The sequence below is a fragment of the Legionella qingyii genome (assembly GCF_003184185.1).
The window spans coordinates 57,672-115,342 of the sequence record NZ_QHJG01000003.1; the positions used below are offsets into that span (position 1 = coordinate 57,672).

Sequence of the window (57,671 nt, forward strand, 5' to 3'; positions counted from 1 at the left end):
GTGATAATTGTAAAGAATAGATTCTTAATTTATATGCGCCATTTTATTTGCTGACTAAAAAAAATACAAATAAATGAGTGCTCGATCTACAAATACTTTAAATTAGCGAGTTAAATTTTTCGCCTCTGCTGACAATTGCTTCATTAGTCTACGTTCCGCTTTATGCCCTAATCCAGTAAAGGCCGTATTAAAAATAGGTACATAAATGTCAACAGACTCTAGCTTTTTTTTGTCCAATTCCCTAAAAATATGAAATTTTGAACTAATATATAAACAACTACGATATGATACTTTGTGCGTCTCGAGTTGGGTTGATGTTTTAATTTGACAATAAGAGATGCTTATTTAAAAGGAAATTATTTTGAAAAAAGTTCATGTCTGCTTTCAGCTTGTACTATTCTTGTTGCCTTTTATCTTTTGTGAAAGAGGGTGGTGTGCTCAAAGATTACCACTTTTAAGTGATTATATGCGAATAAAGACCGTCGGTGAGCCAGATTTGTCGTCAGATGGGAAATGGATAGTCTACACAGTAGAAGAAAATGTTAGCAAAACAAGCGCAATTCGAAATATCTGGATAGTATCCTACGATGGCAAGATCTCAAAACAACTCACCAATGATAAGAAAGCCAGTAATTATTTACCTAAATGGAGCCCTAATGGTCAATGGATAGCTTTTTTATCTGATAGTGATGACAGTCTTAGATTATTAAATAGACAAAATGGAAAAACTATCAGATTGACTAATAATCAGTATGAAGTTAGTGATTTTACTTGGGCCCCAGATTCCCAAAGTATCGCTTTTATTGCCAGTAAAACCAAGGACAAAGCTTCTAAAAATAAACCCATTATCATTACAAGATATCTTTTTAAAAAAGATATCCAGGGTTATCTTTACGAAAAAAGAACGCATCTTTATCGTATAGCACTGCAAAGTAAACACATTGAATTATTAACACCAGGCCCTTATGATGAATGGGCTCCAGCTTGGTCACCGAATGGAGATTATATAGCGTTTATCTCTAAAAGAGGGGCAGAACCGGATAGGAGTTATAATTCAGATGTGTATGTCATAAGCAACAAATCTGGAAGTAAGGCAATACAATTAACTGGTTTCCCCGGAGCTGGCATGGATCCTGATTGGGAATCTTCTCCCTCATGGAGCCCTGATAATTCTCAAATAGCCTATTTAAGCTTTAACAATAAGTCACCTATCTATGCACCCACGCAATTAGCAGTTGTTAGATTAGACAATCATCAAGAACGGATTGTCGTTTCTTTAGATCGTTGGTTTACAAAGCCTGAATGGTCTGAGGATGGTAAAAAAATATATGCTCTGATTGAAACAAGTAGAAATACCCATCTGAGCGAGATTGATGTACGTACCGGTGATGTCAAAGCATTAACTAAAGGGGAGCAAGTTGATAGCGAATTTTCAATAGCGCAACAGCATATAGTAGTTGTTTCTTCTGATGATCAACATCCATCAGAACTCTTTGCAGTCGAAGATACTTTGAGGCCCTTAACCCATCATAATCAAAAACTTTTAGATGAGGTACTATTTCGTCCTGTAGAAGATATTGAGTTTAAAAGCGCTGATGGAACACTGATTGAAGGTTTATTGCTCAAACCTGCAAATTACAAATCTGGAACACAATATCCCGCTCTTTTAAATTTACATGGCGGGCCCGTTTATCAATTCAGTCATGAATTTAATTTTGATTGGCAGTGGCTTGCTGCGCAGGGTTATACCATTATAGCCCCCAATCCACGAGGAAGTTCCGGAAAGGGGTTTGATTTTTCCAATGCAATTAACGCAGACTGGGGGAATCTCGATGTAAAAGATGTTCTTGCTTCTGTAGATTATGCAATTAAAAAAGGTATTGTCGACCCCAATAAATTGGCTGTGGGAGGCTGGAGCTATGGCGGCATGCTTACTGATTATGTTATTGCGAGCACTCAACGTTTTAAGGCAGCTGTTAGCGGTGCTGGAACCGGCAACATCTTGGGCAACTATGGTGTGGATCAATATACTTTAGATTATGAGTCTGAATTAGGAAAACCCTGGTTAAATGCTCAAATTTATATGAAATTGAGTTACCCATTACTGCAGGCGAATAAAATTAAAACACCAACTTTGTTTATGTGCGCTAGTTTGGATTTTAATATGCCATGTATTGGCTCGGAACAATTATATCAAGCCTTAAGATCACAAAATATACCCACAGAATTGATCATATATCCTGAACAATACCATACTCTTGATAGACCAGATTTTCAAATGGATCGTTTGCAACGATTTAAAAATTGGATGGATTTTTATCTTAAAATAAACAATTAATTCAATAATGTGTGCAAATATATGACAAAAAAGAAAGTTAAAATTTCTTATTATTTCAAGCATTGAAATTAGCCAAAATGATAGCTAATAGACTATAAATATCTATAGGGCTTCAATTTGCTTCTATAGAGTTTTTATGGATAAAGAACAATGTAATATCCTTTATGTTGATGACGAAGTGCATAATCTTACCGCATTTGTCGCAACATTTCGCCGTCACTTCAATGTGTTTACTGCTACTTCAGGACGCGAAGGTATGGATATTATGCGCCATAATAATATTCAAATTGTTATTACTGACCAAAGAATGCCTGAAATGACGGGAGTACAATTTTTAGAATCCATTATTCCAGAATATCCCAATACAATTCGTATGATTTTAACTGGATTTACGGATGTTGAGGCGATTATAAAGGCTATCAATACGGGACGAGTTTTTCGTTATATTACCAAGCCATGGGATCCTGTTGATTTAAAGATCAATATTGATACAGGTTTGAAGATGTTAAATCTTGAAAAAGAGCGCTTGTCTTTGATTGAAAAACTGAACCAAGAAGTATTATATCAAAAACGAATCATGGAGTTGTTTCAAAAATACGTGCCTAAAAATATAGTCGATGAAATTTTAAATGCTCATGGAGAAGAATCTCTGATTGGTGAATACCGTATTATTTCGGCGATGTTTGCAGACATGCGCCAATTTACTTCCATATCAGATAAGTTAGGCCCGGTTAAATCTGTGGAACTACTAAATGCTTATTTTGAGTTAATGACTCAAAAAATTCGAGAGCACCATGGCAGCGTTAATAAATTAATTGGCGATGGAATCTTGGCTTTATTCGGTGCACCAGTTTCGCACATCGATAATCAATTAAATGCTGTATTTGCAGGATTAGCAATGATCGATGCATTGAATGAATTTAATGAAAAATACTATGACGCAATTGGCTTTGAAATCGCTATAGGAATTGGCATTAATACCGGAGAGGTAATTGCTGGCAATATAGGTACTAGTGAACATATGGAATATACAGTAATTGGCGACACGGTAAATACTGCATCACGAATAGAAGAGCTAACCAAAAATACACCCAATACTTTATTAATTAGTGAAAGTACATATAAACCTATTGCTAATGAAATTCTGGTTGAAGAGATAGAACCCCAAGTAATTCGAGGTAAAGAAGAAAAAATCAAGTTATATAGGGTACTTGGAAAGAAAACATGAGCTTTGACACTTTAAAAACGTGGCAATTCTGGTACCAGAATATAGTTATCGTTTTACTTTACACAATCTCTGGGATTGTAAGTAATATTTGGATTGTTCCCAATACATTAGTGACGCCACTTTGGCTTCCATCCGGTGCAGCATTGGCTATGGTGCTATGGTATGGGAATAATATTTTTTTGGGGATAATAATTTCTGAAGTAATCCTAACTGCAACACTAGGTAACCTGATGTCTTGGCAAAATTGGATTGCCTCTACAATGGTAGGGGCTGGAGCGGGACTACAAGCAATATGGGCTGCTCGATTTATTCAACATTACACTCATACCAAAATACCTTTCTATACAGTCAGAGATGTTTTAATTTTTACCTTTGGAGGAGATTTTTTGTTGTCTCTTACCAGTTGCACTCTTGGTGTTATTTCGCTGGTTTTATTTGACTTAATTAAACCCGAGCTAATTATTACCAATTGGTTTATTTGGTGGTTAGGTGATGTTGTAGGTATTATCGTTATAACTCCCCTTATTATGACTTGGTATCATAGTAAACTTACCTTTAACTGGAAGTCACTTCTTGAATATACGATCTTAATCGCTTTATTAATCTGTACTATTGTTATGATCTATATGTTGCATTATCCTTTAGCTTATATTTTGCTTCCTTTTTGTGTATGGTCTGCTGTACGTTTTAGTGTTCGATTGGCACTAATTACGGCTTTTATAATTTCGATTTCTGTGCTCTGGCTTGAGATCCATGGCTATCAAGAGTTTAGATTTGTCGGTATTCCAACCAGCTTGGTATTTTTACAGGCATTTGTTGCCGTCATTTTTTTTACTACCTTAATCTTGTCCGCAGTAATAACCGAACGAAAAAAAGCACAAGAAGAATTACTGCAAGCAAATATCAAACTGGAATCCCGAGTGGAACAACGTACGCGGGATCTGAATAAAAAGAACATTCAACTTAATAAAGCATTAGAAACTTTAAAGCAGGCAGAGGCTCAATTAATTCAAGCAGAGAAAATGTCTTCATTAGGAGTATTAACCGCAGGGATTGCTCATGAAATCAACAATCCGGTTAATTTTATATCGGCCAATATCGGTCCATTAAAAAATGACATTGATGATATTATGCAACTATTAAAAAAATACGAAGAAATTACCCCTGAAACACCAATAAAAAATAAATTACTCGAAATTTCAAAATACAGCGAAGCTATCGATTTGGCTTGCACCCTGCAAGAAACCCATAATTTACTTGATGGCATTGAAGAGGGGGCAAGACGCACCGCAAATATTGTAAAGGATTTACGCACTTTTTCGCGGCTTGATGAGGGAGCGCTGAAACATGCTAATATTCACGAGAATATCGACTCCACCTTAACTTTATTACACAATCAATTTCGCGATCGAATTATTATTAATAAAAACTATGGTGATATTCCTGAAATAGAATGTTATCCAGGAAAAATCAATCAAGTATTTATGAATATCCTCACCAACGCAGCACATGCAATTCCTGAACACGGGGAAATTACTATTACAACCACTAAGGAACAAGATCACATTTTAATTAGTATTCGTGATACAGGCACAGGAATGACTAAAGAAACAATAAATAAGATTTTCGAACCTTTTTATACTACGAAACCAGTTGGAAAAGGAACCGGTTTAGGTTTATCTATTTCTTACAGTATTATTCACGAACACCATGGAACCATTTCAATTAAGAGTGTTTTAGGAAAAGGAAGTGAATTTATCATCACTCTACCCATTAAATATGTCAGTAACTGAATGAGTGGTCATGATTATAGTCTGGAGGTTGCGAAGCGGAACCCAAAGCGACTCTCAACGGGCTCCACTTCTTTTTAGCTTGGCTAAAATTTTTGTAGCCCGCTACCATTATTGACCGTTACATATTAGCCATTGTTAAAACAAAGTTTGGAATATTGGGTGAGCCTATGCCAACTCCATCGTTCCAAAATTGGCCTTCTGGCTCAAGGGTAAGTGATGAATCCCATCCAAAAGTTTTGTTCTTAATGGTAAATGCAGAGGCTGGGGCAGGGGTACCTTGAATTGTGGTAGATGGCGGTGGTGTTGCTCCACTAATAATAAGTGCTGGTGGAATAATAAGATTAATTGCTCTGTTGGCGAGCAAAACATCATTCATTTGATACAAATAAGGCGCTGCCTGGCCTATAGGTGTCCCTTTATTCAGTAAACTGCGTGCTTGATTTACTAAGACTAAAGTTGCCGAAAATAAAGGGCAAGCTAAGCTGGTGCCGCCATCCTTAATTTGTGTTCCATCAGCAATAATCAGTAATCCAGTTTGTGGATCACCAAGCATCGCAATATCAGGTAATGCACGACGATTTCCAAAATTACTAATAACACCATAACCACCAGCAGTGAAATTTTTAATGGAGCTCTGCCAAGCAACTGGACCATAAAATTGGCTAATGCCTCCACCAGTACCTCCACCATAGGCATAGGTGCCTTGAGACGCTTTAACCGAACCCCAGACAGTTTCAAATGCATAACGGTAATTTACATCTACAAATAAGGCAGTTGCTCCGACAGCAGTAGCATAAGCCGAGCTGGCAGGGTAATTAACTTTTGGTGCTGAAGGCCAAGTTCCAGTACATTTTTTTTGAGTACTGTACGTAAAATCGCCACAATCGCCAGAAGAAAAATTAACACTGATTCCAGCAGCAGCAGCTAATTTCAAAGTTTGTTCAAGTGAAGTATCTAAAACCTCTTCGTTCCCCCAGCTGTTAGAAATAACGTACGCATTAGAAAAACCAGCAATGGTATTTTTATTCTGAATCAACGTATGAATCACATCAGTTAATATGCTCTTTTGATCTTTACCTAGTACCAAAACTGTATTATCTCCAGGTGCTATTGTATGAGATGATTCAATATCCAGAAGGATTTCATGACTCGAAGATGAGGCATTCGGGCATGTTGTGAAGGGAGTGCCATCAGGATTAATTATTGCAAAATTCTTTGATGGTCCTGAAGTCACAAAGGGTTTTATCTTGTTTGCTTTAAAATATTGATTTGCATCCCTCAAAATTTGCTCTGGCCTATTAGTTCCACACGCATCGACAATAACTAAAGTTTGTCCTGTTCCATCGAGATGTGTACCATTAATACGAGGAATGTTGTTTAGATTATAAGTCTTTTGTAAATGCTCACCTGTGAAACCTTGCAATGAAATATCTGTAGGAATTGCAAAAGGAGTAAAAGTATTCCAGATAAAATTTAAATCATGAACCTCTTCAGAATTGTTTGTAACAGTTTCTATGTTCGAGTGAAATTGAGGAATAGTGCTAAGCCCGGTAATTTCGGCAATATATTGGGCAATTTCCTGATTTAATTTAGGCTTGCTTGCATTGGCATGAGCGATTTTGTTTTGATATCGATAATTATTGATTTGAACGTGAAGGGTTTGTTCAATTTGCGCCACTGTTCCAGTTATATGAATACTATGATTAACAATGCTTGCCTGCATTCCTTGAGAAGAAAAAAACTGTTGCACGGCTTCTTCCGCTTCTTTCTTTGGTGCAAATTCTTGTTCATAAAGGGAGGACGTTAAAAATTGATGATATCGAGAACTATTTGGATCATAAATATCTTGAACAAGCTTATCTAATTCGGTTTGATTACGTATTTTTAACCGCGCTATAAATGAAATTTTTATATTAGGCTCCATAGGTCGAATCAGGGTGGCCTCATTGAGTAAGTTTAGCCCCGGACTAGGCAAGCTCGATAAGTCACTTGCTTGCTTTGCATAGGAAGTTGTAGTCACAAAACTAAATGACAATAAAAGAAATACTACTTTTTTAAGTTTCAACATGAATTATCTCCCTATGTTATCCGAAAAAAAAGAGACTACTTATTGGACTATATGTGATAAATCCCAAATCATCTCCCGTTGTTAAAGAAAATACATGTCCATTCTGAGTTCCTGCATGGATCACGGTTGCATCTGCATTAACAAACAAGGTATAAGTTATTTGGGATAAAAGAGTCCACATGGGATTTGAATTGGTTAAGCTGTTGGTGAAATAGGCATATTCAAAATTGATGGTTCCAGGTGGTAAGGTGCTATTCGTTGAGGTTTGCCGAGTATTTACATAAAGTTGGTTACTCGTAGCAAAGACATTTTGAATAGGCACTGGAACACTTGATTCTGGACCATTGATTCTAGCCCAAGTAACTCCATTATTTATTGAATAATAAACATTGCCATCTGCACTTCCTGCATAGATAGTAGATGGGGTCAAGAATATACTGTTGACGGCTCCATTACCTGGATTTGTTGCGGTAGATACCCAAGTAGTTCCCTTGTCGCTTGAGTAGTAAACTTTTCCCTCTTGAGTTCCGACATAAATTTTCGACGTAGTTGTAACAGAGACACTATTTATTGCTGAAGTACCAGGTGCTGTTGTAGCATTCCAAAAAGTACCATTGTTAGTTGAATAGTAAACTTTACCATCTGCACTGCCTATGTATAAAGTGTTTGGTGTTACAAATATCCCATTCACTGTATTACCCGGTGATGGTACAGTTGGCGTGGCAATCCAGGTTAAACCATTATTCATAGAAAAATAAACAGAGCCGCTGGCAGTCCCTGCATATACTATTCCTGACCGCGTAAATGTAACATCTACTGTATGATTGCTATCAATATTGAATAATGTAAACGTTGTTCCACCTTTTTGCGCAGTGCCTCCATCCATTAACCATTCACTAACTTGATAACCCGCACTAGGCGTTGCCGTAAAAGTCAAACTACTTCCAGCGATGACAGTTTGTGGTGTATTGGGATTAATTTTTCCATGAGCGCCAGCAGTTGGAGTAATCAAATATTTTGTTACAGGAATTATTGTAATATTTAAAATGTTAGCTAAGGCTGGTCGATAACACTCCAATCCATTTCCTTGTTCACATACAATAGGACCACCTTTAATATTGCCTGTCAGTTTGCTTCCATTTACATGCAAATTAAGAGTACAGGATTGATGATAATTCAATTTAAATGGATTTGGACAATTTCCGGCTGAAGTGACTTGGGTAATCCCTGCCATGTGTTTCATGGACAAGGTATGTGTTTTGCGTGATTGATTCGTTATCGTATATTTAATCGTCGCTGATCCTATTGGTGTTATAGAAATTGTTGGTGGATAATTGGGATCCGGTGTAAAAGTCCACACGGGTTTACTTGCATAGCTTACTGTAAGGAATAGAAAAGCAACCCCAACGAGAAAAAGCTGGGGCAAAGTAGTTTTAAATAGTCGCATCTTCAAATCCATTTTCGGATATTTTAGTGTTTATCTTAAGTTGATTACTGATCTTAGATCAATAAAAGTTAACAATTTTTTCAATGAGTTAAAAAGGATTCGCGGGCAAAAAATATATCTTATGTAATGGGTACGCTGGCAATAAAAATAGAATATTAGTTTTCCTGAGAAGAGGAGGAAGTGCGAACAAACGATTAATGTCTACTGAGAACTCATTAAATACATAACAAATCACCATGAGCATTATTGATTTCTTTAAGGGTTTTACTTAATTACCAAAATATTTATTATAAATAGTTAAATAGGTCCCATCGGTTTCTATTTGTAACAAGGCTTTATTAATTTTATCAATGATGGCCGCATTCTTTTTAAGTGCAATTATTCCATAGCCGTTTCCCATAACAATAGGTTTTCCTACTAGCTGAAATCCTTTGAGGGCATTGTTAAGCAGATATTTGGCAACATTTTCATTTACTAAGGCTACATCGATGTCATGATTACTAAGTGCTCCTATTAATGATGTGATTTTGGAATATGCTTTAATGTTTTGTTTGGAGGTATAATTAGGTAATACATTATATTGGATAAAAGTTGCCTGAAGTGCGCCAATTTTTTTGTTTTTAATATCATCGACTGAGGTGATATTTGAATTCTTTAATGAGATAAATTGTCCTCTACTTGTTATATAGGGCAGACTGAATACGTAATTTGTTAATTGAGTTGAAGGGAGAGGGCTTGGTAAAAAAGTAATGTCGATATAACCTGAATCGAGATCTTTAAATTGCGAATCCAAATCGGTGGGTTTATAGATACATGTTGTAGCAATACGGTTACATATTTCATCCATAAGGTCGACACTAAAACCAAAATAATGATTGTCACTGTCGGTTGATGAAAAAGGCGGGGCAAATTTCAAAACGCCTACAACAAGCGGACTGCCATAAGCAAAGAGACTACTTGCTAATAGGGTTATAAAAACAATGTGCCTAAAAAGCTTCATGTTGTATATCCATATTATATATAGTTAAACTCTAGAAGGTTAGAAAAGGGTTGTCAATGAAGTCGGAGAATGAGTGTTAACATTGTTTTTTTGTATTCATATATGCAAAGAACTTAATTAAATCATCCAGATCATTATCAGATAAAAATTGTTTATCTGAACCGCTCATTCGGCCTTGTGGAAGAATGCGGACTGATTCGGGGTCACGTATAAATTTTTTTAATTGGGTGATGTTAGGATAATAATTCAATGGATTTTTTGGGCAATTCAAGTCTGGGCCGATATCGCTTTTTCCAACATGATTTATCATGTGGCAACCCTCACAATGACTAATATAAATTTTGTACCCATTAGCAATCGATGCGTTTGTTGTTTTGGGAGGCGCAAGAACGTGTTGATAATTAAGTTCTCGGCTAATTTTTATCGTTATGACACTCCATGCCCAATATTCGTTTGATATATAGGAACGCTCAGGATAAAGCCAAATAATTTCATAAGGTCCAGCCGTAAGCCCGGTATGATTGTCAATTATTGGCCATTTTGATATAGGTTCTATGGCCAGCATTGCGATGGATGAATTTTTACTACAATCCATAATTTTATGTGAAGGCACATAGACATGAAAATTATCTTTGGCTATGAACTCGATGATATCTTGTTGTCCTATATGAAAGGGGGCGAGTAACTTGCATAAAGGAATAGCTTTATGATGCATGACTCTATTTGGATAAGCGCGGTCATTATTAATCGTTACTTGGGTTAGGTCGGGGTGGGTTAGTAATTCAGATTTAGTCAAAGTAAACGATTTATTCGGAGAAGCAATTTGAAGTGCGCTGTATGATGATTCGCTCGAGGTATAAGCAGTTTTCCATATGAGCCAGAGACCAATCAATAAAAAACTATACTTTAATCCCTTCACGGTAACTCCTGGCTTTTATAGTTGTTTTATTTAGACTAGGACTTACCAAAAAAACCAAGTTGAGGCAAAAAATGTTTTAATGAGGGAGTTAGATAAAATAAGTTACTGAATTAAAACATTTTTTAACAAAGAGATTGGATTCTTTCATAAGTCCTGTAGATACAAGTGAATTACTTTTACATAGATCTGAGAATTTTTCCAGAAAAAATAGAATTACTTGTTTATTGTTTTTATTGTTATTTTTTAAAAAATATCAAAACGAATTTAAATAACTGAAGCAGTAGTTATAAATAGAGTCTTGAAAATAAAATCTTGATTTTTGCTTTCATAATCATCATAGTGCAGAGCTAAAACCTATGATGAAAAATGATAAAAACCTCCATTTGATAATAAATATATTCTTAATCAGGAGTATGAGAAATGGTTTACAAATTTCGTTTAAGCTTTGCATTATTACTGAGTGTGCCATCACTTTTATTTGCAGATGATACACTTATTTTTGCTGTTGATATCATTCGGCATGGTGATAGGACACCGATTATTCCTCTTTCAGCAGTAAATTACCAATGGCAAGAGGGACCTGGGCAGCTTACTGCCGAGGGCATGCAACAAGAATATAAAATGGGCATGCAATTTCGTAAAAAATATATTGAGCAAACACATTTATTGCCTGAGCATTACGAGCATGGAAGAATGTATGTGCGCTCCACTGATTATGAACGCACACTGATGAGCGCCCAATCATTATTAATGGGATTGTATCCTCCAGGGACAGGACCCAATACTACAGAATCTTCTCTGCCAGCTTTACCTTATGCTGTTCAGCCTATTCCTGTTTTTAGTGCTCCATCTAAATATGATGAAGTGATTATTCAGCAGATAAGTTCCGCGGAACGAGCAAAATTAATGGAGCAATATGTATACTCTACGACGGAATGGCAACAAAAAAATAATGAGCTCAAGGATAAATACCCTCTTTGGAGTGCTCTGACAGGAGTTCAAATTAAAAACTTGGCTAATCTTGAATTATTAGGCGATGCTTTATACGTTCATCAAATACATAACGCTCCGATGCCAATTGGATTGAGTAATCAAGATATCGAAACAATTATTAGCGCCAGTAATTGGGCTTTTATGGCGCAAGAAAAACCTCAAGCAGTTGCAGCTGCTTACAGTACAAAACTCATGACGAATATTGCCAATTATCTCAATATTGGTAGCCAGAAAAAATCCAAGCTAAAATATGTTTTATTATCTGGTCATGATACGACTATTGCGAGTGCATTGAGCTTTTTGGGCTCTCCCTTGGAAATAGCCCCACCGTATGCTTCAAATCTCAATTTCTCACTTTACGAACATGATGAAAATTATTATCTGGTAAAAATCACTTATAATGGTAACCCAGTTTCGATTCCAGCGTGTGGTGGGAACACATGTGAATTGCAACAATTTATAAAACTGGTGAATGGCTCTAAGAATTATTCGATTTAAGAGTCTTTTTTCTCCTTCGTGAATGCGAGGGAGGCCCATTGGTAGATATCTTATTTGCTCTGATCCGCGGCGGCAATTGGTTCCAACTTGGATTTTATAAATAACGTTCTTTAATATGTGCAAAATAATAATCAGGATTTAATGCCTCACCTGTTGCTTGCCGCAATAGTTCAGGATAGGTTAATAACCTTCCCTTTTGATGAATATTTTTTCTTAGCCAAGATAATAATGATGTAAAATTGCCTTGCTGTAATTGCTCTTTAAGGTCGGGAATTGATTTTTTTACTGCTGAAAATAATTGAGCGGCAATTAATGCTCCAAATGTATAAGCAGGAAAGTATCCAAAAATGCCTGATGGCCAATGAACATCTTGCATTACTCCATTTTTATCATCGCCTTTTGTTGATAGTCCTAAATATTTCTGCATGGATGAATCCCATACTTCAGGCAAGTCAGCGACAGTAATTTCGGAAGAAAACAATTGTTGCTCTATTTCGTAACGAAGTATCACATGTAAGGGATATGTTACTTCATCCGCATCAACACGGATTAAACCGGGTTGAACCTTTGTGTAATGATAAAAAATATTTTCTGCCGTGATATTCTCTACATCTTTAAAATAGTTCTGTGCGATAGGTACAAGAAAATGGATGTATTCCAAACTTCTACAAATTTGCATTTCAATAAACAAGGACTGACTTTCGTGAACAGCCATCCCTAAAGAATGACCGACAGGTTGCGTACTCCATTCTTTCGATAGTCCTTGTTCATATAGGGCATGGCCAGTTTCATGGGTAATTGCCATTAAGGACGATAAAAACTCATGCTCGTTATAACGTGTAGTAATGCGAACATCACTGGAAATACCACCACAAAACGGATGATGGCTTACATCCAGTCGCCCGTGATTAAAATCGAAACCCAGACGAGTCATTATTTCCATGCCAAGTTGTTTTTGCTTTTCTACCGGAAAATTTCCTGTAAGCGTTTTTATTTGTCTGGTTTTTTGTTTCTCAATGATGCTGGGAATAAGCTTGGCAAGTTCATGTTTTAATGAATTAAAAATCGGAGTAATTGTTTTACAATCTAAATCTGGGGAATACTCATCAATTAAAACATCCAAAGTAGGCTTATTAAATGTTTGTGATTTAATCTCCGCCATCATTTTTACTTTTTGAAATAATTTTTCCAGGTAAGGTTTAAACGTTTTCCAATCATTTTTTTGGCGTAATTCTCGCCAAGCTTGGCCACAAATTAAGGATTCATTAGTAAATTCTTCGACTAAATTTACGGGAATACAGGTTGCCTGAAGATACTCTTTTTCCATCCAATAAAGATTTTTTTGTTGCCATAATGATAAACTGTCAATATCTTTTGCTTGCTTTATCAAGTCACCAACTTTTTTATTAGTTAGCCAATCATGCTGAACAGCGCTTAATGTAGCTAACGCTTCTGCTCGTGCTTTACCTCCACCAGCTGGCATCATTGATGCTTCATCCCAGGAAACAATTGCCGCTAGATTTTCAAAATCATAATATTTTTTAAAATGCTGTTCTAACTGTTGGTATGCATTCATGAATGGTTCTCATTATTCTGTTTTGATTCAGGTATTTTTTAAATATATATGCATATTCACATGATTCAAATAAATTTATGTTTCGTATTTAATAAATAAAAGGAATTATTTTTTTCTTAACCGTTGATACGTACTTTGCATATTCAGGATATTTCTTGCTTAATAAAGCTTCTTCTTTTTTCGCTTTGAAATGAAAAAAAATGATTAATGCAAGCGAAGCGATTATAGAGAGTATCGAGCCCCAGAATAAACACCAGCCAACAGCCATAAGAATTATTCCGGTATAGATAGGGTGGCGTATAATACTGTAAATTCCTGAGGTCACTAACTGAGCATTGTCTATGGGGGTGACAACCGGAGTAAAAGCGACTCCTAATTGCTTTATAGCAATTATAAGAACCCACAAACCAATAATGAACAACACAGGGCCTATAATCTGCAATACCCAAATAGGGAAACGTGCGAAAGGGGTGAGCACGAGAATTGCAGTACCGATGCAGGCTTGTATTGTCACATATTTATCTAGATATTTTGCGATCATAATGGTGATTCAGATGTTCACTGATTCAATATCAACCGGATTATCAATTTATAGCCTAAAATGCTGGGTGAGTCAAAATTTCCCAATCCCTTTTTTTATAAATTTTATTTAAAATCAATTAGTTGAATTAATTGTTTCAAGATTTTTTTTCTGAAAAAGTAATACAAAGAAATTTTAATTTGTACATTTGTGCTACCAAAATTTGTAAATTAACTGTAAACTTTTCCGTGAAAAGATATGGCCGTTAGAATACGAGCTCTTTTCAGAGGTATTTTTATTATCGGAATTTTAATTATTTAATTTTAAAGGAGCAATGACATGCCTCACACACCACCAGCCTCACCTCGAGTTGGAAAAAAAACTGAAGAAGGAAAAAGTTTAAACAGTTCACAGGACAGTAGTTTTGATGAAAACAGTTTTGACGAAGGTAGTTTTGATGAAAGTGGTTTTGATGAGCGCGTTGAAGAGAATTCCGAACTAAGCGCAGATGAAAATGCCGAATTTAGCGCAGATGAAGATAATGAACAAACTTCCGAAGAGAGCTCGCAACACACTTCGGAGTCTAGCGAAGAAACACAATCCCCACATAATAATGCACAGCGAAGAAATGCTAACACGCTCTTTGGTTTTGCTCCACGTGCCCCCCAAGTCTATGTTTGTGAGCATGGCCATGTACATCTTATGGATTTTATTAATGAAAACACAATGGTTTTCATCACTTTAAATGGCGGACCAGATCTAATGCGTCTAATGGCACTTGCATCACTATTGGAGGCTCTAGGTTTAGGCGAAGAAAATGACCTGGAAGAAAATGTTGCCCAACAAACTGAGCAAAAGCAGGAAGAAGAACCAATAAAAGTGAGCGAAGGAGAAGTTCAAACAGAAGATGAGGAAAGCGAGGAAGAATACAACGAAGAATACAACGAAGAGTACGGTTACAGTTACTTCAAAATGTAAGCCGAAATTCCGCAGCCTTGGCTGCGGAGTCAACTATTAATCTAGCCTAAAAAGAACATTTCTTAATCTCATGCTTTTCTGATTTTCCAGAAGAGTCAGGATTGATAATCAACGCCAACTTCCTATATCATCGCACCAGAAAATCGCCTCTAAATATTTTAAAAAGGAATTATTAATGCATATTAAATGGATATTAATTGGATTCTTTGCTTCAGTGGCTCATGCCAATTTACCTTATTTTCCATTAGACTTTCCCAGAGATGAGGCTGCACACTATCAAAACATACCATACTCATTTGAGCACATGATTGAGTGGTGGTATTTCAATGGCAAATTAGTTACTGATGAGGGGCGGAATTTAAGCTTTGATGTTGCATTGTTTAATGCTGCTATAGAGGTAAAAGGACGTGTTTATACACAACCCATGCTCCATATGCAACTTGCTGATTTGGATAAGAAAATTGGCTATGGAGTTGCTAAAGACTATCTTCTTAATGAAGGTAAATTTGCTACTGACAAATTAAATATTATTTTAAAAAATGATTACAGCTTACAAAAAAAAGTTCAACAAGGAAAAGAGGTTTATTTGCTGAAAGCAGAGGGTCGTCAAAATAATACGGTGTTAAAATTTAATCTAACTCTGGAGCCACAAGCATCGTTTTTCTTAATCAATGAAAATGGACTGATGCCAATGGCTGATAACACCAATTCATATTATTATTCCATACCCCACTTCAAAACAACGGGAACGCTTAAACTCAATGATAAGACGTACCAAGTTAACCAAAGCCCCGGTGATGCTTGGATGGATCATCAATGGGGTGATTTCAATCTTGATTCAAATGGATGGGAATGGTTTGGGGTGCGCCAGAATAATGGAATTGTTGCCAATATTTTCCTTATTTTCAATTATAACGACAACAATGTAATTGGCGGTTTAGCAAATGTAATTCTTCCTTCGGGTGAAAAACGATTTATTTCTTATCAAGATATGGAAGTAGTTCGCGAAGATTATTGGCTTGACCCGGCATTATCAATTCTTTATCCCACTACATACAAGATTAATATACCTAGTATTGGATTGTCATTTACTAATATTGCCGCTTTTCCAGAGCAGGAGCAACATGGTTATTGGGAAGGATATTGCGAGGTTTCAGGAAGCTATAATCAGCAAGAAGTTACAGGTTTTTCTTATACAGAAATAGTTTATCACAATCCAACCTTATCAGTTCTCTCCGGTATTGAGAGTAAGTTAAGATCGGAAAACAGTGGATTTAAATTCGGCCCCATGCGGTGATTAAATCAATTTGGGGTTACTAACAATAGAAGACTGAGTGCAAATGAGATTATTAATAAAGGCAATGATGAAGCTTTTTATGTTTTTTCCTTTCATAGCGATGGTGCTTCTCCTTAAAGCTATTGTGGTTAACGGAGCCCCTGAGTCGAAAGAAATTCAACTTAAGGTAAGTCAACTTGCAGAAATCAATAAAATAGGTACAAAGGTGGACTCGTCTCAATTACCAAGTCCTTATAATGAGTTATTAACGCCACCTCTAATGACTAAAAGCATAGAAAAATATTATGCGCGCAGTGCAATTATAAAAACAATTTTTGCAGCCCAGGATCTAGATAAAAATACTTATCAACGTGCCATAGTTATGTTTATTGATAGCAATAAAGAGAGAAATCAACCTGATTTCGCACAAACAAAAAAAGAAGTGACTGTTGTTGAGTTGGCTTTTATTACAATGAACTTTAATGAGCTGCCAAATAGTATGATAGAAGAAATACTGCATACGAATACCCCTTTTGGTAAATTGCTAGGTAAGTATCAACTACAAATACTTACCCAAGATCGAACATATTATAAGATCAGATGTAACAGTGCATTGGCATCATTAATTCATTGCAATTTAAATGATTTTATTTATGGGCGCACAAATACCATTATTAGGTCTGATAATAAAAAATGGCTGGCGCATGTTGTAGAGATTTTACCTAACTCCACTAAGGGGGGTAGGTGATGGCGGATAATGCCTTCACCTTAATTCCTAATGGGCATTAAGATTAGGAAAAACTGTTGCTCCCGCGAAGGCGAGAACGCATGTTGCAAATCACTCATCACGTTTTGAAATAAATAATGAATCGATGCTTTTTGCTGCAAAGTCGCTGTTTACAACGAAGACATTCGGGTTTTATTTATCAACTAATAGGTTGGAAGATTACTCTTGGTATCATTTTGAAAATTAATTCCATGATTTAAGGGTTCGCTATAAACAAGAACCTGTTTCTCCGATGAAGCAGAAAAAACTCCATGATGCCCAAGAAGTGCAGCCACATTTTCAGGAATACTTTGAGATAGTTGATAAATGTTCCACACATCAGGAATTGGATAAGTTTGAGTTTTAATTAAATCAAGTGTATTCATTCCCGTTTTGAATGATCCATCAGCTTTTAAGCGTTGAAAACTGTTCATCCCACGAATTAACTCAGAGATAAATTCTTGGATAGTATAGCCTTCAATCATATTTGGATTATCAAGTATGGTGGGAGAAAATCCATGGCGTACCAATTCTCGATTTAAAAGGAGGTTACAAAACAATCTGCCATTGCAATCGCTAAAGGGATGAGTCAGCTCTAATTTCTTGCAAAAAATAATGATGGCATGTAATAGATCTTGTGGGTTCTCAGCATGGGTGCAAACCGTTGACTCATATTCTTCTATTATTTGCTCGATGACAGTATCTAAGCGTTCTGTTTCTATACAAGTCAATGCATCAAACCCCAAAGATCCATGCTTTGCTAATGTACATAAGTTATTAAACTGCGTTAGGTGCTCGATATAGCCAAGAAAAGTTAAAGTCCTCAATGACAGTCCAAAACTAGTCCGATATTTTCGATACATACCTTCAGTATTATTCCAAATAATATTTTTAGCACAAATAGAGTGTATTTTCTTAAAGTACTCAGGGGTTAATGGTTCTGTCATTGTTTCTTTAGTATACAACCAGGCTTGGTATAGTTGATTAATACAGCCCTTTTCGCGTGCCTCATAATTACTCCATCCTGCTTCTTGTTGATAACCATCCATAAAGAGACGCCACAATTCAATCTCAGGAAAATCCTGATAAAAATAGGCTATATTACCTTTTTGTTCAGGATGCCAATAAATTTCTAGTGAGCGTGCAAGCTCTTCTTCACTTAAAGTATTTCTCTGAAAGTGCGGCCAATTAAATTGGCCTGAAGCATACAACTCCATTACTAAGCCAATGAGCACTTGATTCCCATGTATTGCCCCAATTAATCTGCGTAACTCCAATTCGCTGAGTTTGCTTGCATATTCCCTAATAAATAAAGACAACTCTGGGATAAGTTCTTGTAATAATTCAGGAGCCTCAGCTATTTTATCCAGGGCTGAGGCTGTCCACACAGTATCACCATATTCAGTTTTTTGTTGAATTGACTTTATAAGGGATAGTGGATTTTTTTCAAAGAAAATCCGAAAGGCAAGTAGAATATTTCTTTTATTTTCCTCCGATAATTCCAAAATATAGCTTGGTAATATACCAAATAATTCGGCAATGACTGTATAAGTCTGGTGATCATCAGGCTGATTGATGGCTTCAATATCAGCAGGATCGGTAATAGAAGCAAGAATAAATTCACGTAATTCAGTTTCCTCACCACTAATGTGTCCATAACAAATTCCTCGGGCTATCAACCGCAAGGGAGTATCTAATTTAGGTGTTAATTTAAAGTTATTTAGTTTTGATTGATATAGAGGAGAAATTTTCATAAATTAAGTAAGGATTTGCGCGGGGTATTTATTGTGCAGCTAGTTGCATTATTTGTCAATGTTTAGAGTTTTCCAAACAAAATGAGCCTGAAGGGCTGATAAATTTTATTCTAAGACAATAAGGGCAAAGTATAGTTAATGATTAAATAATTAGTGAGTTTTCAGCAGATTTGTGTAATGTGCACAAGTTCACCGAAAGTTACAGTGATCCTAATTTTTTCCTATGATGGGAGAGAGGATTCTAGGTCTAGGCATAGCAAAAAACAAATTCTGGCATATGTCTCTTCTCGACTTGGGGAGAAGGTGCCCATAAGGGCGAATGAGGGCAAAGGATTGGAAGATAATCACTCTGATTTTCTTCCAATAACTATTTATGAATGCGTATTAAATGTTTATTGTGGTATTATAAAAATTCAAAATGATGTCAATGAATCGAGATTTTATATTGTCCAGATTGGGACCTCAATCATTTAATAAATATTGATGGAATGCGGTGATTTATGTTGAACCAAAAAGTAACCAAACCTTTTCTGATTATTTATATCAGTTTTTTATTTCTCGCAACTTTTTTCATCGTTCCTACCATGACAAGTTTTTATTATTACGCCTGGGGAAAACATTTAGCTTGGTCTTATTTTGACGGGCCCCCCATGATTGCCTATTTTTTCCATATTTCTAGGGCAATTTTTGGTGATACCTTCTTTTCAATTAATATCATCGGTTTTTTATGCTTGATTGTAGGTGCCTATTATATATACAGAACAGGATGTCTCTTGCACAATCAGCAAACAGGACTAATTAGTGCGCTGATATGGGTCGTTTTGCCTACAACCACAGAAAGTATTTTGGTACGTGTTTTATATGATGCCCCTTTGAATTTATTTACGATTCTGTCCTTTTATTTTTTTGCACGTTACATTTCTTACAAGCGCATTCTTGATGTGTATCTTTGTGCTTTGTTTATCGGAGCTATGATTTTATCTAAATATACTGCTGTGGTGAGTGTATTGGGACTATTGCTGTATGTTATTTTTTCCAAACAGCGGCAACTTTTTAAAAGTGTACATTTCTACTTAGCCTGTCTAACAATTATTCTAATGGTTTCTCCTGTTATCTATTGGAATATCAAACACGATTGGATATCAATTACTTATTTATTACATTTTCACAGTCAAACTCAAAATCATACTACTATATTCAATAGTCTCTTAAAGCTAATAAGTACATTATTAATCAATTATTCAGTTTTTCTATTGTTGACTGTGTTGGGATGGTTCAAGTATCGAAAAAATCAAAACACGTGCAATAACCCAGTTTTGGAGTTGACTTATGCAGTATTATTTGTCGGATTATTATTTTGGTTCATATCAACTCTATTGGGTGGAAGTGCCCGTGCAATTTACTTGACGCCACTAGGAATGAATATCGCCTTAGCAACAGGGTATTTTGTTACAAAATATAATTACCACCGTTTTTTTAAAATCAGTTATCCAGTTTTTTTAGTCTTTAGCCTTGTGATGATCGTTATTAATTCATGGCCAATCGCAACCTATATGAAAAAAGGTAAGCTTTACACCGTGCTACAACAAGCGATTAAAGAGCCTGAAATCATTAAAAAAGGACAGCCTGTAGTTGCTGGATATTATACTAATGCTGCAGCGTTGAATTTTTTTATGCCCAATGAGTCTGTTCACGCAATTCCTTGCGACGAGATTAATCAATATCAATACTGGGATGATGCTTTTTTAAAGGCACTATCCAAGGGAGAAATTGATAAAATAACCTATTTTGATTTTAAAGATACAAAGCAATGCCCAGAGCAATTTTTTAATCAATGCCAATCGGTGGCAACATTATCTCATCTTAAGATTATTCCAGTAATTCACAAATTGACTAAACCTAGGTATTTGTATGTGTATGAATGTTCATCTCCACGCATGCAATTTGCTAATGCAAAGGCATGAATCGAGGAATGTAAACACAGAAGCAATGTTGCATGAACTCGAACGTCTCGAGTTACTCCTTGGATTTATTTATTCGTTCTAATTTTTTCGATTGCGCTCGTAATCTTATAACGTAATAATACATTCTGAATTCAACTAGCCGCAAACATGTTGTGTTTGTATGGCTTTATTTCTTTAAGGATGATAAATGAAACAAAAACTGCTTATTGGATTTACAGCTGTCTCCCTGACTTTTGCAAGTATATCGCATGCTGATTTTACTTTTTATTCTGGTTCAAGTAATTGTGAAGATATTCCTGGAAATTGGAGCGGATCAGGTAAGGCTTCTAATTGGTTGATAGGGGAATGTGTCTATAATGGAGCAGGAACCGTAGGGGCTTTGGATAGTGCTGGCAATTTTCCCATTGAAGTGAATGCAGACAAACGTTCAGGAAGTATTATGTGTCCAAGACATAATACCACGAAACTGCGTGGGATTTGTGTTAATGGAACAGTGACCATTAAAACAGAATACGGTAACTTGAATGGTATTTTTTCAAAAAATTCAGGAAGCGCGAACGGAAAACTTACTGTTTCTCCAGGCATGGATGTCGATGTCGCTATTCAATTTAAGCGTGTTGGTTAAATGGTTTAATCGATCAGTAGGTGAGAGGCGTAAGCATTTACGACCTAATTACTGAGCTGCTGTATTTGGCACATCTTGCGCGAAAATAACGCTTCGGAGGCCTCATATACTAAATGTATGCTGCATTTCCTCAGCATCACTTTCGCGTAACCTGCGCTCCAAGATTCAAGTATAACCCCTGAACGATTACGCTGGGGCGAAATTTAGTAGTCTTGATCTAAATTTCACTTCACTGCGCCTAGACTTACTTTATAGCAATAAGCGCCTTTTTAGTTTAATGATTTTTTTAAAGTCACTATGTGCTGATAGGCTTCATTTATTCGTTCCTGGCTGATTTCTCCAGATTTTACTTTGGCTTCAATTATATTAATGACTTGAACTGGATCTTGTGTTGGAACAGATAAATTATTACCAAACATCAGCATATCTGCCCCAGCATTGATAGCCAATACTAAAGCTTGTTCAAGTCCATAATTATCGCTAATCGCCTTCATTTGCATATCATCAGTGATAATAACCCCTCGGAAATGGAGCTGATTTCGGAGAACATCAGTTAATATTTTATGGGATAGAGTTGCTGGCATGCCCGATGGATCTAATTTACGGTTCACAATATGCGCTGTCATAACTACACCACATGCCTCAGGCGAGTTCAATAAGAATTCATATGGTTCTAATTCATCAGTTTGCCAAGTATCTGTAACGTCCACAAAACCCAGATGTGAGTCTCTGGTAGAGCTACCATGTCCAGGAAAGTGTTTATAAGCACATTGAATTTTTTGATTTAAGAAATGATGAGAGTAAATGCTCGCATAGCGTATGACTTGCTTGGGAGCCCTCGAAAAACTTCGATCTTTTTTTCCAATAACTGGATTATTAGGGTTAACATTTACATCCAGTTCTGGGGCAAAGTCTAAGTTAAATTCTGCCATTTTTAGAGTATGAGCCATAGATTCAGCAGTAGTTCCTGCTTCTTTAGGGCTTCTTTTGCCGACCTCAGCGGCTGACAACGTTTTAGGAAATCCATATTGCGCTCCTAAACGATTGACTTGCCCACCTTCATAATCTATAGAAATTAGAAGAGGTAATTGTATGCGATGATGTTTTAAATTACCTTGTTTAGCAAAATATTGGAGTTCCTGATTCAGCTTTTTTACTTGTTCTGGGTTTTCAATATTTTTGTCAAACGTTTTTGTATGGTAGTTGTAGTCAAATAATATGACGCCGCCAATATTATTATCCTCAATTATTTTTACTATTGAGGATTGAGCATTAATTCTTTTACCCTCAAAACCAACAAGAAGCATTTGGCCAATTTTATCGCGTAAATTCTCTTCGGTTGCAATACCACCGAAACAGCTCGCGGAGTAAAACAAAGTGAGTAATAATGGAAAAAAATAATTCATATGTGGCCTGTAAGTTTACCAAAAGGCTAAAATTTTACCACTTAGGGCTGTTTTTTTCAATCTGTAGCTTATTTTGTCTCAAATAACCTAGGGTATACCTAAATGATGAGAGTTGCTATTATCTCTCTAATACATAATTAAATAGTGTAGGTATATGCTATGACTACCGTGAGTGAATACTTTAATGAGAATTGGCAACGTTATCAAAGCGCGATTAAAAATAACATGTTATTTCATCGGGAAATGTTGCAGGCGTTACAAAAATTTCTCTTGACTCATATAGGAAATCGCCCTTTTTCTTTTGTGGATGTTGGATGTGGCGACAGCAGTACAGTTGTTTCTGTACTTGCAACCACTTCCATCGAAAAATATATAGGCATTGATGCAGCACAAGATGTTTTAAAAATGGCAGAAAATACACTGGATCCACTTAATTGTGAAAAAGAGTTCATTGCAGATAACATGACGGTCGCTCTTCCTCGTTTGCCAGGTCCAGTCGATGTGATTTTCACCAGTTATGCCGTTCATCATTTATCCTTACACGATAAAAAAAATTTCATTGCTACATGCAAACAAAAATTAAACCCTAATGGCTTTTTGTTAATGGTTGATGGTGTTCTCAAACAGGATCAGACACGGGATGAATGGTTGGATGCTTTGCAATCACGTATGGTTGAAACCAACCCTGAAATCACTGGTGATGAGATTGTTGCACGGATGGAGCATCCGCGCGCTGATGATTACCCCGAACACATTGATACCTTTGCGCAAATTGCCCGCCAGCAATCTTGGAGTAATTTTCAAGTCCTTGTAGACAAGGGAATATTTGCTTTTATGACCTTTACTAAATAACCTTTTTGCCTGGATGTGGCGCAGCAAACTCGGGGATTATTGGAGCATTCCATAATCCCGGTACAGAAACTATGTAAACAATTGAGCTTTTATTGCATTTATATAGATTTTATCAATTATTCCTATAATCAGTGATGCAGGGCCTGAAGCACCACTTGAAGTTGGTCCAACGCATTCGGCATAAAAATGCACTGCATTTTTAGCAGCTAAAAATGGATCTTTGATTACAGAATTAAAAACACTAATAATTGCCGAAAGTAAATTACTTATCCCAGCTACTTTTTGCACCAGCTCAGAATCAAAATTAAATTGATCGATTCGATCTGCGCTGACTACTAGATGTCTTTTTCCACTGACAACCACTGATAGATTATATTTTTTTGATAATGATTTCGCATTTTCTATTATTACTTTATCTTCAAGAAGATGGTTGCTATCTTGGATTACTAGGTCGCCAGTCACCAAACTGGCAACTTCATTAGGATAGCCACGAATAATTGAAATTTGATGCTTTTTTATCATGTCTATTGCAACATCTGTTCGGTATCGACTTGCACCCGCTCCGACCGGATCTAAAATAATAGGAATATTTTGCTGGTTTGCTATCTTACAGATGTAATTACTTAGTTTAACAAACGCATTATCCAATTTACCTAGATTGATCACCACGGCTTTGGAAATTCCCAATAATTCTTCAACTTCCTCTTCTGCGCTACACATTAATGGGAATCCACCGATACTACGTATTCCACTTGCTACATATCCCATAGGAAAATAATTGGTGATGTTTAATATAAAAGGTTTTTGTTGTCTTATTTTCCTTAAGGCTTCATTTATTTCAGGTGTCATGAAAAAGTCCATTTTTCAATAAGGTTAATTGAAATTACTTTAGCGCACTTTTTGAATTACAACTACTGAATTGATGAGTCAAGTAAATTCTTAATACTACATACAGTGAGTATGAAAAGTACAGTTCATTTAACAGGTGATGGTTTGCTTTTTCAAGTAAGTCGAACTAAGTTTAAATTCTATGGACGGAATTTTAATCTCAAGGAGAGTATAAATGTCAAAACATAATAAATTTAAAAATGAGTCACAAGATGCACGTCGCCATGATCAACAACATTCTGCTCATTCTGATAAAATGAAACCTACTCATGAAAAATCTAAAGTAGAATCTCATCCTAATAAGAAGAAATAAATCAAAATAATTGTTATGATACAGGCCTTACCTTGCGCAAAGGTAAGGCCAATTGAAAGATTATTAATAGCAACGTAATTGACCCCAAACATTTCGCCAGCAGCCTGGATGATATGGAGCTGGTCTTGCATTAGGTCCTGGGCTATTGAGTACGCACATACCATACATATTCCTATGATATCCATGTCCGCATCCTTGAGCTGCGCTGGCGATGGACGTATAACCTACAGCAAAGAATAATGAACCGACTATAACAGTTGTACGTATTATTTTTGAAATACATGAACTTGTACTCATTACTTCCTCCTTGGTTTTACTTTTTTTTTTACTCAGCTTAAGTATAGAGTTTATTTTTTGAAATGTATAAATCTAAGCCAAATATATATATTCCGTTTCTATGTGGTTTGAAAAAAACCAAATGCCCTCGTTAAAATAGTGCTTTTTGACCCGCGCATATTCTAAGTACATGTTTCAAATTCCTACCATTCATCATCCCATAAGCTTAATTGTTTGCATGCTCCTTCTTCCTTTTTACAAAACTTCCTTATTTCTAAATCATGAGCGGGTTCAATATTTAACTGATATTTTTTTTACAAGCAAGATGAAATCGAGTTTTTAAAAGATTGGCGTATTCTCCTTCGCCACGCATACGGATTCGGAGAGAGTCATTATGACTAATTACCGATTTGGAATGTTCGGGGAATAAAAATGTTTCTAAAGGAGGAAGGATATCTTCTTCTATATCCCAGCCATCAGCAAAATGCTCACGTGTTTGTGGTTCAAATCGGCCATCTGGATTACTAAGAGCACCTCGATTTTTAATGGTCTGAGTGGGTTTCATAACGACAGGGAATAAATCAAATGCAGGCTTATTGTAACATATGCTCAAAGAAACAGAGGGAATGAATCGCAGACAGTTTTATTCTATAGGTCGGTTTATTACCGAGGCGGTCATTCTCGAAATGCAGGTTAGTTTTTCTTGTTCATTAAAGATTTTAACTTGCCAAACTTGAGTGGAACGTCCCAGATGAAGAGGGGTGGTAATTGCTGTAACTATCCCTTCTTTAACGGAGCGAATATGATTGGCATTTATTTCCAAACCGACACAAAAAAATTGATTCACATCAATAACTGAGTTTGCTGCTGTACTGGCTACTGTTTCGGACAATGCGACATTAGCACCTCCATGAAGAATACCTATAGGTTGCCTGGTGCGTTCATTTACGGGCATGGTTGCTTTTAGGAAATCATTGCCTATTTCAATAAATTGGATGCCAAGAAATTCAGACATAGTATTTTGTCCAAATCGATTGAGATCTTCCAGGGTAATTTCTTTAAACCATATAGCCATTTTTAACTCCTTTTTATTAGGGGCTTTTTCATTTCTACTATTATGTTTGCAAAATGTAAAATAACCTAAAATAAGATAAACTTTATTTATCCAAAAACCAATAAGAAATTTTTATGACAAATCAAGCATGTATGAAATGTTATATTTCGGGAAAAGTCCAAGGAGTATGGTATCGCGCCTCAGCACAAAGAGAAGCAAGGAAGTTGGATATTACAGGATGGGCGCGAAATCTGGATGATGGGCGCGTAGAAGTTTTTGCTTGTGGTAAGGTTGACAAGTTAAAACAATTTTATGCATGGTTAAAGGAAGGCCCCCAATTTGCTGTTGTAGATGAATGTACTTATGAAGAATTCATTTGGGAGGAATATCAAGGGTTTGATACCTTTTAAGTAAAACTTAATCTACCTGGGTGCAGCGAAGCGCTTTCACCCAAGTTTAGAGTATAACTTAATAAAATGTTCTATGGATTCAATTAATCGAAAGACCTGATCGGGTACAAATATTTCAAGTTGTGCAAAGACATGGATCATTCCTTTAAACTCTTCTAATTCAACAGAAACTCCTAGGCTTTCTATTTTTTTTGCAAAAGCGATTGCTTCATCAAATAGAGGATCGTATTCAGCAGCTGCAATATAGCAGGGTGGTAATAATTCCAAATGTTTAAAATACATTGGTGATGCTTGAATTCGATCTGCACCATTTTTGAAATAATTGTCAAAATACCATTTAATTTTTTCTCGTGTGAGTAAGAAACCTTCTCCATTGCGTTGATATGATTCATAGTTCATAGAGAAATCTACAGAAGGATAAATTAATGCTAATCCTTTAATCGCATGATCACCTTGTTCTTTCATTTGATGGCAGACCGAAAGCGCTAAATTTCCTCCAGCACTGTCACCTGCTAAAAAAACTTGTTGGGTATCTACTTGAAACTCTTTGAGTAACTCAACTCGTTGTTCAAAAACTGAGATACAATCTATTAGTCCTGCTGGATATGGAAATTCTGGAGCTAAACGATATCCAACAGAAATAACCACAGCATGACTGGTAACAGCAATTCGCCGGCAAAGTGCATCATGTGTATCGATACTTCCAGATAAATGTCCACCACCATGAAAATAAATAATTAAGGGTAATTTTTTTTGTGGCGCTGGATGATATATTCGTGTCGTTATCTCATGTTCAGCACATTGCAACACTGGATTGCTGATCAGAGGAACAAATAATTTGGGAAGGGCAAAAGCCTCAGCTGTCTTTTCAGCAAGATCACGCACTTCCTCAGGTATAAAGACAGCAGGTTTTGTATTGGTCAAATCCAAAAAATTTTGCAGCGATTGTGGTATATGACCATTTACCATTGCTGTCTCCCTCCACTGAGCTAAAGAGCCAAATATTTAATCTGAATCACCTGATAACACTAACTTATTATTTACTTTTAGAGTTTTTATCAATAATAGCCCAACAACAAGCAGCCAAACGATACTTAAAATAATAATAAAACTTAATAAAGGATTGACCATCAGATAGCCCATAACTATGACACCGAGTGTTGCAAAACACATATTAACAAAACTCATCATCGCTGCAGCACTGGCTTTGTCGCTCAGCGCATTAGAAGCAACAAATGAACCGCCTGAAAATAGGAAACTACTAAATAAATACAGGCTGGCAGTAATTAGGAAAAACCATAATGAAGATTGACTTCCAGTGTGCCACATCATCAATAAATTAAGTATCCCAAGGGCAACGCCAAAAAAGCCAATGGCAATGAGTCGATTTGCTGAGAAACGAGCAAGTAATTGTTTGGCAAATAATCCTCCCAAGAGCATGCCAACAATGTTGAGAATATTCCAATAACCATACTCCGCTGCCGAGAGTTTCAATAGTTCTTCTGCAATTTGAGGTCCCGCAGCAGAAAAACAATAAGATATTGCTGAACAACAGCCTACTACTAATGAAAAAATTACCAGTTTAGCAGAAGCAAGAGCAGCATAATAATCACGGATGATCGTCAAGACATGTATTGATTTGGGCTGAGTCAATGTTTCACTAAATACACAAGTTCCCCAGAGCATGATTAATCCATGTATAAGCAATATCCAAAAACATCCTTGCCAGTGAAGATATTCAGTAACTAATCCACCAATTACCACAGCGATTCCAATGCCAAGAGCAAAGGACAATACAGAATATGCCATAGCAGTTTTACGCTGAGTTTCGGGTAACCATTCATTAATTAACATGAATGTACAAGCGAGTCCGCTGGCAGCACCTAAAGCCGTTATTAACCGTCCCCCAACAAGCAACCAATAACTTCCTTGTAACAATGCGAACAAGCAAACGACGATTCCAAGTAAGTTAATCACCAGTCCAGTGCGTAGAGCCTTTAAACGTCCATATCGGTTAGCAAGTGGTGCATAAACTAATTGACCTGCTACATAACCAATCAAAAAAGCGGAAACTATCCATTCGATAATGCCCGGACCTAAAGCATATTCAGTTTGAATTTTTGGTAAAGCAGGGGTGATAATCGCTGCAGAAACTGATGCAATGGAAATGTAGTTAAGCAACCAAAAAAGATTAAATGAGGATGTTTTTTCTGTTGCACTCATGACTGTCCTTAAAGTGACTTTAAAATAAAGGGGGTTTATTGTAAGCGCTTCTTCATCTTAGTCAACATATTTCTTGGGAGTTAGTGTTTGTGATTCATCATGGAGTGGTTATGATTATAAACACAAAATGTAAGTTTAGGTTGATCTTATTCTATAGGTGCTTTGCGGAATGTCCTGACGGTTTTGTTTGTTTTATTCTCAATAATTTCACCGCGAATATCATCAAAGTGGCTATTAACTTGAATTAACATCCAGGTATAAAGCTTATCGAGATCATCTCCTGTTTGGGTCGCGACTCTTTCTTCTTTACAGTAAACATGTGCAGTAAATTGCTTGCTCATTTTAAGAATCCTTTGATCCAAACTTATATATAAGCTTAGCTATTTTTATCGGATTCACCACGTTATAAAGGGATATATTGAACTATAATTTAAATAGGAGAGTTATATATCAGGAGATTGTTATGGGTACCAATTTTTTAGCAGCAGTACTAGGTTGGTATCTGGTAATTGTGAGCCTGCTTTTACTTGTACGACGTGACATTGTAGTTACCGCAATGAGGGAATTGATGTCGCAACGAGCTGTCATGTTAGTTGTTGGTATCATGACCTTAATTATTGGATTATTAATGGTTCTTAGTCATAACGTATGGGTAATGGGATGGCCTGTCATTGTTACAGTTTTTGCTTGGCTAATACTGATTGGCGGCTTATTTAGGCTCTATTGTCCAGATACCGTATATAAAATTTGGAATAGAGTGATAGATAAATCGGAACTATTTATCACGATTGCTGTCATCACATTAATCATTGGCCTATTTTTGTTGTACAAAGTTTATTTTGGTTGATGAAATGATATAAGCTTGGGGAGCAATGAATCCTCCGAGTTTATTCTGTATTTCGCAGCTATATTTTGAGCCGCTTGGTGAAACGGCTCAAATAAGTTTGGACTAATTAATACATAAATGATCCAAGTGATGCGGATTCAGATCTGTACTCACTATAAAAATATTTCATATCCTCATAAAGCTCCTTTAATTCTTCTACATCATACATTCCTCTTTGAGCTTGTTTGTTTAACTGAATGTATGTTTCAATAAAATCTTCTATTTTGTATTTTATTTTTAAATCGCTCAGGTCTTCGGTTTTTTTGATTTCGATAATGAAATCATCCAATTCAGTTTTAATTTTTTCATACTCTTCTTTGCTTCCTAGAATTTTCACTTTAGTTTCTGATTTATTAAGGGATTGATACAATAAATAGAGTGCAAGCAAGCCAATGGGAACTAAAATAATAACTCCAAGATATACACCTGAAAGATCTGTATGAGATTGCTCATTTTGCGCACGACATACAGGCATATCCTGATCGACACAGGCTGCTATGGCAGGTGGTTGCTCTGCTGGGAGTCGGCATATCGATATTTCGGAGTTCAAGTTGGGAGGGCAAATGTCTACAGGTTGATTTTTGTTTGACTCAAAAAATGAGGGTCGTAGTTTAGGTTGGTGATGAGGTGGTTGCTGCGATTTTGGTTGTTGTAATAGCTGTAATTTTTCAGGTTCTTTGGGGGGATTCAGCCCTTTGATAGAATATTGAAATGAGATCCAGCGGTGCATCGAATCCATTAATGCATTTAATTCCTGAGCTTGTCCGGCAAGTGTTGCGAAATCAGTATCCTTCATTTTAGGACCATTTAAATGAGCAATAACATAATTGACTTGTTGTTTTAGTACTTGGTTCGTTTTGGAAAGATCCACTGTTGTGGACGGAAATTGTGCCAATGTATCTTGATTTGCAATAAAGGTATTTAACTTTGTTTGCTCAGAGGTTAACCATTTTTTGATTAAGGATAAATTTTGTTCCTCTTGAATCGCTTTATGATATGCATTTGTATTAGCGTGGATAACTTCTTCAATATGAATTGAGGATTCATCAATAAAATAGTCAATTTGTTTCAGTAATAAAGATAATTGCTCCTTAAATTGAAGAACCGTATACACTTCGCCCGCTTGCCCTAATAGATCCATAGTATGAGTAATGACTTTTTGAAACTGGTCGAGTTCATTTAAATCCGTTATTGCTTTAGCATAATTATCTAATACGTTATCTTGCATATTTACTAATTGGAAATCAGGACAGTTTTTAAGTTGGTCCGCTGTTAGGTGCAATTTAGAAATAGGGCTATCTACGATTGCGGTTGAACTTTTCCCACATTCTTTTACTGCTTGAGTAGGGTAGGCTTTTAAATCAGCAGGTTTATCGATTGCGAAGGTATAGGGATGAGGATTAACCGGATTTGCATTTAGAGCAAAATGCAATACTCTGTTCCGCGTGGTGGATAATTGTTCAATCGTTTTTGATAATTCGCCAAGGCGATCTCTTAATAATTGTGATTCAATTCTGTGGGTTAATTGCGGCTGAATTTCATCATCAATTGTACTGCGGAAATTGGCCAAAAATAATCGATCCGAACCTACAAACGGAGAGATATTTTTTTCAATAGTCCGTACGTAACGAGTGACTAACTCTAGTTGCTCGCTTGTTTGCTTGATATTTGGATTTTGACTTATTCCCTTCAGTATATGATTAAGATCCAACAAGAAGAAATTCATGGGTTGATTTAAATGATCTTGGCGTAAATCCTGATTTCTTAATAATAAATAATCACCAGTTTTTTGCATTAATTGATACAAAGCAGACCATTGCAGGCGTTGACTATCAATAGGTTGGACATGAAAATCATCTCGGGTTAAAGCGTGACGCGTCTTGAATGCATTAGAGTAAAACCAGGAATGCTCATAAACATTGATTAAAGCCTGGGAATCATCAGCGAACCAGGAACTGGGGTTAGCTAAATAATCAGGATGAATCCCTGAGTTGGCGCGTGCTTTAAGTATCCATGCTCTTTGCTCTAATTCTTCCTCGGTATAACAGGACTCTGAATGGAGCCAAAAACGAGAATGATGAGGTTGGGGTTGATATGACGCGTAATACTCCTTTTTTTCCTTTGCCATACTTCTCACTCCTTGAGATTTAGAATAACCGGAAGGTTATTGTACGGATGGTAACTAAATAGAATATTTTTGAGCCAATTAATTTGATAACATTCTTTAGGTGAATATGCAACAATAAGAATTGACATTTGGAATTGTGGTGCAGCATTCGGATTTTTGTTAAATTATATTTTTTAACTTAAATGAGTAACTTATGCCTTCTTTTGATATTGTCTCTGAAACAAACATGGTTGAATTACGTAATGCGGTTGATAATGCTGTGCGCGAAATGGGTACGCGCTTTGATTTTCGGGGTGTAGAGTCAAGCATTGAACTTAAAGAACTGACGGTGACATTACGAGCTGAAGCAGATTTTCAAGTTAGGCAATTAGAGGATCTATTCCGTAATCATTGCAGTAAACGCAATGTTGATGCTTCGGGAGTGGAAATAGAAGATGAGCCAGTGCACAGTGGAAAATTTTATTCCTTAAATATGACTTTTAAGCAAGGAATCGATCAACCAATAGCTAAAGAGATTGTGAAATGTATAAAAGATTCCAAGATTAAGGTTCAGGCGTCTATTCAGGGAGACAAAGTTCGTGTAACAGGTAAAAAGCGCGATGAATTGCAAGAGACAATCGCTCTTTTGAAGAAATCAAACATCAAATTGCCATTGCAATATGAGAATTTTCGAGATTAATTTTTGAAATACTGTCAGAAAAATTTTCTTCTATAAAATGGGGGAGAAATAGTAAGCCCCTCATCCGTTTTGTCGGCACCTTCTCCTCAAAGGGAGAAGAGACATCTGTTTGTTGAATAAAAAAACTCTATTAGTATAACTCGGTTAGTTGAATAAAAGGTTCCCTCTCCCATTATGGGTGAGGGAGATAGATATCTTAGTTTAATTCACAATTTCATCAATTTTGGCAGAAATCCTTGCTGATAAATAAGGATCTTTTTTTGCCAGGCCACGGGCTACTTTAAGTTGAGCTACCGCTGCTCTTTTTTGTCCCTCAAGAAGTAAACATTGAGCCTGAGTAAAATAGGCATAACTTTTTTGATGTGATTGCGCTTGGGCTCGAGCTAACTCGCGACACAAAGGAAGATCGTGTTTATATTTTCTGCTTCCTTTAAGCAAGATACCGGTTGCTTTCTCATTTTGATTCGCAGCCAACAAACCTTGAGCGTATGCCATAAGTGCAGCGTAATTGTCCGGATAGTTTTTTTGTATTTCTTCTAATCGAGAGAGTGCTGCTTTATGTTGGGACATTCCTGTTTCAGCTTGCGCCATAGCAATTTGAAAATAGAGATTATTATTTTCTGCCAATAAAGGAGTCAAAATAGTAGCTGCTTTTGCATAATTATTATTATTAATTAAGGTAAGGGCATGGCCATATTGACAGGCATGGGCGGGAGTTCTTTTGTTGCATTGATGCTCATAATAATCAAATAACGTCTTAGGATCTTGAGTTACAGATGTGCGGATTAATTCCTTAACTAAAGGATACTCAGGAGAATCTACATGTTTTTGGGGTGAAGATTGTGCGATACGGTTTTCTGCTTCAGCTATCCTGTCTCCATCCAGCGGGTGGGTACGTAGAATGGCAGGTACGTTTGCTGTGTAGTAATAACGTGAATTTTCCTGCATTTTTTTAAAAAAAGCAGCCATACCTTTGGGGTTATATCCAGCTTTAGTCAACATATCAATACCGATCCTATCCGCCTCTTTTTCTTTGGAGCGGGTAAAATTGATATTGTCTTGTGAGAATCCTGTTAAGGCTCCCATCATTCCAGCCATTCCAACTGTGGGATTAATTACTCCTAAAGCAGCAGATGCCAGTATGGACGCAAGCATAGGAACACGCATTTGTTTTTGATGTTCGATCATTCTGTAGAGATGATGCAAACGTACGTGTGCGATTTCATGGGCCATTACCCCAGCAAGCTCACTTTCAGTACTGGTGGTTAAAATAAGTTGTGAATTGATACCTATATGTCCACCAGGACCTGCAAATGCATTGATTTCATTTGATTTTACTATAAAAAAATCAGGTGTTTTAATATGACCCGCATGAGCAAGGTTTTTCCCAATGCGATTAATATATTGGCTTGCCAATGGATTTCGTTCTACGCTTTCTGATTGATTGATTTGTTGCACGAATTCTTTTTCCAGTTGTTCCAACTCACTGGTTGAGAATGGAGACAGACCTTCGGCAAAAGAAGGCTGGGCAAAAATACTCGCTAACAGTATCCAACATATGCTTTTCTTAATTTTCAATTTAATCATTAGGCTACTCAAAAATTGAATAATTTGTTATCATTCACACATCGTAACTACTCATCCTCTCTCGTTATCCCGCCGTTTGTCCTTTGGGATTACGCCTATTTAGTGTTGAGCAGTTACCTTGCATCATAGAAAGGTACTTAAACAATGCACAAAAAGTTTTTGCTCGCAGCACTTGAACAGGCCCGGATTGGACAAGGCCATTGCGCCCCTAATCCCTGTGTTGGCGCGGTTGCTGTGCAAAATGGAAATATTATAGCACAAGCAAGTCATGGAGGTGCAGGGACTCCGCATGCAGAACAATTATTGTTAACACAGATTCCTCCTAAAATGCCAGGGGTTTGTCTATATATTTCTCTTGAGCCATGTAATCATTGGGGAAGAACACCACCTTGTGTTGATGCGATTATTAATCATGGAGTGGAGGAAGTTGTTTTTGCTTATTTGGATCCTAATCCAGTTGTAGCTAAAAATAATTCCTCAGAAAAATTACGTGCCCATGGAATTAAGGTGACGCATTATCCTGTAGATGAAATTACCGAATTTTATAAAAGTTACTCCTACTGGACTGTAACCAAAAAGCCAAGAGTAACAGTGAAAATTGCGCAAACGCTAAATGGTAAAATTGGACGCTCGGTAGGGGAGCGTGTTATTTTGTCGAATGCTTTATGTGAAGAGTTCACGCATCAAATGCGTGCTGCCGCGGATGTGATTCTTACTACTGCCAAAACAGTGGGTCTGGATAATCCCAAGATGAACGTGCGTTTAGGCCAGGAAGAACAGGCAAAGCCTGTTGCAATTATTGATAGGCAGTTGAGTCTTGGCCTACAATCTATAATTTTTTCAACCGCGGCTCATTGCCATGTGTATCATTGCAATGAGCGAGAAGTTTCTTATCCTAACAGTACTTTGCATTTCATGCCCATGAAAAATGGAGTAATGGATTTAGATGCTGTGATCAGCCATCTTGGTGAGCAGGGATATCATGATGTTTGGGTTGAAGCAGGAGGGGCCCTTTTTAGTGCACTGCACCAAGAAAGGTTAGTTCATCGAACTTATTTATATATTGTTCCAAGTATTTTGGAGCACGATGCAATTTCAGCATACCAGCAGAGTGGGATATTTGACCGAGCGCATACTATTTCTTGGCATGCTATGGGCGACAATATGATAGCATGTCTGGATTGGCTGGAGGATTAAATGAACACTGGATCAAATGAGGTCGCGTTATGAAGTATTCATTAGCTACAATAGAACACGCAGTGGAAACACTCAAAGCCGGTAAAATGGTTATTTTAATGGATGATGAAGATAGGGAAAATGAAGGGGATCTGGTTGTAGCCGCTGATTATGCAACGCCAGAAGTAATTAATTTTATGTCTCGTCATGGTTGTGGTTTGATCTGCTTGTCTATGGCTGATGAACTAATTGATAAATTACAATTACCAATGATGGCGCAAAACAATAGGTCTCCTTATGGTACTGCATTTACTGTATCTATTGAGGCCGCAGAAGGTGTATCAACAGGTATTTCCGCTAAAGATAGGGCTCAGACTATTAAAGTCGCAATTGCTGCTGAGAGTGGCCCTACTGATGTTATTTCTCCAGGACATGTTTTTCCTTTGCGTGCCAAGAAAAAAGGCGTTTTAGAACGTCCTGGACAGACAGAGGGTAGTGTTGACTTAGCAAAACTCGCTGGTTTAACTCCTGCCGCTGTAATTTGTGAAATTATTAACGAAGATGGCACCATGAGTAGACGTGATGAATTGGTTGCATTTTCCGAAAAATATAATATTCCTCTGGTAACGATTAAAGATTTGATAGAATATCGAATTCGTCATGAAATGTTAGTCAAAGCGGCTGCTTCAACACGTATTCCTTTGCAAGACAAAGGTGATTTTAATATGACTGTTTTTGCAAATGAACTTGATTGTGCAGAACATTTTGCATTGGTGAAGCCGCCTATATTTGCTAATCGCGCGCCTCTAGTGCGTATTCATTCGGAATGTATTACAGGTGATATTTTTGGCTCTTGTAAGTGCGATTGTGGCAATCAATTGGAACAGTCTTTGTCCCTGATTGCGGCTGAGGGTGGTGTTTTAATCTATTTACGCCAGGAAGGGCGAGGAATTGGTTTAGCAAATAAACTAAAAGCTTATGCCTTGCAGGAGCAAGGTTGGGATACCGTTGATGCGAATCATCAACTAGGTCTTCCTGCAGACAGCAGAAATTATGCAGTTGCCTATCAAATAATTAAATATTTTGGTATTGATGCAATAAGATTATTAACCAATAATCCATCAAAAATTGCTGCTGTTGAATGTTATGGAGTAAAGGTTATGGAGAGAGTGCCTTTAGAAATAGAACCTACTAAGGAAAGTCACAGATATTTAAAAACTAAGAAAGAGAAAATGGGGCATTTATTGGCGATAACTTAGGTCAGTGTTTTGATTCGTTTGTAGCCACGGTATATTGTAGCCTGGGTGCAGCGTAACGGAACCCGGGTCTTAATAAATCCAAGTTCCGTTACGCTGCACCCAAGCTACAATGGAATCCGAATTCTCTATTTCTCTACTGAACAGTACTTAATTAGCAGGATACAAGGTCAATTATGACAAATTTTATTTTTATTACAGGTGGTGTGGTATCTTCCTTAGGAAAGGGCATTGCAGCTGCGTCGCTCGCTGCAGTTCTCGAGGCACGTGGTCTTAAAGTAACACTGATTAAGCTTGATCCCTATATTAATGTTGATCCTGGAACCATGAGTCCATTCCAGCATGGGGAAGTTTTTGTGACCAATGATGGTGCAGAAACAGATCTGGATTTGGGGCATTATGAGCGTTTCGTAAATTCAACTATGACAAAACGTAATAATTTTACTTCAGGGAAAATTTATGAAAATGTCATTAAAAAAGAAAGAAGAGGGGATTATTTAGGCGGAACGGTTCAGGTCATTCCCCATATTACTAATGAAATCAAACGATGCATTAAATTGGGTGCTGATGGTTTCGATGTGGCAATGGTTGAAATTGGTGGAACTGTAGGTGATATCGAATCATTGCCTTTTCTTGAAGCAATTCGTCAAATGCGAGTTGAATTAGGTTCCCAAAGAACTTTATTCATACATCTGACGTTAGTGCCTTATATTGCCACTTCTGGTGAGACGAAAACAAAGCCAACCCAGCACTCAGTAAAGGAATTGCGTTCTATAGGTATTCAGCCGGATATTTTGATTTGCCGCTCAGAAAAAGCTTTGCCTATGTCAGATAGAGCAAAAATTGCATTATTTACCAATGTGGAAAAAGAAGGGGTTATTTCGCTCGAAGATGCGCCGAGTATTTATCAAATTCCAAGAATATTGCATGAGCACGGACTCGATGAAATTGTTGTGAAAAAATTGGGACTTGATGTAAAACCTGCCGATTTAAGTGAGTGGGATCGTGTTGTGGCAATGAGTGCCGTTCAAACCGCGACTGTAAAAATTGCTATGGTCGGAAAATATATTGAATTGAATGATGCATATAAATCGATTAATGAGGCTTTACTGCACGCTGGACTTCATACTCAAACAAAAGTCGAAATTGTTTATTTGGATGCTGAGTTAATTGAAACTCACGGTGCTTCGCTTTTAGAAGGTATTGATGCGATTCTTGTCCCAGGCGGTTTTGGGGAGCGTGGTGTTGAAGGTAAAATTAAAGCTATCCAATATGCTCGAGAGCATAAAGTTCCTTTCTTGGGAATTTGTTTGGGAATGCAAACCGCAGTTATCGAATTTGCCAGAAATGTTGTTGGTTTAAAAGAAGCAAATTCTACTGAATTTAACAAAAATACCCCATATCCTGTCCTTGGATTAATTAATGAGTGGATGGATGCGGATGGTTCAAAAAAACTTCGTGATGAACATGGTGATTTAGGTGGTACAATGCGTTTAGGGGCGCAAATGTGCCAATTAGCAGAGGGTACATTGGCACGTAACGTTTATGAAAAACCTCAAATAATAGAGCGCCATCGTCATCGTTATGAGGTTAATAATAAATATGTAGAAAGCTTGGTTGAACATGGGTTGATTATCTCCGGACGTTCAGCAGATAATTCTTTGGTTGAAATGATAGAATTATCCGATCATCCCTGGTTTTTGGCATGCCAGTTTCATCCAGAATTTACATCGACTCCAAGAGCAAGTCATCCACTGTTTAAGCAATTTGTACTTGCTGCTCGCAAAAAACATCAAGGAAACAATCAAGAATGAAATTATGTGGATTTGAAGTAGGTATAGATAAGCCTTTATTTTTAATTGCTGGACCGTGCGTCATTGAAAGTGAAGAACTGGCTTTGGAAACCGCGGGTTATTTAAAGGAAATCTGCAAGCAATTGCAGATTCCTTTTATATATAAATCTTCGTTTGATAAAGCAAACCGTTCTTCTATATCCAGTTACAGAGGCCCTGGTTTTGAAAAAGGATTATCTATTTTAGAAAAAGTAAAAAATCAGGTGGGTGTTCCTGTTTTAACTGATGTTCATGAAGATACTCCATTGTTGGAGGTATCGAGTGTTGTGGATGTGTTACAAACTCCAGCGTTTCTATGCAGACAGACTAATTTTATCCAGAAAGTAGCATCGATGAATAAGCCTGTTAATATCAAAAAAGGGCAATTTTTAGCTCCTTGGGAAATGAAACACGTGATTGCCAAGGCAAAGGCATGCGGTAATGAGCAGATTATGGCATGTGAGCGTGGTGTAAGTTTTGGATATAATAATTTGGTTTCTGATATGCGTTCTTTAGCCATTATGCGAGAAACTGGTTGTCCTGTTGTCTATGATGCAACGCATTCGGTGCAGTTGCCGGGAGGAAATAATGGGGTTTCAGGTGGACAACGCGAGTTTGTTCCTGTTCTTGCTCGTGCTGCAGTAGCTGCAGGTATTTCAGGATTGTTTATGGAAACTCATCCTGATCCAGATAAGGCCTTGAGTGATGGTCCTAACAGTTGGCCTTTGGCTAAAATGAAACCCTTGCTGGAGTCATTAAAGGCGTTGGATAAAGTATATAAAAATACAGGGGAAATTGAGTAATCAATTTCTTCCTTCTACATCCCATGGGATTGGCATCATGCTATAATATATTTAAACCGTTCTTTTGAGCATATTATGAAAAAGTCTAAATGGCATGAAATTAAAAAGCTCGATACTCAAGAAAAATTGAGTAACGATGAAATTAATTATGATCCTATCGATACTAAAAAGGAATTAGATGAGATCGGGAGAATTTCTTATGATCCAATCGATACTCGACATGAAATGGAAGTTCTTACTAATACTCGCGTGGGTGCAACAGTTCTGCCTGCGCAACTGATGAACCAGAAAAATCCTTTAGATCCTATTGATACACCTGCTGAAACCGAAGATTTTGAGCCCAATGCCCCAAAACTTCGCTAATCTGTTACATTATTCTGATTTTTAGTCGCTTTTAATTGCTCACTATTTTTTAAATTTTTTAACCATTTTTTTTTCAGGGTTGGCTTTATGTAACTGGCGTAAAAACATGATAAATTGGGTACTATTGCCTTTATCTGCTTGCTTCCAGTAAACGCGACTTGTTCGCATGTTTAAAGCACCAAAAATTGTTTTCCCCCAGCGGCATTTTTCCGTATGAACTACTTTTGACATAAGGTTGATTTGAAAAATGTGTTTCATCCAAAAACAAGACTTCGATGTCTGACGGATTGTTTTGCTCAATCGACTCAACAATCTCATTAATACGAGATTTTTTTTCTTCTACACAAGGGGCATTTTTAGGTAATGTCTTAGAAAAACGTTTATAAACATAGCCCAGACGATTGAGCGATTTGACAATAGTGTTATCACACTCATAAGCCTTGTTTGCTGAACCTGTCTTTCAATACATTGATTTACCAACCCGCTTCTTGATAACCGTAGTCTTGAGGGACTGGCTGAGTAATTCTTCAAGCTGGCCTTCAATAGCAGGGGCTTTTTGCGCTGTGCGACCCGGTGGCTTTCTAGTTCTTAAACCTGCTGGCCCTTCTTGCAAATAGCGGTTAAGCCATAGTCGTATCGTAATGATGTTTCTGTCCAGGTAGCGTGCTATCTCTGGAGCCGATTTACCACCCGCAGACAGAAAAACATAGTGAGCTCGTTCACCAATATTCGTATTTTTTATAAGGCGAAGGCGCTGCAATTCGGAGCACTCAGATTCAGTTAAGGATATCCTTATCATTCTTTACACTTCAATTTATTAAAACGTGTGCCAAGGGTACATTATTTCTATGATTTGCACTGGATATTTAATGAGGGCTGCTTAGTTATGAATGAATCAATGCAGTACGAATTCTAAACTTACATCTGGCTGTTGCGTTACAAAAATACTTACATTCCAGCTTGAAATGACCAAGCAAAAGAAACCCCTGTATAGATTTGTTCTTGATGATCCAGATAAGTCATAAGCGTCGTGCCCTCCCAGATGGGTTGGTTTATTCCTTGATCAGTTAACTCAGTTTTATTATTTTCTCCATATACTTTCCATAAGCCATTGTGATGCTTGAAGCTCAGTTTCGTTTGATCATGGCCCAATCTGGCAAGAACATGTACCGATATTTTTAATTTATATTCTTCTCTAAGAGCAGAGGCAAGACGATTTGCAAAAGAAGTTATCGTTACGTTATCAAAAAAGGTTACTATCAAATAAATATCGGTAATAGATGCGGGTAATTTATTGATGATTAATTCATGTGCTAATAAATCTGGAAATAAATGATGAACATTAGGAATGTCGGCCATTAAATCAACAATGAATAACTTATTATCCTTAATCTGCTCATTCAATACATAGCCTTGTTTATAAACAACAATGTTTGATTCAGGCTGTTCTTTCGAGAGAGACTTCACAAAGTCTTTATTTATTTCATTATCTATTATCAGCATCATCATAGGATCACCATCTACTTAAGTTTAGGACTTTCAGCTTGAAACTCATCATTTTGATCACAAATACCTTTCAATTCCAGTAATGCTGCTTTGGTTCTCTTAGTTGCACATACTTCATTGGTTAAAAGAGCCACAACGCTGTTTTTAAGGGTGGAATCTGGTTTAAGAACTTCATCACGAAGCGAATATAAATCACTTAATTTCTTATCTTTAGTCTCGATACCAAGAATGAAATCCGGTACCCAACTGTCCTTTACTGAATGCTTTTCAATTTCCAACTCGGCAATTCTATTGTTAACAATAATAAGAGCTTGTTTTCTTGCTGCTGAAAGAGATTCTTCTAATTTAAATGAATTAGGAGTGATGCAATAGTTTTGATTGCTATCCAGAGCAACTCTTATATCAGGATATCTGCTGGAATCCTGGTAGTATTTATCATTAATATGCGTTTCAATATTCGTTCTATTTATCATGAGTTTGTACAATTCAGAACGAAGGCTACCTATACGCTTTTCTAATTCCATACTGTTTGCCCCAGCAGTTTGAGTTTGTAATTGTTTTAGTTCCGTCCTTATATCATTTATTCTTCTTTCAATAGGATCTGTTGCTTTTTTCATTTCTGCATCATAGGCATTCTTTTGTCTTGCAGGTAAATATCTAACAGTGATCGATTTATCAAAATTTGGAAGTAATTTCATTCCGCTGGCTTTTTCTTTTATAGCCAGATCATTGACTGCTTTAATCGTGATGTTTAGATAATTTTTCTCATAAAGATATTTGGCTACCTTAGTTGCGTAGTTTTGATTATTCTGTAGAAAACCAATCTCACAACCTATTAAATCAATGGTAACCTCTTTATCTTTGGACAAACCATGTTTTATGAGATTTTCTGCAAAGGCCTCGGGGGAGAGCAATTGTTCTCCAAACTGTTTCTGAGAGGCATGTCCAAAGCAAGTGATTCTGGTTTCCTCTTTAAGCAGGTCCTTTGAAGGTTGTTCCGTAAATTTCCCAATTTTTTCGTTATATTTTTTGGCAAGATTACTACCATGATAATTTACGGCATCGTCATTGGGATCCATTAATATAATCATTTTTAAACTGAACGTGTATTGGCATATTTAAAGTATAGACGTAAAGTCTATGATCGAAATGGCAGGTGGTTGGACACATGAATCTATGAATTATGTGTATCAGAAGAATAGGGGGATAGTTGGATAAGTATTCTAATGGACAAGAACAACCCAATCCGAAGGATTATATTTTCTTTACCATTAAATCGGTTGTTTGTCCTATAAAGGCACCCTCTGTGGGGCATAATTATCTACCTCTATAAATCCTGCCTTGCTATAAACATGTTTCGCTCGAGGATTATTCTTATCGGGATCAATAAAAAAAGTATCCGCCAGAGGATCAACAGATTTGTTATAAAAACTGACAAATTCAATTAACGTTGGTGCAGCGAGGCCTTGGCCTAAATATTTTATATTTCCTATACCAAAATCAAGACCAATGGTATGACCTGAGGGTGACAAATTACTTCTATGAACATCGGATAACTTTTGATCTGCTTGTAAATATCCGAGAGAACAAAGCAAAACGGTATATTATCAACTAAGCCAATCCAATACTCTGTTGTACCATAGAAATACTGTTGTTTTCTGCCACGAATAAAATTTAATAAGCAGCCCTCATTAAATATCCAGTGCAAATCATAGAAATAATGTACCTTTGGCACACGTTTTAATAAATTGAAGTGTAAATAATGATAAGGATATCCTTAACTGAATCTGAGTGCTCCGAATTGCAGCGCCTTCGCCTTATGAAAAATACGAATATTGGTGGACGAGCTCACTATGTTCTTCTGTGTGCGGGTGGTAAATCGGCTCCAGAGATAGCACGCTACCTGGACAGAAACATCATTACGATCACCAGCAGGAATGTATTCGATTGTTGTCCCAATTGAATTCTTATTGCCCCAAGCCATTTGCCATGGACGTTCATCAAATGCAATTTTTAATTTTTCATAGTTCTTTATTTGCGGATCTATGGGCTCATAATCGGTTGTCGAATTACAATAAAGGACATCTTTATACAGGTAGTATCGCACGCACTGATTATCATTTTCCGGAGTGACCTTAACCAAATTGTTTATAGAAAAAGGAGCGCCTATGGCTATAGAGCTTATTATAGCGAGAGTCCAAAGAAATAGAATCTGTCTGACCATTTGATACAGGACGATTTTTATTCAGGTACGTGTATAAAGAATAGCTTATAAATATGAAATAGTTAAAATGAATAAGTTTCTAAATATTCATAAAATGGCATTTAGCTGTTAGATATAATGAACTAGCGAATTTTGCTCTTGAGAAACTTGAGGTCAGGGTATTTTAAAATTTGGCTCATTGGTTGACTAGATTTGGAGTTTTACAGAATGAAAACCTGTATTCAGAGAAGTAGACCTCCCCTGATTGTAGGAGAGGTCGAAAAAACTTAACTGATATCACTCATAGTAGATACGGCATGATATCCTGCATCAACATGTACTACTTCGCCGGTAATTCCTGACGCTAATTTAGAGCATAAAAATGCTGCAGTATTGCCAACTTCCTCAATTGTAACGTTTCTGTGGAGCGGGGTAATATTAGCATAGGCATTTTGAATTTTCCGGAAATCTTTAATTCCAGCCGCAGCAAGTGTTTTGATTGGTCCTGCAGATATAGCATTAATTCGAATGCCTTTAGAACCTAGGCTTGAAGCTAAATAACGTACAGAAGCTTCAAGGCTTGCCTTGGCAACACCCATAACATTATAGTTAGGTACTGCTTTTTCGGCGCCATAGTAACTTAGGGTTAACAGAGAACCTTCAGTACCTTCCATCATAGGTAAAGCAGCTTGCGCCAGACCTATTAGACTGTATGCACTGATATCATGAGCAATTCTAAAGCCTTCACGAGTGCAAGATTCTACAAAATCTCCACTAATTTGATCAGCTGGAGCATAAGCTACTGAATGAATTAAGATATCCAAGTGATCCCAATGCTTGCGGAGATTTGAAAAAAGGGCTTTGATTTCCTCATCATGAGCCACATCACAAGGAAAGGTCAGTGATGAATTGAATTCAGCTGCCATTGTTTCCACACGGTCTTGTAAACGTTCATTTTGATAAGTAAACGCTAATTCGGCTCCTTGCTCATGAAATGCTTTGGCAATACCATAAGCAATAGATCTATTGCTAGCCAGCCCGATAATGAGTGCTTTTTTACCCGCTAAAAATCCCACCATTCTCTCCTCAATTAATTAACATGAGTCCGGTACAAAAGGCATTTTAATGTCTTTTATATCGCTAAACGAATGTTATCCCATAAAATGTTAGCATTTATACGGGATCCAGTTTAAATAATTAAATTCGATATGAAAAATAAACTTATATTTTCATATTGAACGCTCATTGATTAGTATGCAATGCTAACAATTCACGCATCTTAGCCTGAATCATTTCAATAGCAATCCTGTTTTCTCCTCCGCGAGGAACAATAATGTCTGCATAGCGACTGGATGGTTCAATAAACTGCAAGTACATGGGGCGTACTGTTGTTTCATATTGATGAACTACTGATTCAAAGGTTCTATGTCGTTCAACCACATCTCTTTTTAAACGTCGGGTTAAACACACATCGAGCGGAGTGGACATAAAAATTCGGATATCCATTATTTCGCGTAACTCTTTATCGCTAAAGAGTAAAATACCTTCAAGGATAATAATGGCATGTTGTCCCACTGTTCTGGTTTCAGGCAAACGCATGTGCTTGGAGTGAGAATAAATTGGAATTTCAACTGGTCTACCATCTCTTAATTGTCGTAAATGTTCGCAAAGCAAAGTATGATCAAAAGAGTCAGGGTGATCGTAGTTTATTTTTTCTCTTTCAGGGAAAGGCAAATGGCCATTATCTTTATAGTAGGCATCTTCAGAAATAACTACTACTTGTTCCGAGCCAAGTTCATTAACGATCGTATTCGCTAAAAGACTTTTACCTGATGCAGAAGGGCCTGAAATCCCAATAATTATCGCTTGTTTGTTCATGATGATATCGTTAGAAATTTCGTGCAAATACTAAAGGTTTTTTGCGTTAAATTCAATCTTTAAATTAGGATTTACTTATAATAGCCCTGGTTTATAGAGCGATAAAATCCATAAATTCTATAATATAAGTTTAGCTGATTTCTATAGTTAAAATTTAGCCCTGGGTGTAGTGATGTAGATCCAGGGCTATATTTTTAATTAAAAGCAGATACTACTTCCTGTAAGGGGTGTCCGGTAGCTGCAGATGGATTTCTTATCATCAGTACCGCAGATAAAGTAGGGGCAATGTCCGTGGTGTAAGTCGAACGAAATATACGTTGCGCTTTAAAATCCGGATGGACAAATAGTAAAGGGACATAACTGTCATATTGCCAAGGACTGCCATGAGCAACGCGATCTTTACCTTTAGTACCATATGATTGATTTGGGGGTTGAATGAGGTAAAGATCTCCAGACCGATCTGGAAAATACATTTTATTAACTTTAGCGGTAAGCCAATCTTGTTCAATATCTCTAATTGGCAATGCATATGCTTTGAATATTCCTGGTTGCAGGGTTAACGCACGCGCAAGATAACGTTGTACCTCATTCAGTTCTATTTTATGTTTATCTATTATCTTATGATTTAGATAGATATACGGCGGGGTAATCGACATTAGTGTTTGTTCTGGAAGCGCGTACCGCTCTTTTAATGTGGCACGAATGTATTGTTCCATTTGCGGGATATTAATGGGATTAATTTCATCCATATGATGCGCTTTGAGATAGGTTGGTCCATCATTTACACCATGATCTGCAGTAAGTACTATAAGCGTGTTGTTGAGTCCTACTTGTTTGTCAATAACTGCAAAAAGATGTGCCAGAGTTTTGTCTAATTCTAACAAATTATCTTCTGATTCAAGGCTATTGGGGCCAAATTGATGGCCAATCGCATCAACGCCAGAGAAGCTAATACCCAAATAATCAGTTTTTCCAGAAGATTGTCCTAATCGCTCTTCAGTTAAAAGTCGTTCTGCAAAATCTGCGGTTAATTGATCTGCTTTAGGTGTTCGAGACAATGATTTAAAGTATTCGGGGCTAGGAGCTTGAGTTATATGATGTGGAAAGGTTTGACCAAAAAGCTCATCCTCATGATGGAAAACAGGGGAATTAGCATTTATATATTCAGATTTAGAACGGCTAAGATACCAATCGTAGTCTTGTGGATGATAATTTTTATTCCAATTATTAACCCATTGAGGGTATTGGCTATAGTAGTAAGTACTGGTAATAAAACCACCATTGGTTGTGTCAAACCAATACGCTTTACCCGTATGGCCCGCAAGAGTTATTGCCGAACGATCTTTTAAAGAAACACCAAAAACACGTCCTTTTTGGGAGAGTACGACTTCATCGCTTAACGTTGAGACATATAAATTCCTAGGCGAGCGTCCTGGAATAACAATACGTGTATGAGGTGTTTGCAATATATTAGTTTTTAAATCTTCCATGCAATAGACCATTTGCCGTGATTTTCGGTCATACCATTCGTTATTAACAACGCCGTGTAGGGCTGGAAAACTGCCCGTTGCAACAGTAGCATGTCCTGCACACGTAGTTGTATTGGCATGTGGGTGATGCGTATTATGATAATCAATGGCATGATTTAATAAATAATTAAATCCTCCATTCCCAAATTGTTGCTGATGTTGAAAGATTAAATCACCACGCAATTGATCGATTACCAGTTGCACAATCAATTTGGGTTGATGAATTTGCGCATATGTGTTGAGACAATTTAGAAAAAGAAAAATGGAACAGAGGTATTTTTTCATAGCTTATCCTGATGCGGAATAAAAGAGGTAAATTAATCAACAGGGCATAAAAATGCAATCAAAAAGGTAAATTTAAAGATTTTATCCATTTTAAAATGTCTTCAACATTGGGCGGAGGTGCGGAGAGAAGAATTTATTTCATGAGTACATAATCGAACTTATATACTCTATGTTATTGACTTTTATAGATTAAAAATTAATTAAGGAGTAAAAGGAAATTACATGACTGGCTTTATGAATTAGTTTAAACTTCGCGTTGGAGTAAATTTTACTAATCCCGATTCATGGAGTTTAAGGAGAACAGAAATGGGTTTTCAGTATGTCGAATATGCTAAATTGGCAAAATACATTAGGGAGAGTATTGCAACTGAATTAAAAAGTCATAGCTTGGATGAAAAAGACATACCTAAGTCATTAAGGCTTCTTTCCATTAGCCATCCTGAACGAGCTATTCAGTGTAAATACTTACGTGCGATTCTCAGCTGTCTTGAACAATCCGACATTAAAGATGATAAAACACGTGTACTTAATGCAGCAGCATTCTATATTCGTGCTCAAATTCATAAAAGTTATCAAGGAACTGTAACTCCATATTTTTTGGCTCCCGAAAACAGTACTCTATATAATGCATTAACAACATCCCTCAATCTTACTCTGGACAATTTCCCAGACTCTAAAGATTTGATTGATATGTATGATGCTTTGAGTAATTTTATGCATGCACAAGTGTATATAGACTCAGATCCAAGAAAAGGTTATCTCCCCCCCAGTAAACAGCCTTTTTCAAGTAAAAAAATTAAGGATTATAAAGTAGAAAAAGTGCTGCAAGATTTGGTAAAAAAAGTAGCGGACTACAGGGCTAAAGAGATTGATCAGACAAAGGAACAACAGTTGGTAAAAGACTCTGATATAAAAAATCGTGCAAGAATGTTTTCAGATAAGACCCCACCTGAGTTGGGTGCTCCTAATAGTAAAGACTCTATGGAGCCTATCAGCAAAACTCTTTTTGCCAATGGCAGCCTTTAATCGGTATTGGTTTACTAAGAGTAACCAGGTGCAGTGAAGTGGGGCCTTATTTTTCGGAACTCCTTCGCTGCATCAAACTAGGATAAGTTCTCGAATTATAATTGTGGCTCTGATATTTTCTTTTGGTGTTCTATGGGGTAACCCGACATAGCCCAATCAATAATACCACCATCTACTGAATACACTTCTTGATATCCTAAATCTATTAAGGATTGTGCGGCAAATAAAGATCGAACACCCCCTTTGCAGTGTAAATAAATGGGTTGATTTTTATTAGGAAATTGATCTGCAATAGAAGATGTAATGAGATCTTTAGGGATGTGGATTGCCCTAGCAATATGGAATTCTTGCCATTCTTCCAATTCTCTAACATCAATTAAACAAAGATTGGGATCGTTCTCCATCATTTTTTTTAGTTGATGTACATCAATTGTTTTAATATTAGGGTTGGTCATAACGAATCTCTCTTATTGTGGGTCTCGTGATTGTGGAGTGGTGGAGTAGCCAATAAATTGTTGCCGTGAAAACACCTCCTATCAATGTCGCGAATGCCCAGGTAGCAGCAGAAACTAAGACTGGTTTTTGCCCCGTTCGATTCATATTTCCTGCATCGTGGGCTACCGCACCAGCAAAAATCAAATGTAAAATACCATTGATAATCATCATGATATATAAAAAAGTTTGTATTTGTGTGGAAAATTGTTGTATTAGCTCATTGATCATGAATAGGGTTCCTTTAGTTGTTAATCAATGTTAGTTGGACTTTTTAAACCAAACAAAACTCATTTTTTAGTAGTATCATGAAATTAATAGATTTTGTCAGGCATAAAAATCGAACTTGCAATATAATAACAGAAAATTAATAAGATCTTTTATTTCTGTGTTAACCCCGGTAACATCATCGAAAAAAATAGAAAGAGAGAAAGAATGAATACACATGAAATCCCTGTTCCTCATTTGACTACAGCACACTCTGGGCCATTGTTTCATGTGGAAAAAATTGTTTTAAATCAAATAGCAGCAATTGAGACGTGGTTTAGGCACCAATGGAAAGAAACTCCTCCTCCTTTAACTTCATCGGTTGACTTGAGGCATGCAGGATTCAAATTGGCGCCTGTAGATACTAATCTATTCCCAGCTGGGTTTAACAATTTGAATCCGGAATTCCTTCCCCTGTGTATTCAGGCAGCACAGTCTGTTTTAGTTGACTATGTTCCAGATTGCACACGTATCTTATTGATTCCAGAAAGTCATACACGCAATAAGTTTTATTTAAAAAGTCTTAATGTATTACGAACTATTTTTATAAAAGCGGGCTTTGTCGTTCGCATTGGTAGTTTGGACCCTGAGATTAAAGAACCTACGGAAGTTGTCCTTGAGGGGGGCGATACGCTCCTGTTAGAACCTATACAGCGTGAGGGTGACCGCGTTGGTCTGGCTAATTTTAATCCATGTTTTCTTATGCTGAATAATGACTTGTCTCAGGGTATTCCTGAAATTTTACAAGGAATAAAACAAAAGATAAGACCTACAGCACAATTAGGTTGGTCTTCGCGCTTGAAATCAAGTCATTTTAATTTTTATGAAGAAGTTGCGATGGAGTTTTCCGAATTAGTAGGGATGGATTCATGGTTAATCAATCCTTATTTTAGTGCTTTAGAAGGTCTGGATTTTATGGCCCAGGAAGGTATCGACAGATTAGCCATCGAAGTTGAGAAAATTCTCACTTTAATGAACGATAAATACGCAACCTACGGAATAAAAGAGAAACCATTTGTTGTAATTAAGGCCGATAATGGCACTTATGGCATGAGCGTAATGATGGTGCATGATGCAGAAGACGTACATAAATTAAATAGAAAACAACGTACAAGAATGTCGACCAGCAAAGGTGGTCGAAAAGTGGATAGGGTAATTATCCAAGAGGGTGTATATACTTTTGAAACCATGCCAAACGGTTCTGTCGCCGAGCCAGTAGTGTATATGATTGGTCAATTTGTGGTTGGTGGATTTTACCGGGTTCATCAAGAACGTGGTATTGATGAAAATCTGAATGCTCCAGGAATGCATTTTGAACCTTTAGCTTTTGCTCAGGCGTGTAACATGCCTTGTGATGATTTAACCGAGGTAGATGAATCCAATCGTTTTTATGTATATGGGGTTATTGCCCGCTTAGCAGCTCTTGCTGCAGCAAGAGAAATTGCAGCTATTGGAGGTGAATAATGAAACTGGCTGTGTTGCTGGACCCTTTAAATCAATTAAAACCATATAAAGACACGTCTCTGGCTATGATCAAGAAAGCTCAAGAAATGGGTTGGTCTTGTGTTGTTTTTACCCAAGAAGATTTGTTTTGTAAGGAAGGACGGGCCTTCGCACAGGTTTCTGATTTAAGTATCGGTGATTTGAACAGCAAAGATTGGGCTACGATTAAAGATTCATATGAAAAACCTTTAGGTGAGTTTGATATCATCCTGATGCGCAAAGATCCTCCTTTTAATACAGAATACATTTACACTACATATTGTCTGGAACTTGCAGAACGTGAAGGAGTTCTTGTAGCCAACAAACCCCAAAGCTTGCGTGATGCGAATGAGAAGTTTTTTACTTTAAATTTTCCTCAGTGTTGCCCAACTACACTGGTTTCGCGAAATATTAAACGGTTGAAATCATTTTGGGAGGAACACAAACAGGTTATTTTTAAACCGCTGGAAGGAATGGGTGGTAACTCTGTATTCCATGTGGAGGAGCAAGGAAAAAATTTAGCGGTTATTTTAGAGGTCCTAACAAAAAATCAAACGCAAACGATTATCGCCCAACGTTATATTGATGAAATAAAAACCACTGGTGATAAACGCATTTTATTAATTAATGGCGAACCTGTTCCTTATGCATTGGCACGTATTCCTGCACAAGGAGACTTACGAGGTAATTTAGCTGCAGGTGCACGCGGTGAAGTAGTGCCTATTACAGCTAGAGACCGCTGGATTTGCGAACAAGTAGCCCCCACTCTCAAGGCTAAAGGTTTGTATTTTGTTGGGATTGATGTGATTGGTGATTATTTAACAGAAATTAATGTTACAAGTCCAACCTGTTTACGAGAAATAGAAGCAGAAACAAAACTTGATATCGCAGGTGATTTTTTACGTTGCCTTGAGAAGATATGTCGTGCTTAATAAAAAAACCCTTTTAAAGTAGCCTGGGCGAAGGCCAGGCTACAAAGTATTCAAGTACCAATATTATTCATCTACATAATCATTACCAACTTCTACAGCCGCTTCCTGATCGGCTTTTTTATCATCAACATAAAGAGATCCAGTATCTTGATCAGCACCTGTGATGAGATGATTGCGATATTGTAAATACGCATCTCTCATAAAGGCATATTTATCCAAAGCCTCGTCCATTATTTGCTCAGTATCTAACAGTTGTGAGCGTAAATCCACTGTACGTAGAGCTAATAAACTGTAGACTACTGCATCATTATTAATGTAAACATAGGGGCTATATAGCGCAAATTGGAATAACCATCCTGCTCCGTCTCGAAGAGTACTTGGACCTAATAAGGGAAGCATTAGGTATGGCGAATTTTTATCGCCCCATTTAGCTAAAGTAAGACCTAAATCATTTGAATGAGGAGGTAAGCCAAAGGTTTTGGCTACATCAAACAAGCCACCCACACCTAAGGAAGAGTTTATAATGAATCGCCATGAGTCACGAATTGCCCATTTTCCATCAGCCTGAAGAAGATCATTTCCTACGGATGGAATAAGATCCAGGTTGTTGTAAAAGTTATTTATACTCTTACGAACAGGAGCAGGTAAAACAGCCCGATATGCTTTTGCTGTAGGCTTCAAAATTGCATTGTCTAAGGCTGTATTAAACTTATATACTTTGCGGTTAAAGGGTTCAAAAGGATCGGCGGGGTTAGTTCCCTTACAAGCACATCCAGTTAAAGCAAGACCACCGGTAAAACTAATGATGATTGAAAGTAATCGCATGATTTTTTTTATTATTTGACTTAATAAACGATGTTACACGAGTTTGATGTTCTTGCAAACAATCATAGTGATACGTACAGTCGTTGATGTTTTGATTAAAATGTATTTTTGATCCAGAGGTAAGCCCAGAGCAACAGGATATATACAAGACCGAAAGGTCTAATGCTATTTATTAGAATTTTAGCAAAAAAGTCACTGGCCCATCATTGCATAAATGAACTTGCATGTCGGCACCAAAACATCCACTTTGTATATGAGGATATAACTGAGCCGCCCGTGTCAAGAGATTGTCAAATAATTGGCGACCCAGTTCAGGTGGTGCTGCATTTGAAAAACTGGGACGCAAGCCTTTTTGGGTTTCGGCCATTAAAGTAAATTGAGGTACTAATAATAAACCACCTTGAACATCTTTAAGGCTTAAATTCATTTTACCTTGGCTGTCGCTAAAAATACGATAATTGATGCACTTCTCTAACATTTTATTGATGTTATGGTCTGTATCATCGGGTTCAAATCCACAGAGTACCAAAAGCCCCTGATCTATTTTTCCAACTGTTTCGCCATCAATATCTACACGGGCATGTGCTACTCTTTGGATTACAATCAACATGCATCAAGTCCTTGTTTGGAAATTTCTTTACTTGCATAAATTAGAGCGTCAATGATACCTGATTCTCTATCTGAATGACCTGCATCTCGAACTATTCTTAAATTGGATGCCGATATTGCTTGATGCAATTCAAATGCACCAGCCAGGGGCGAAATTAAGTCAAAGCGACCATGTACGATGTATGTTGGGATATGTCGTATTTTATGAACATTGTTCATTACCTGATTTTCTTCAATGAAAAAGTGATTATTGATGTAATGAGATTCTAGAGTTGCAAGAGCCAGAGCAAAATGAGGATCGCTGAATTGATCAATGACATATAAATGAGGATGTAAACTGCTGCAACGAGCTTCCCACAATGCCCATGATTTTGCCGCACTCATGCGCGCGAGTTCATTGGGTCCTTGCAAGCAATTGGCATAATATTGGGGTATTTTATCCAGCATGGTTTCAGGGACACTGCTAATAAATTCTTGCCAGTAATCAGGATAAACCAGATTGGCACCATGCTTATAGAACCAGTCAAAATCTTGCTGTCTTCCCAAAAAAATTTGATGCAGTTGTAGTGCTTTAATCTGTTGCGGAAATTTTTGAGCGTAAAGTAAAGCAAGTAACGAACCCCATCCACCTCCAGACAATACAAATTCGGATAGTGCTAAAAAATCTCTGATGGCATCGATGTCATCTAATAACAAACTGGTCGTATTTTCACGAACTTCCAGGTGAGGGGTAGAGCGCCCACAGCCGCGTTGATCAAAAAGTATGATTCGATAATGTTGAGGATCAAAAAAACGTCTGAGGTAACCATCTCCGGAAGAAGCACCAGGGCCTGGATGTAACACAATAACAGGCAATCCATCAGGATTTCCTGTTTCTTCAATATAAAGTGTATGCAGTGCACTGACTTTTAATTCATGTTGCGCATAAGGTTTAATTGATGGATAGAGTGAGTGCATTTTAGTCCTTTAGGAATTTTTGTTTTGCCATATTGTAATATTTTGCGCTGGGAATCGTTTGAAAGCAATATGTATACGCGTTAGCGTAAAAAAACAAGATTATAATTATAATTAGTATAGCTTCTATTTTCTTTCCCTTGCCGGATAGTAGGATCTATTAATAGAATACACCATCGATTTTTTCCTGGAATTTATTTATGACTCTTGCTGCAATTCTTAAAGGACTGAATGAGCGACAACGCGAAGCAGTTACTTCACCGCTTGGTAATACGCTGGTCCTTGCTGGGGCAGGCAGTGGTAAAACGAAAGTTTTGGTTAGTCGCATTGCATGGCTTATTGAGGAGGAGCATCTTTCACCGCATGGAATTTTGGCCGTAACGTTTACTAATAAAGCCGCTGGCGAAATGAGAGCGCGCCTAAATAATATGTTGAGTACCCCTGTATTGGGATTATGGGTAGGTACCTTTCATGGGTTGTGCCATCGCTTGCTCCGTCGACATTATCAAGAAGCACATTTGCCCGAGCTGTTTCATATTTTAGATTCCGAAGATCAAGCGCGCCTGATTAAACGCGTGATTGCCTCATTAAATCTTGATTCAGAACAATGGCCAGTGAAACAGGCTCAGTCGTTCATTAATGGGCGCAAAGATGAAGGACTACGACCCCAGCACGTCCATACTTTGTCTTATGGGCCTGGTAAAACGTTACTCAATATTTATAATGCATATGAACAAGCCTGCCAGACCGCGGGAGTAATCGATTTTGCGGAATTGTTATTGCGGACCCATGAGTTATTACGTGATAATCCGGAAATTCTTAATCATTACCGTCAACGTTTTCAAGCCATATTGGTGGATGAGTTCCAGGATACTAATACGATTCAATATGCATGGATACGCCTTCTTGCTGGTGAACATACTGCTGTTTTGGCGGTCGGAGATGATGACCAATCGATTTATGGTTGGCGAGGAGCTAAAGTCGAGAATATTCAGCAATTTTCTCAAGATTTTAAAAACACACAAATTATTCGTTTGGAGCAAAATTATCGTTCAACAGCAACAATACTCGATGCTGCCAATGCTTTAATTACACATAATAATTCACGGATGGGAAAAGACTTATGGACGAATGGCGCAACTGGAGAAAAAATTATAATCTACAGTGCCTTTAATGAGCTGGAAGAAGCACGCTTTGTCTGTGAACGTATTATGATGGAAATTAATCAAGGCGTAAGTGCTGATGAAATTGCTATTTTATATCGTTCGAATGCTCAATCCAGGGTTTTAGAGGAAGCATTATTACGTGCTGGAATTGCTTATCGTATTTATGGTGGATTACGTTTCTTTGATCGAGCAGAAGTGAAAGATGCTTTAGCTTATTTGCGTTTATTGGTGAACCCGGATGATGATAATGCGTTTGAGCGTATCGTTAATTTTCCAACTCGGGGAATTGGTGAAAAAACGCTAGATGATTTGCGTCATTACGCCAAATCGGAACAATGTTCTTTATGGCATGCTGCTAAAACATTATTGCAATCAGGTGAAATGGCTCAACGGGCAGGATCTTCATTGGCAAAATTCATTCAATTAATTGAACAATTGCAACAAGATACCGCAGCAATGGAATTGGACGAACAGTTATCTATAGTAATTCAGCAGAGTGGATTGTATGCTCATTTTAGTAAAATCAAAGGGGACAAATCGGAGTCTCGTCTAGATAACTTACAAGAATTAATCAATGCGGCAAAGCAATTTCGTTATGAGCAAGAAGAGGAGGAAGAAATTCCTCTGGTGAATGCATTCCTGGCACATGCTTCTTTGGAGGCCGGAGAGATGCAAGCTGAAGAACACGAGCGTTACGTCCATTTGATGACCTTACATGCTGCTAAAGGCCTTGAATTTCCCATCGTATTTTTAGTAGGAATGGAAGAGGGGGTGTTCCCAGGGAAACAGTCTTTGGATGAGCCAGGACGTTTGGAGGAAGAGCGTCGGCTATGTTATGTGGGGATGACGCGTGCCATGCGCAAACTGATTATGTCATATGCTGAAATACGAAGACAATATGGGCGAGAAGAGTATCATCGGCCTTCACGATTTTTAAGGGAATTACCCCAAGAATTAATTGATGAGATTCGTATTAAAGCGAAATTTCAAGCCCCCGTTATTACGCGAAATAAACCTTCTGTGGTGCCAGAAACCTCAGGGTTGTCTTTGGGACAAAGTGTGACTCATGCAAAATTTGGTCAAGGTATCGTATTAGCAGTTGAGGGTAGTGGGGCACATACTCGTGTCCAGGTGAAGTTTAGTGAGCACGGTGTTAAATGGCTTGTTTTAGCTTATGCTAATTTAGCTGTAGCGATGTGATTAATTCTAAAATTCCTGGGTTCCGCAGAGTGTACCCAGGCTACAATAAATCTTATGATTTGGGTCACAAAAATTAATGCTAACTAAGGGTACTTGATTGCGCTCAAATGAACTGATTTTATGGCACCGAAATGCAGTGTGTGCGAAGCATGTAAGTATCGGAGTGCATAAAATCAGTTCATTTGAGCTCGAGATAGTAGAATTGTAAACGGGCCCTATTGAATTTTCCTCAAGCGGATGCTAGGGTGCCGGTTGGAAAGTTGTTGGTATTATGTAAACTATTAAATAAGGGGAACTGTGTGAAATTTACAAATTTATTAACAGTAGGAGCGCTGACAGCATCTTTAGTATCACCTGCAGTTATGGCAGCAGATACCAATAATACAACTCCTATGTCTGATACACAAAAAAAGGAAATTGAAAAAGTAGTGCATGACTATTTAGTAACTAATCCAGAAGTACTTTTGGAAGCTTCTCAAGCGTTACAACAAAAACAACAGCAAAATATGCAACAACAAGCTCAATCTGCAATTAAAGAAAATACTGAGCAATTGTTTCAAGGTAAGACTACAGTTGTAGGTAATCCAAAAGGTAATGTAACCATAGTAGAATTTTTTGACTACCAATGTATTCATTGCAAAAAAATGTCACCAATCATTGATAGTTTGGTTAAAAAAGACAGTGACTTGCGAGTTATTTATAAAGAATTCCCAATTTTTGGTAAGAGCTCTGAATTAGCTTCTAGAGCTGCTTTAGCTGCTGGTATGCAAGGTAAATATCAAGCAATGCATAATGCATTGATTTCTATTGATAAGCGTTTAAACGATCAAATCGTTATGGCTACTGCTAAGTCTTTAGGTTTGGATATGAAGAAATTAAAGACTGATATGCAAAGTAAAGAAGTTACTGCAGCTTTGGATGCAAACCGTGAATTAGCAGAAAAGCTACACTTGATGGGAACTCCTGCATTTATCATTGCTTCAACTCCAAATGGTCAATTTAAACCAGGTTCTGAACCCTCATTTATACCTGGTGCTGCCAGTGAAGAGTCGCTGCAAGAGTTAATTAAGAAAGCAGCAGGTAATTCGTAAATAATTGCAGTTAAATACAAAAATAGCCTGGGTGAAGCAAAGCGGAGCCCGGGTTTTGCAGGGTACAAATTTCCAGGGTTCCGCTTCGCTTCACCCAGGCTACATTGAGATTTTCATGACAAAACCATCTACATTTCAGGATATTATTCTTACTTTGCAGCAATATTGGGCTGCTCAGGGATGTGTTATATTGCAACCTTTTGATATGGAAGTTGGCGCAGGAACTTTTCATCCAGCAACTTTTTTACGAGCAATAGGCCCTGAGCCTTGGTCAGCTGCTTATGTACAGCCCTCTCGAAGACCTACTGATGGTCGTTATGGAGATAACCCGAATCGAGTGCAACATTATTA

General features: G+C 37.2%; 56 protein-coding genes (1 of these 56 only partly in view). 25 read left to right on the forward strand and 31 right to left on the reverse strand.

All coding sequences use genetic code 11. The annotated features are described in order from the left end of the window. Positions 1-466: 466 nt before the first annotated feature. From DGG96_RS02305 to DGG96_RS02315, 3 genes are all read left to right on the forward strand, one after another. Entirely contained in the window at positions 467-2,338 is a 1,872-nt protein-coding gene (locus DGG96_RS02305) for a S9 family peptidase (protein ID WP_199739182.1), read from the forward strand. Positions 2,339-2,474: 136 nt separating this feature from the next. Next, positions 2,475-3,566, forward strand: a complete 1,092-nt coding sequence (locus tag DGG96_RS02310; protein WP_110141408.1) for an adenylate/guanylate cyclase domain-containing protein — start codon at positions 2,475-2,477, stop codon at positions 3,564-3,566. Next, on the forward strand, positions 3,563-5,359 hold the full coding sequence (locus DGG96_RS02315; protein ID WP_110141409.1) for an MASE1 domain-containing protein: 1,797 nt from the start codon (positions 3,563-3,565) through the stop codon (positions 5,357-5,359). Before DGG96_RS02310 ends, DGG96_RS02315 begins: the two co-directional genes overlap by 4 nt. A 118-nt stretch (positions 5,360-5,477) precedes the next feature. Here DGG96_RS02315 and DGG96_RS02320 read toward each other — a convergent pair whose 3' ends face one another. The 4 genes from DGG96_RS02320 to DGG96_RS02335 form a co-directional block, all read right to left on the reverse strand. After that, entirely contained in the window at positions 5,478-7,427 is a 1,950-nt protein-coding gene (locus DGG96_RS02320) for a S53 family peptidase (RefSeq protein WP_110141410.1), read from the reverse strand. Positions 7,428-7,443: 16 nt separating this feature from the next. Further along, entirely contained in the window at positions 7,444-8,874 is a 1,431-nt protein-coding gene (locus DGG96_RS02325) for an InlB B-repeat-containing protein (RefSeq protein ID WP_110141411.1), read from the reverse strand. Positions 8,875-9,142: 268 nt separating this feature from the next. Continuing rightward, positions 9,143-9,874 (reverse strand): transporter substrate-binding domain-containing protein, encoded by a 732-nt coding sequence (locus DGG96_RS02330; RefSeq protein ID WP_110141412.1) that lies wholly within the window; start codon positions 9,872-9,874, stop codon positions 9,143-9,145. Between the two features lie 76 nt (positions 9,875-9,950). Then, a complete protein-coding gene (locus tag DGG96_RS02335; RefSeq protein WP_110141413.1) occupies positions 9,951-10,793 on the reverse strand; it encodes a c-type cytochrome in 843 nt (280 codons plus the stop codon). Positions 10,794-11,213: 420 nt separating this feature from the next. Between DGG96_RS02335 and DGG96_RS02340 the strand changes: the two genes are divergently transcribed. Then, the gene (locus DGG96_RS02340; protein ID WP_110141414.1) at positions 11,214-12,284 is read left to right on the forward strand and encodes a histidine phosphatase family protein; all 1,071 of its coding nucleotides are present in this window, start codon (positions 11,214-11,216) and stop codon (positions 12,282-12,284) included. A 94-nt stretch (positions 12,285-12,378) separates the two neighbouring features. On the opposite strand, the gene DGG96_RS02345 is transcribed toward DGG96_RS02340, so the two are convergent. Further along, positions 12,379-13,860: a carboxypeptidase M32 gene (locus DGG96_RS02345; protein ID WP_110141415.1), complete on the reverse strand. Its 1,482-nt coding sequence runs from the start codon at positions 13,858-13,860 to the stop codon at positions 12,379-12,381. Between the two features lie 88 nt (positions 13,861-13,948). Then, complete coding sequence (locus tag DGG96_RS02350) at positions 13,949-14,401, reverse strand: methyltransferase family protein (RefSeq protein ID WP_110141416.1); 453 nt, start codon at positions 14,399-14,401, stop codon at positions 13,949-13,951. A 318-nt stretch (positions 14,402-14,719) separates the two neighbouring features. Between DGG96_RS02350 and DGG96_RS02355 the strand changes: the two genes are divergently transcribed. The 3 genes from DGG96_RS02355 to DGG96_RS02365 all read left to right on the forward strand — a co-directional run bounded on the left by DGG96_RS02355 (position 14,720) and on the right by DGG96_RS02365 (position 17,382). Continuing rightward, positions 14,720-15,358 carry a hypothetical protein gene (locus DGG96_RS02355; RefSeq protein WP_110141417.1) on the forward strand — a complete coding sequence of 213 codons (639 nt, stop codon included), beginning with the start codon at positions 14,720-14,722 and terminating at the stop codon, positions 15,356-15,358. A 175-nt stretch (positions 15,359-15,533) separates the two neighbouring features. Next, a complete protein-coding gene (locus DGG96_RS02360) occupies positions 15,534-16,655 on the forward strand; it encodes a lipocalin-like domain-containing protein (protein WP_110141418.1) in 1,122 nt (373 codons plus the stop codon). Positions 16,656-16,698: 43 nt separating this feature from the next. Beyond that, on the forward strand, positions 16,699-17,382 hold the full coding sequence (locus DGG96_RS02365; RefSeq protein WP_110141419.1) for a hypothetical protein: 684 nt from the start codon (positions 16,699-16,701) through the stop codon (positions 17,380-17,382). 182 nt (positions 17,383-17,564) lie between these two features. Here DGG96_RS02365 and DGG96_RS02370 read toward each other — a convergent pair whose 3' ends face one another. Next, a complete protein-coding gene (locus DGG96_RS02370) occupies positions 17,565-19,154 on the reverse strand; it encodes a Fic family protein (RefSeq protein WP_110141420.1) in 1,590 nt (529 codons plus the stop codon). Between the two features lie 500 nt (positions 19,155-19,654). On the opposite strand from DGG96_RS02370, the gene DGG96_RS02375 reads away from it, so the two are divergent. Together DGG96_RS02375 and DGG96_RS02380 are read left to right on the forward strand one after the other, a co-directional pair. After that, complete coding sequence (locus tag DGG96_RS02375) at positions 19,655-21,118, forward strand: glycosyltransferase family 39 protein (RefSeq protein ID WP_110141421.1); 1,464 nt, start codon at positions 19,655-19,657, stop codon at positions 21,116-21,118. 187 nt (positions 21,119-21,305) lie between these two features. Beyond that, complete coding sequence (locus DGG96_RS02380) at positions 21,306-21,743, forward strand: hypothetical protein (RefSeq protein ID WP_110141422.1); 438 nt, start codon at positions 21,306-21,308, stop codon at positions 21,741-21,743. 269 nt (positions 21,744-22,012) lie between these two features. Here DGG96_RS02380 and DGG96_RS02385 read toward each other — a convergent pair whose 3' ends face one another. Then, the gene (locus tag DGG96_RS02385) at positions 22,013-23,149 is read right to left on the reverse strand and encodes a glycoside hydrolase family 3 N-terminal domain-containing protein (RefSeq protein WP_110141423.1); all 1,137 of its coding nucleotides are present in this window, start codon (positions 23,147-23,149) and stop codon (positions 22,013-22,015) included. 159 nt (positions 23,150-23,308) lie between these two features. Here DGG96_RS02385 and DGG96_RS02390 point away from each other — a divergent pair, with 159 nt between their 5' ends. Beyond that, a complete protein-coding gene (locus DGG96_RS02390; RefSeq protein WP_110141424.1) occupies positions 23,309-24,001 on the forward strand; it encodes a class I SAM-dependent methyltransferase in 693 nt (230 codons plus the stop codon). A 69-nt stretch (positions 24,002-24,070) separates the two neighbouring features. Here DGG96_RS02390 and thiM read toward each other — a convergent pair whose 3' ends face one another. Further along, positions 24,071-24,850, reverse strand: coding sequence for a hydroxyethylthiazole kinase (thiM, locus tag DGG96_RS02395; protein ID WP_110141425.1), 780 nt, complete (start codon positions 24,848-24,850; stop codon positions 24,071-24,073). Positions 24,851-25,064: 214 nt separating this feature from the next. Here thiM and DGG96_RS20725 point away from each other — a divergent pair, with 214 nt between their 5' ends. Continuing rightward, complete coding sequence (locus tag DGG96_RS20725; RefSeq protein WP_165831566.1) at positions 25,065-25,202, forward strand: hypothetical protein; 138 nt, start codon at positions 25,065-25,067, stop codon at positions 25,200-25,202. 63 nt (positions 25,203-25,265) lie between these two features. On the opposite strand, the gene DGG96_RS02400 is transcribed toward DGG96_RS20725, so the two are convergent. From DGG96_RS02400 to DGG96_RS02410, 3 genes are all read right to left on the reverse strand, one after another. Next, entirely contained in the window at positions 25,266-25,499 is a 234-nt protein-coding gene (locus tag DGG96_RS02400; RefSeq protein WP_110141426.1) for a GCG_CRPN prefix-to-repeats domain-containing protein, read from the reverse strand. A gap of 277 nt (positions 25,500-25,776) precedes the next feature. Beyond that, positions 25,777-26,043 (reverse strand): hypothetical protein, encoded by a 267-nt coding sequence (locus DGG96_RS02405; protein WP_233590487.1) that lies wholly within the window; start codon positions 26,041-26,043, stop codon positions 25,777-25,779. 78 nt (positions 26,044-26,121) lie between these two features. Continuing rightward, positions 26,122-26,553: a hotdog fold thioesterase gene (locus DGG96_RS02410; RefSeq protein WP_110141427.1), complete on the reverse strand. Its 432-nt coding sequence runs from the start codon at positions 26,551-26,553 to the stop codon at positions 26,122-26,124. Between the two features lie 113 nt (positions 26,554-26,666). Between DGG96_RS02410 and DGG96_RS02415 the strand changes: the two genes are divergently transcribed. Further along, on the forward strand, positions 26,667-26,942 hold the full coding sequence (locus tag DGG96_RS02415; RefSeq protein WP_110141428.1) for an acylphosphatase: 276 nt from the start codon (positions 26,667-26,669) through the stop codon (positions 26,940-26,942). Between the two features lie 36 nt (positions 26,943-26,978). Here the strand turns inward: DGG96_RS02415 and DGG96_RS02420 are convergent, their stop codons facing one another. The 3 genes from DGG96_RS02420 to DGG96_RS02430 all read right to left on the reverse strand — a co-directional run bounded on the left by DGG96_RS02420 (position 26,979) and on the right by DGG96_RS02430 (position 29,506). After that, positions 26,979-27,911 (reverse strand): alpha/beta hydrolase, encoded by a 933-nt coding sequence (locus DGG96_RS02420; RefSeq protein WP_110141429.1) that lies wholly within the window; start codon positions 27,909-27,911, stop codon positions 26,979-26,981. Between the two features lie 36 nt (positions 27,912-27,947). After that, complete coding sequence (locus DGG96_RS02425) at positions 27,948-29,165, reverse strand: MFS transporter (protein WP_110141430.1); 1,218 nt, start codon at positions 29,163-29,165, stop codon at positions 27,948-27,950. Positions 29,166-29,311: 146 nt separating this feature from the next. Continuing rightward, a complete protein-coding gene (locus tag DGG96_RS02430; protein WP_110141431.1) occupies positions 29,312-29,506 on the reverse strand; it encodes a hypothetical protein in 195 nt (64 codons plus the stop codon). A gap of 122 nt (positions 29,507-29,628) precedes the next feature. Between DGG96_RS02430 and DGG96_RS02435 the strand changes: the two genes are divergently transcribed. After that, positions 29,629-30,012 (forward strand): hypothetical protein, encoded by a 384-nt coding sequence (locus DGG96_RS02435; protein WP_110141432.1) that lies wholly within the window; start codon positions 29,629-29,631, stop codon positions 30,010-30,012. Between the two features lie 106 nt (positions 30,013-30,118). On the opposite strand, the gene DGG96_RS02440 is transcribed toward DGG96_RS02435, so the two are convergent. Beyond that, positions 30,119-32,179 carry a hypothetical protein gene (locus tag DGG96_RS02440; protein WP_110141433.1) on the reverse strand — a complete coding sequence of 687 codons (2,061 nt, stop codon included), beginning with the start codon at positions 32,177-32,179 and terminating at the stop codon, positions 30,119-30,121. A 193-nt stretch (positions 32,180-32,372) separates the two neighbouring features. Here DGG96_RS02440 and DGG96_RS02445 point away from each other — a divergent pair, with 193 nt between their 5' ends. Continuing rightward, a complete protein-coding gene (locus tag DGG96_RS02445; protein WP_110141434.1) occupies positions 32,373-32,858 on the forward strand; it encodes a YajQ family cyclic di-GMP-binding protein in 486 nt (161 codons plus the stop codon). 201 nt (positions 32,859-33,059) lie between these two features. Here the strand turns inward: DGG96_RS02445 and DGG96_RS02450 are convergent, their stop codons facing one another. Continuing rightward, the gene (locus tag DGG96_RS02450) at positions 33,060-34,445 is read right to left on the reverse strand and encodes a M48 family metalloprotease (protein ID WP_110141435.1); all 1,386 of its coding nucleotides are present in this window, start codon (positions 34,443-34,445) and stop codon (positions 33,060-33,062) included. A 144-nt stretch (positions 34,446-34,589) separates the two neighbouring features. On the opposite strand from DGG96_RS02450, the gene ribD reads away from it, so the two are divergent. From ribD to DGG96_RS02475, 5 genes are all read left to right on the forward strand, one after another. Further along, on the forward strand, positions 34,590-35,642 hold the full coding sequence (ribD, locus tag DGG96_RS02455; RefSeq protein ID WP_110141436.1) for a bifunctional diaminohydroxyphosphoribosylaminopyrimidine deaminase/5-amino-6-(5-phosphoribosylamino)uracil reductase RibD: 1,053 nt from the start codon (positions 34,590-34,592) through the stop codon (positions 35,640-35,642). A 29-nt stretch (positions 35,643-35,671) separates the two neighbouring features. Next, the gene (ribB, locus tag DGG96_RS02460; RefSeq protein WP_110141437.1) at positions 35,672-36,880 is read left to right on the forward strand and encodes a 3,4-dihydroxy-2-butanone-4-phosphate synthase; all 1,209 of its coding nucleotides are present in this window, start codon (positions 35,672-35,674) and stop codon (positions 36,878-36,880) included. Positions 36,881-37,053: 173 nt separating this feature from the next. Beyond that, entirely contained in the window at positions 37,054-38,691 is a 1,638-nt protein-coding gene (locus DGG96_RS02465; RefSeq protein ID WP_110141438.1) for a CTP synthase, read from the forward strand. After that, the gene (gene kdsA / locus DGG96_RS02470) at positions 38,688-39,512 is read left to right on the forward strand and encodes a 3-deoxy-8-phosphooctulonate synthase (RefSeq protein WP_110141439.1); all 825 of its coding nucleotides are present in this window, start codon (positions 38,688-38,690) and stop codon (positions 39,510-39,512) included. The genes DGG96_RS02465 and kdsA overlap by 4 nt, the downstream gene beginning before the upstream one ends. Positions 39,513-39,587: 75 nt before the next feature. Next, on the forward strand, positions 39,588-39,875 hold the full coding sequence (locus DGG96_RS02475; protein WP_110141440.1) for a hypothetical protein: 288 nt from the start codon (positions 39,588-39,590) through the stop codon (positions 39,873-39,875). 42 nt (positions 39,876-39,917) lie between these two features. Here the strand turns inward: DGG96_RS02475 and DGG96_RS02480 are convergent, their stop codons facing one another. The 9 genes from DGG96_RS02480 to DGG96_RS02520 all read right to left on the reverse strand — a co-directional run bounded on the left by DGG96_RS02480 (position 39,918) and on the right by DGG96_RS02520 (position 47,276). Continuing rightward, entirely contained in the window at positions 39,918-40,133 is a 216-nt protein-coding gene (locus tag DGG96_RS02480; RefSeq protein ID WP_133249324.1) for a hypothetical protein, read from the reverse strand. 202 nt (positions 40,134-40,335) lie between these two features. Then, entirely contained in the window at positions 40,336-40,674 is a 339-nt protein-coding gene (locus tag DGG96_RS02485; protein ID WP_110141442.1) for a helix-turn-helix domain-containing protein, read from the reverse strand. A 149-nt stretch (positions 40,675-40,823) separates the two neighbouring features. After that, positions 40,824-41,384 (reverse strand): hypothetical protein, encoded by a 561-nt coding sequence (locus DGG96_RS02490; RefSeq protein ID WP_110141443.1) that lies wholly within the window; start codon positions 41,382-41,384, stop codon positions 40,824-40,826. Between the two features lie 11 nt (positions 41,385-41,395). Then, complete coding sequence (locus DGG96_RS02495; protein WP_110141444.1) at positions 41,396-42,460, reverse strand: hypothetical protein; 1,065 nt, start codon at positions 42,458-42,460, stop codon at positions 41,396-41,398. 210 nt (positions 42,461-42,670) lie between these two features. Then, the gene (locus tag DGG96_RS02500; protein WP_199739183.1) at positions 42,671-42,976 is read right to left on the reverse strand and encodes a GNAT family N-acetyltransferase; all 306 of its coding nucleotides are present in this window, start codon (positions 42,974-42,976) and stop codon (positions 42,671-42,673) included. Positions 42,977-43,158: 182 nt separating this feature from the next. Next, a complete protein-coding gene (locus tag DGG96_RS02505; RefSeq protein WP_205872612.1) occupies positions 43,159-43,605 on the reverse strand; it encodes a hypothetical protein in 447 nt (148 codons plus the stop codon). Positions 43,606-43,871: 266 nt separating this feature from the next. Beyond that, complete coding sequence (locus tag DGG96_RS02510; protein ID WP_110141445.1) at positions 43,872-44,663, reverse strand: enoyl-ACP reductase FabI; 792 nt, start codon at positions 44,661-44,663, stop codon at positions 43,872-43,874. A 163-nt stretch (positions 44,664-44,826) separates the two neighbouring features. Continuing rightward, positions 44,827-45,462 (reverse strand): uridine kinase, encoded by a 636-nt coding sequence (gene udk / locus DGG96_RS02515; RefSeq protein ID WP_110141446.1) that lies wholly within the window; start codon positions 45,460-45,462, stop codon positions 44,827-44,829. Positions 45,463-45,656: 194 nt separating this feature from the next. After that, positions 45,657-47,276, reverse strand: a complete 1,620-nt coding sequence (locus DGG96_RS02520) for an alkaline phosphatase family protein (protein ID WP_110141447.1) — start codon at positions 47,274-47,276, stop codon at positions 45,657-45,659. A 306-nt stretch (positions 47,277-47,582) separates the two neighbouring features. Between DGG96_RS02520 and DGG96_RS02525 the strand changes: the two genes are divergently transcribed. Continuing rightward, on the forward strand, positions 47,583-48,302 hold the full coding sequence (locus tag DGG96_RS02525) for a hypothetical protein (RefSeq protein WP_110141448.1): 720 nt from the start codon (positions 47,583-47,585) through the stop codon (positions 48,300-48,302). Positions 48,303-48,397: 95 nt separating this feature from the next. Here the strand turns inward: DGG96_RS02525 and DGG96_RS02530 are convergent, their stop codons facing one another. Both DGG96_RS02530 and DGG96_RS02535 read right to left on the reverse strand, forming a co-directional pair. After that, positions 48,398-48,757 (reverse strand): rhodanese-like domain-containing protein, encoded by a 360-nt coding sequence (locus DGG96_RS02530; RefSeq protein WP_110141449.1) that lies wholly within the window; start codon positions 48,755-48,757, stop codon positions 48,398-48,400. Continuing rightward, positions 48,744-49,025: a hypothetical protein gene (locus DGG96_RS02535; protein ID WP_058467828.1), complete on the reverse strand. Its 282-nt coding sequence runs from the start codon at positions 49,023-49,025 to the stop codon at positions 48,744-48,746. Before DGG96_RS02535 ends, DGG96_RS02530 begins: the two co-directional genes overlap by 14 nt. Positions 49,026-49,229: 204 nt before the next feature. Between DGG96_RS02535 and gshA the strand changes: the two genes are divergently transcribed. Continuing rightward, entirely contained in the window at positions 49,230-50,525 is a 1,296-nt protein-coding gene (gshA, locus tag DGG96_RS02540; RefSeq protein WP_110141450.1) for a glutamate--cysteine ligase, read from the forward strand. Then, positions 50,525-51,475: a glutathione synthase gene (gene gshB / locus DGG96_RS02545; protein WP_110141451.1), complete on the forward strand. Its 951-nt coding sequence runs from the start codon at positions 50,525-50,527 to the stop codon at positions 51,473-51,475. The genes gshA and gshB overlap by 1 nt, the downstream gene beginning before the upstream one ends. A gap of 63 nt (positions 51,476-51,538) precedes the next feature. On the opposite strand, the gene DGG96_RS02550 is transcribed toward gshB, so the two are convergent. From DGG96_RS02550 to pip, 3 genes are all read right to left on the reverse strand, one after another. Next, positions 51,539-52,300, reverse strand: coding sequence for an MlaA family lipoprotein (locus tag DGG96_RS02550; protein ID WP_110141452.1), 762 nt, complete (start codon positions 52,298-52,300; stop codon positions 51,539-51,541). A 172-nt stretch (positions 52,301-52,472) separates the two neighbouring features. Continuing rightward, the gene (gene dtd, locus DGG96_RS02555) at positions 52,473-52,910 is read right to left on the reverse strand and encodes a D-aminoacyl-tRNA deacylase (protein ID WP_110141453.1); all 438 of its coding nucleotides are present in this window, start codon (positions 52,908-52,910) and stop codon (positions 52,473-52,475) included. Further along, the gene (pip, locus tag DGG96_RS02560) at positions 52,904-53,866 is read right to left on the reverse strand and encodes a prolyl aminopeptidase (RefSeq protein WP_110141454.1); all 963 of its coding nucleotides are present in this window, start codon (positions 53,864-53,866) and stop codon (positions 52,904-52,906) included. Before pip ends, dtd begins: the two co-directional genes overlap by 7 nt. 197 nt (positions 53,867-54,063) lie before the next feature. On the opposite strand from pip, the gene uvrD reads away from it, so the two are divergent. From uvrD to glyQ, 3 genes are all read left to right on the forward strand, one after another. Next, positions 54,064-56,229, forward strand: coding sequence for a DNA helicase II (uvrD, locus tag DGG96_RS02565; RefSeq protein WP_110141455.1), 2,166 nt, complete (start codon positions 54,064-54,066; stop codon positions 56,227-56,229). 299 nt (positions 56,230-56,528) lie between these two features. Further along, on the forward strand, positions 56,529-57,320 hold the full coding sequence (locus DGG96_RS02570) for a DsbA family protein (RefSeq protein WP_110141456.1): 792 nt from the start codon (positions 56,529-56,531) through the stop codon (positions 57,318-57,320). A gap of 115 nt (positions 57,321-57,435) precedes the next feature. Continuing rightward, positions 57,436-57,671, forward strand: partial view of a glycine--tRNA ligase subunit alpha gene (gene glyQ / locus DGG96_RS02575; RefSeq protein WP_110141457.1) — the beginning only. Its footprint extends 676 nt past the window's final position; the window shows 236 of its 912 coding nt (coding positions 1-236); the start codon lies at positions 57,436-57,438; its stop codon lies beyond the right edge, outside the window.

What these genes read in the sequence shown, in the direction of transcription:
- DGG96_RS02305 (WP_199739182.1), top strand. Translation starts at nt 467, where the DNA reads ATGCGAATAAAGACCGTCGGTGAGCCAGATTTGTCGTCAGATGGGAAA.
- DGG96_RS02310 (WP_110141408.1), top strand. Translation starts at nt 2,475, where the DNA reads ATGGATAAAGAACAATGTAATATCCTTTATGTTGATGACGAAGTGCAT.
- DGG96_RS02315 (WP_110141409.1), top strand. Translation starts at nt 3,563, where the DNA reads ATGAGCTTTGACACTTTAAAAACGTGGCAATTCTGGTACCAGAATATA.
- DGG96_RS02320 (WP_110141410.1), bottom strand. Translation starts at nt 7,427, where the DNA reads ATGTTGAAACTTAAAAAAGTAGTATTTCTTTTATTGTCATTTAGTTTT.
- DGG96_RS02325 (WP_110141411.1), bottom strand. Translation starts at nt 8,874, where the DNA reads ATGCGACTATTTAAAACTACTTTGCCCCAGCTTTTTCTCGTTGGGGTT.
- DGG96_RS02330 (WP_110141412.1), bottom strand. Translation starts at nt 9,874, where the DNA reads ATGAAGCTTTTTAGGCACATTGTTTTTATAACCCTATTAGCAAGTAGT.
- DGG96_RS02340 (WP_110141414.1), top strand. Translation starts at nt 11,214, where the DNA reads ATGGTTTACAAATTTCGTTTAAGCTTTGCATTATTACTGAGTGTGCCA.
- DGG96_RS02345 (WP_110141415.1), bottom strand. Translation starts at nt 13,860, where the DNA reads ATGAATGCATACCAACAGTTAGAACAGCATTTTAAAAAATATTATGAT.
- DGG96_RS02350 (WP_110141416.1), bottom strand. Translation starts at nt 14,401, where the DNA reads ATGATCGCAAAATATCTAGATAAATATGTGACAATACAAGCCTGCATC.
- DGG96_RS02355 (WP_110141417.1), top strand. Translation starts at nt 14,720, where the DNA reads ATGCCTCACACACCACCAGCCTCACCTCGAGTTGGAAAAAAAACTGAA.
- DGG96_RS02360 (WP_110141418.1), top strand. Translation starts at nt 15,534, where the DNA reads ATGCATATTAAATGGATATTAATTGGATTCTTTGCTTCAGTGGCTCAT.
- DGG96_RS02365 (WP_110141419.1), top strand. Translation starts at nt 16,699, where the DNA reads ATGAGATTATTAATAAAGGCAATGATGAAGCTTTTTATGTTTTTTCCT.
- DGG96_RS02370 (WP_110141420.1), bottom strand. Translation starts at nt 19,154, where the DNA reads ATGAAAATTTCTCCTCTATATCAATCAAAACTAAATAACTTTAAATTA.
- DGG96_RS02375 (WP_110141421.1), top strand. Translation starts at nt 19,655, where the DNA reads ATGTTGAACCAAAAAGTAACCAAACCTTTTCTGATTATTTATATCAGT.
- DGG96_RS02380 (WP_110141422.1), top strand. Translation starts at nt 21,306, where the DNA reads ATGAAACAAAAACTGCTTATTGGATTTACAGCTGTCTCCCTGACTTTT.
- DGG96_RS02385 (WP_110141423.1), bottom strand. Translation starts at nt 23,149, where the DNA reads ATGAATTATTTTTTTCCATTATTACTCACTTTGTTTTACTCCGCGAGC.
- DGG96_RS02390 (WP_110141424.1), top strand. Translation starts at nt 23,309, where the DNA reads ATGACTACCGTGAGTGAATACTTTAATGAGAATTGGCAACGTTATCAA.
- thiM (WP_110141425.1), bottom strand. Translation starts at nt 24,850, where the DNA reads ATGACACCTGAAATAAATGAAGCCTTAAGGAAAATAAGACAACAAAAA.
- DGG96_RS20725 (WP_165831566.1), top strand. Translation starts at nt 25,065, where the DNA reads ATGTCAAAACATAATAAATTTAAAAATGAGTCACAAGATGCACGTCGC.
- DGG96_RS02400 (WP_110141426.1), bottom strand. Translation starts at nt 25,499, where the DNA reads ATGAGTACAAGTTCATGTATTTCAAAAATAATACGTACAACTGTTATA.
- DGG96_RS02405 (WP_233590487.1), bottom strand. Translation starts at nt 26,043, where the DNA reads ATGAAACCCACTCAGACCATTAAAAATCGAGGTGCTCTTAGTAATCCA.
- DGG96_RS02410 (WP_110141427.1), bottom strand. Translation starts at nt 26,553, where the DNA reads ATGGCTATATGGTTTAAAGAAATTACCCTGGAAGATCTCAATCGATTT.
- DGG96_RS02415 (WP_110141428.1), top strand. Translation starts at nt 26,667, where the DNA reads ATGACAAATCAAGCATGTATGAAATGTTATATTTCGGGAAAAGTCCAA.
- DGG96_RS02420 (WP_110141429.1), bottom strand. Translation starts at nt 27,911, where the DNA reads ATGGTAAATGGTCATATACCACAATCGCTGCAAAATTTTTTGGATTTG.
- DGG96_RS02425 (WP_110141430.1), bottom strand. Translation starts at nt 29,165, where the DNA reads ATGAGTGCAACAGAAAAAACATCCTCATTTAATCTTTTTTGGTTGCTT.
- DGG96_RS02430 (WP_110141431.1), bottom strand. Translation starts at nt 29,506, where the DNA reads ATGAGCAAGCAATTTACTGCACATGTTTACTGTAAAGAAGAAAGAGTC.
- DGG96_RS02435 (WP_110141432.1), top strand. Translation starts at nt 29,629, where the DNA reads ATGGGTACCAATTTTTTAGCAGCAGTACTAGGTTGGTATCTGGTAATT.
- DGG96_RS02440 (WP_110141433.1), bottom strand. Translation starts at nt 32,179, where the DNA reads ATGGCAAAGGAAAAAAAGGAGTATTACGCGTCATATCAACCCCAACCT.
- DGG96_RS02445 (WP_110141434.1), top strand. Translation starts at nt 32,373, where the DNA reads ATGCCTTCTTTTGATATTGTCTCTGAAACAAACATGGTTGAATTACGT.
- DGG96_RS02450 (WP_110141435.1), bottom strand. Translation starts at nt 34,445, where the DNA reads ATGATTAAATTGAAAATTAAGAAAAGCATATGTTGGATACTGTTAGCG.
- ribD (WP_110141436.1), top strand. Translation starts at nt 34,590, where the DNA reads ATGCACAAAAAGTTTTTGCTCGCAGCACTTGAACAGGCCCGGATTGGA.
- ribB (WP_110141437.1), top strand. Translation starts at nt 35,672, where the DNA reads ATGAAGTATTCATTAGCTACAATAGAACACGCAGTGGAAACACTCAAA.
- DGG96_RS02465 (WP_110141438.1), top strand. Translation starts at nt 37,054, where the DNA reads ATGACAAATTTTATTTTTATTACAGGTGGTGTGGTATCTTCCTTAGGA.
- kdsA (WP_110141439.1), top strand. Translation starts at nt 38,688, where the DNA reads ATGAAATTATGTGGATTTGAAGTAGGTATAGATAAGCCTTTATTTTTA.
- DGG96_RS02475 (WP_110141440.1), top strand. Translation starts at nt 39,588, where the DNA reads ATGAAAAAGTCTAAATGGCATGAAATTAAAAAGCTCGATACTCAAGAA.
- DGG96_RS02480 (WP_133249324.1), bottom strand. Translation starts at nt 40,133, where the DNA reads ATGAAACACATTTTTCAAATCAACCTTATGTCAAAAGTAGTTCATACG.
- DGG96_RS02485 (WP_110141442.1), bottom strand. Translation starts at nt 40,674, where the DNA reads ATGATAAGGATATCCTTAACTGAATCTGAGTGCTCCGAATTGCAGCGC.
- DGG96_RS02490 (WP_110141443.1), bottom strand. Translation starts at nt 41,384, where the DNA reads ATGATGATGCTGATAATAGATAATGAAATAAATAAAGACTTTGTGAAG.
- DGG96_RS02495 (WP_110141444.1), bottom strand. Translation starts at nt 42,460, where the DNA reads ATGGATCCCAATGACGATGCCGTAAATTATCATGGTAGTAATCTTGCC.
- DGG96_RS02505 (WP_205872612.1), bottom strand. Translation starts at nt 43,605, where the DNA reads ATGGTCAGACAGATTCTATTTCTTTGGACTCTCGCTATAATAAGCTCT.
- DGG96_RS02510 (WP_110141445.1), bottom strand. Translation starts at nt 44,663, where the DNA reads ATGGTGGGATTTTTAGCGGGTAAAAAAGCACTCATTATCGGGCTGGCT.
- udk (WP_110141446.1), bottom strand. Translation starts at nt 45,462, where the DNA reads ATGAACAAACAAGCGATAATTATTGGGATTTCAGGCCCTTCTGCATCA.
- DGG96_RS02520 (WP_110141447.1), bottom strand. Translation starts at nt 47,276, where the DNA reads ATGAAAAAATACCTCTGTTCCATTTTTCTTTTTCTAAATTGTCTCAAC.
- DGG96_RS02525 (WP_110141448.1), top strand. Translation starts at nt 47,583, where the DNA reads ATGGGTTTTCAGTATGTCGAATATGCTAAATTGGCAAAATACATTAGG.
- DGG96_RS02530 (WP_110141449.1), bottom strand. Translation starts at nt 48,757, where the DNA reads ATGACCAACCCTAATATTAAAACAATTGATGTACATCAACTAAAAAAA.
- DGG96_RS02535 (WP_058467828.1), bottom strand. Translation starts at nt 49,025, where the DNA reads ATGATCAATGAGCTAATACAACAATTTTCCACACAAATACAAACTTTT.
- gshA (WP_110141450.1), top strand. Translation starts at nt 49,230, where the DNA reads ATGAATACACATGAAATCCCTGTTCCTCATTTGACTACAGCACACTCT.
- gshB (WP_110141451.1), top strand. Translation starts at nt 50,525, where the DNA reads ATGAAACTGGCTGTGTTGCTGGACCCTTTAAATCAATTAAAACCATAT.
- DGG96_RS02550 (WP_110141452.1), bottom strand. Translation starts at nt 52,300, where the DNA reads ATGCGATTACTTTCAATCATCATTAGTTTTACCGGTGGTCTTGCTTTA.
- dtd (WP_110141453.1), bottom strand. Translation starts at nt 52,910, where the DNA reads ATGTTGATTGTAATCCAAAGAGTAGCACATGCCCGTGTAGATATTGAT.
- pip (WP_110141454.1), bottom strand. Translation starts at nt 53,866, where the DNA reads ATGCACTCACTCTATCCATCAATTAAACCTTATGCGCAACATGAATTA.
- uvrD (WP_110141455.1), top strand. Translation starts at nt 54,064, where the DNA reads ATGACTCTTGCTGCAATTCTTAAAGGACTGAATGAGCGACAACGCGAA.